Origin of the sequence: uncultured Ruegeria sp. (genome assembly GCF_947497005.1) — a bacterium.
Classification (GTDB): domain Bacteria; phylum Pseudomonadota; class Alphaproteobacteria; order Rhodobacterales; family Rhodobacteraceae; genus Ruegeria.
This window is the reverse complement of the sequence record NZ_CANMFF010000024.1, coordinates 1-50,783: the sequence shown is the minus strand read 5'-3', so window position 1 is coordinate 50,783 and position 50,783 is coordinate 1. Positions and strand designations below refer to the sequence as shown.

Here is a 50,783-nt window from a genome sequence, read left to right as displayed (position 1 = left end):
ACATCGGGTGGCGTTTGGCTTGTCCAAATCCCGCCTGACCAACAAAAGAAGCCAAAGGATCTTTGATCCTGCGGGAGAGCAAAAGGGATCATCACCCGAATGGGCAGATCACCGCGGCATGGCCATGACCCAAAGCCCCTGCCCCGGCTCGAATGAGACGGGTCAGGGGCTACTGCGTCAGGGAGATCATGCTGGGGTGTTCTGGGTGGAAGCCGATATGTCGGCTGGAACCTCGAGCCCGGTCACGAGACGACAGGCTCGGGATTTGTCAGGGAAACAGTGTACAACCCGAAGTCATTCACCGACCGGGACGTAACCTCGACGGCGTTTCTGCTTTTCGAGGTTATGGAGCGCCGCAGCAGCCTGGGCTTCATCTTCGTACGTCACCATCATGGCTTGCCCGTTTGTGCCAATACATCCCCAGGTGCGAAACACGGACACTTCCCCAAACAGTGTCGGCTGCAATTCAATTCCATAAAACCGCGCCATGTTAACGTCCGGGTCCACGTGGATAAGGTGGACAGGTGTGGTGTCTGTCAGCTCCATGACACGATTGTCGGTTAATTCAGCCATCCTGTCCAATGACTTTACGAGAACAATTCGTAGGTAAGGATTCTTTACCTTTTTGACACCTGGGAAAAGCCCCACCGATCGACAAGAGATTTTACCCTTCTCGACCGCTGATGTGATAACGAGGTTGTTTCGAAATAGATGGGCCGAATATCGAGATACTTCATCAACGGTAATACTCTGAATACAAACGAAACAATTCTCTTTTGACTTTGCGTAAAGATTTTTTTCTTTACACCTCTTGAAACGGTGCTGTTTCTTTCCAAAATCCCGCTTGTTAGCACTCTTCAACAGGGAGCGCTAATAGGATGAATCGCCAAATGAGGAGAATTCAGAATGGCCTTCAAACCTTTACATGACCGTGTGCTGGTTCGTCGCGTTGAGAGCGAAGAAAAAACCGCTGGCGGCCTGCTCATTCCGGACAGCGCAAAAGAAAAGCCCAGCGAAGGCGAAGTTGTTGCAATCGGCGAAGGCGCACGCAAGGACAACGGCGAACTGATCGCAATGGCTGTAAAAGCTGGCGACAAGATCCTGTTCGGCAAATGGTCGGGCACCGAAGTCACCATCGACGGCGAAGAGCTGCTGATCATGAAAGAAAGCGACATCATGGGGATCATCGAGGATTCTGCCGCGGCAAAAGCCGCCTGACGCCTCAGGTTCACCAGGTAACAATAAACAACATACTAAGGAGCAAGTCACATGGCTGCTAAGGACGTCAAGTTTACGACCGATGCCCGCAATCGCATGTTGCGCGGTGTCAATATTTTGGCTGATGCCGTTAAAGTGACGCTGGGCCCCAAAGGCCGCAACGTGGTTCTGGACAAATCCTTCGGCGCACCGCGCATCACCAAGGATGGTGTGACAGTGGCCAAGGACATCGAACTGGAAGACAAGTTCGAAAACATGGGCGCGCAGATGGTGAAAGAAGTCGCCAGCCGCACCAATGACGAAGCCGGTGACGGCACCACCACTGCAACTGTTCTGGCGCAGGCAATTGTCAAAGAAGGTCTGAAGCAGGTTGCTGCAGGCCTGAACCCGATGGACCTGAAGCGCGGCATCGACCTGGCAACTGCCAAGGTTGTTGAAGGCATCAAAGATGCTTCGCGTGAAGTCAAAGACTCTGCAGAAGTTGCGCAGGTTGGCACCATCTCGGCCAACGGCGAAGCCGAAATCGGTCAGCAGATCGCAGACGCGATGCAGAAGGTTGGTAATGAAGGCGTTATCACCGTCGAAGAAAACAAAGGTCTGGAAACCGAGACCGATGTTGTCGAAGGCATGCAGTTCGACCGTGGCTACCTGTCGCCTTACTTCGTCACCAACGCAGACAAGATGATCGCAGAGCTCGACGACTGCATGATCCTGCTGCACGAAAAGAAACTGTCCTCGCTGCAACCGATGGTTCCGCTGCTCGAGCAGGTCATCCAGTCGCAAAAGCCTCTGCTGATCATTGCTGAAGATGTTGAAGGCGAAGCGCTGGCAACTCTGGTTGTCAACAAACTGCGTGGTGGTCTGAAAATTGCTGCTGTCAAAGCACCGGGCTTCGGCGATCGCCGCAAAGCCATGCTGCAGGACATCGCAATCCTGACCGGTGGTCAGGTCATCAGCGAAGATCTGGGCATGAAGCTCGAGTCCGTGACCATGGACATGCTGGGCACTGCCAAGAAAATCGAAATCACCAAAGACGAAACCACCATCGTCGACGGTGCTGGCGAGAAGGCCGAGATCGAAGCACGTGCTGCTCAGATCCGCACCCAGATCGAAGAAACTTCGTCGGACTACGACCGTGAGAAGCTGCAAGAGCGCGTTGCCAAGCTGGCAGGCGGTGTTGCCGTTATCCGCGTCGGCGGCATGACCGAAGTGGAAGTGAAAGAGCGTAAGGACCGTGTGGACGATGCTCTGAACGCAACCCGCGCTGCTGTTCAGGAAGGCGTGGTCGTTGGCGGCGGTGTTGCTCTGGTTCAGGCCGGTAAAGCACTGGAGTCGCTGAAAGGCGCGAACGCCGATCAGGACGCAGGCATCAACATCGTTCGCAAAGCAATCGAAGCGCCCCTGCGTCAGATTGCTGAAAACGCAGGCGTAGACGGTGCAGTTGTTGCTGGCAAAGTTCGCGAAAGCGACGACGCAGCATTCGGCTTCAATGCGCAGACCGAAGAATATGGCGACATGTTCTCGTTCGGCGTCATCGACCCGGCCAAAGTTGTCCGTACTGCTCTGGAAGACGCGGCATCGGTTGCAGGTCTGCTGGTCACCACCGAAGCAATGGTTGCAGACAAGCCTGCCAAAGAAGGCGCACCTGCCGGTGGCGGCATGCCCGACATGGGCGGTATGGGTGGCATGGGCGGCATGATGTAAGCTGCTTAAGCCATAGTGCTAAGGATCGGGGTCGCCTTCGGGCGGCCTCGTTTCGTTTATGGCGCTGCAACCACCGACCAACCCGCTGAAACACTGACCGCCCTGCCAGCTTTCTTTTCTAAATTGATGGTCGCAATGCTCCATTCGAAAAGGGAGCACAATTTCTTATGCCCCTTTCCAAGTTGCTATTTGGGAACCTTAACCAGTCACGCCGATCTGCGGACAGTTCTTTGCTTGCATGGCCTGCGTAATGGCGTCGTAGTTACCCTTAGCCGCTGCCAATTGGTCGGCATGATCTTGGGTCGCAGCCATTGCTAATGCGGCAGGCCAGAACAGAACCAGCGTCACGCCGGTAATAACGGCGTCATTCGTAGCGGATTTCTTCTGATCGGCCGTCAACTTATTTACGTTACTTGCAATCTGGTTGCGCTCGGCGTGCAACTGCTGGCACGAACGCCCATCGAAGACTGATGGGCTGACATACGTTGCGCCAACCTTATCCGGCGACTGCGCGCAGGCAGAGACAACGGACAGAAGGGCAACGGCAGTAATAAACCTGCGCATGAAATACTCCTTTTCAAACATGCGTTTACGGTACGGGATCACCATGGAAATGAGGCCTGACAATGGCAACCTCAGCCCTTTTCGATGTCTGAGTTGATTTGGTCAGCGGGCTTTGTTGTGTGTGGGTGACCTGGTGTACTTCCTACCCAGCGAATGCTCTTCGCTGCGCAATGCGGCCAACCGGACCTTGATGAGTCTCTGGAACGCCGCGGCGTATATTGTGAAAGCAGTTCGCCGTAATTGGTTGGACTGATGGTATTTCCCTGATGCTATGCGATTGAGTTTAGCAGCAATGCGCGTGAGTATCTGAAACCGATACTTGTCCGGTCCCGCGTTCACAGCAGTGGATCTTTATCTTTTTTAACGCGTTCAGGCAGGCTGAGCCGTAAGGGGTCTGGTTGAGCGCCAATGGACAGCACTCTGGCCTAACCTAAACGGGGTTGACGGACCCTGCCCTGATGGCGTCCGCTATGGTCATGACGATAGATGAAGACAAGGTGGACAACGCGGTTCTGGCGTTGCTTTGGTTGACGCTGCATGATGAGCGGCGCGCCTGGAAGGGTTTTGACTGGGACGCGCTCGACCGGTTGCACCACAAAGGGCTGATCCTGGACCCTATAGGTAAGGCAAAGTCAGTGGTGCTGACAGACGAGGGTCTGCGCCGATCAGAAGCACTCTTTGCAGAGCTTTTTGCGCGGACACCCAGGCAATAGTTAATCCAACACGTAACCACCGAGATAATCTTCGCCGAGAAATGCCTGGCATCTGGCTGACAGCTGCAATTTGCGATAGGCCAACCCCGTCCGACAAACGATGAAGAAGGGTGCAGGTCAATGGCGCATGATCTTGAGGGGCTCATTAAGTTTGTTACCAGCGACGAGACCTGGCACCAGCGTCTTGCGGACGTTCTGGAAGAGCACTTTCTGCCGACCCTCGAAACATTTGATCTCGACTTCGAAGACCTGACTGATCTGCTGGGCGAAGACTGGCCAATGGTCCTGTGGGGCGGCGGGCTGGAGGATCTTCTGGGCCGAACATTTGGACCAAACAATGAAAACGCCGCCGATGCTTATCTAGAACGGCATGGATCAAAGGAGAGTGCCCAGACCCGAGCTTATATCGCGGGGATGCGGGACGCTCCCGTCAGCCTCTACGAAGTCAGCACCATCAAACCAGGCAAATCCATGGTGCTGACGGACCTGCTGTCAGACACCGGCCCCGTCACCGTTCGGGAAAAAAGCGCCACACAAATGGTGCAACAATGGGATCGCATCGTTGTTCGGGTGGTCAGGCAGGGTGATCACAACATAATCTCGGGCGCCCTGCTGCCGTTCGACGCAAACGCTGTTGCGTTGCTCGATGATGAGCTTCGGACCATCCTGAAACTGAATGAGACAGATCAGTTGCGACTGACGCCGGATCAATTACGGCGCTCCGCACCCTTCTTCGCAAATGCCTGGCTTTTTGCACATTTGCCGAATCTGCTGGATCCGGAACCACCACAGATCAGCAACAGTGATGGTGACGATCTGGTCTTTCATGATCTGCGTTTTCCCCTCGCCAGCGGAGTGACACAAAACCGAGTTTCAGAGCGACTGTTGCAGGCCGCTGAACTCGTGGCCTCGGGTCAGAAAGAATGGACATGGCTGGCTTTGGACAACGCGGGCGGCATGCGACGCACGACCGGCCTGGTCCTGGACAAATCAATCTCTGGCGCTGCGGTCCTCGGATCTCTTTCCCTGAAAGGCAGGGCGCTGACGCTGTCTGTGGATTCAGTCGCGTGCGCGAGACGTGGCGAAGCATATATCCTTGAGCTGCTGGGTGATCTGGTGAAGCCGCCGCTGACAGCAATCCAGACCGTTGAGCAGATGATGGCAGAGGACAATCAAGAGACCGGACCCTCTGCTGAAGAGGACATCCCCCCTGCCCTGGCCCGGCAGCTCGCCCACGAACATCTCGACCAACACTACCGTGATACGCTCGACCAGCCGATACCGGCCTTGGGTGACAAAACTCCCCGCCAGGCCAGTCGCAGCGCCGCAGGCAAGAAACAAGTGATTGAATGGCTAAAGACAATCGAAAACCGCAGCGCTCGTCAGACCGGCTCTCCTGTTGCAGATTATGATTTCAGCTGGATGTGGGACGAGCTGGACCTGTCAGACCACCGAAAATGACAGATAGCCTGGACAATCGAGCCATTCTACGGAAGCAGTTTGCTGGGCAGCTTCCCTGACGATACGCATCGAGCCTTTCAAGTTCCACTCAAAACCAGGCAATCGCATTTGCCTGAAGAGTAACTATGATACTGGTCGTTGACGTGCCCTACTGCCCGCCCGCAATGTTGACTTTGCCTACAATCTTCGCACCGCTTTCGGTTGCCAAAGTCCTGGCCTCTACATCAGCTTGAACATGTGAAGTCGATGCAATCTTCAGATCGTCACATTTCAGACGACCTTGATGCTTGCCTTCCATAACGATCTTTTTTGCCGACAGTGCACCGTCAACCGACCCGCCAACCTGAACAGTGATTGTATCAGCGCTGATGTCCCCGACCACACGGCCTTTGACTTCAACGCCGCCCGCACTTGAAACGACATTGCCTTCGATTGTCAGGTCTTCTTCTACTATTGAGCTGGCCACATTGAGATCCTCTGACTGAGATAGCGGCGACCCTAAAACGGAAGCTGGGATTTGGCCACCTGCGTCTAAGGTGACCTAGTCCCGGGGCGAAGATTCGCCTTTGGCTAAAGGCAATACTGCAGGACTGCTGTATTTGCATTTCCGGATGCTCTCTCTACTTGGCAAAGGCGCGCGCCAGAACCGAGCCCATACGCTGTGCGAATGCGGATGAGTCGATGGGGGCTTCACCTTCAACGATGCGGGCTTGATCCAGCAATAGATGGGCGGCGTCTTTCAGCAGGTCGTCATCGTTCACATTCTCTTGCGTGGCACGGTCTGCCAGTTTTGTAACGATCGCATGGCTGGGGTTCAGCTCAAGAACGCGCGGGGCGCCGTGCTGCAACTGCCCGTGGCGTTTTAACAGGCGCTCCAGATTGACATCCATGTCCCCGTCATCGGCTATGAGGCAAACAGGGCTGTCGGTCAGACGATTCGAAGGGCGCACGTCTTTGACCGCTTCGCCCAGTTCGGCTTTAAACGCAGCGATCAGGGCAGAGAGATCAGCTTCTTCGGGCTTGTCTTCTTCCGGTTGGGCTTCATCTGTCTTGATCTCGTCGAGATCTGCTGTCCCGCGGGTGATGGACCTGAATGGCTTGCCGTCGAATTCCGTGATGTGCTGCAACCAGAACTCATCCACATGGTCGGACAGGAGCAGCACCTCGACCCCTTTGGCTTTGAAGCCCTCCAGATTTGGAGACTGGGCCAGTTTGGCCGGATCTTCGCCAGCGATGTAGAAGATCGCCTCTTGTCCCTCTTTCATGCGGGCCACGTAATCGGCAAGGCTTGTCAAGTCGCCGACAGCGGTGGATGCGAAGCGGCAAATCTCGAGGATCCGATCGCGGAGCGCGGCATCTTCGACCAGGCCTTCCTTCAGCACTGCACCGAAATTGCCCCAGAATGTTGCGTAGTCATCAGGTGCTTTGGTGGCTTTTTTCTTCAGCTCACTCAATACCTTCTTCGTGATCGATGTCTTGATCTTGGCGAGCTGCGGATCGGTCTGCAACATCTCTCGCGAAACGTTCAGAGACAGGTCCTGGCTGTCTACAACCCCGCGCAGAAAGCGCAGATACGCTGGTATCAGATCCTTCGTAGTCTCCGAAATGAAGACCCGGTTGACGTAGAGCTTCACATGGCTCTTGCGCTCGGGCTCAAAGAGATCGAACGGCTGGGCGCTGGGCACAAAAAGCAGGCTGGTGTGGTTGAGTGTGCCTTCGACCTTATTATGCATCACGTTCCACGGCGCATCAAAGGCGTGCGAGCAGTGACGGTAGAACTCGGTGTATTGCTCCTCCGAGATGTCCTTCGCAGGGCGGGTCCAAAGCGCTTCGGCTGAATTGAGCGTGTCTTCTCCAAGTTTGACCGGGAAGTTGATATGCTCGGAGTAGGTCTTGATGATGTGCCGAATACGGGCCTCTTCGGCAAACTCCTTGGCGTCTTTCTTGAGGTGCAACGTCACTGTAGTTCCGTTGGTCACGCGCTCGTTCGGCTCGATGGAGAACTCGCCCTTGCCGTCAGAAGACCAAAGCCAGGCCTCGCTCTCGCCTGCCTTGCGGGTCACGACATCGACCCGAGACGCCACCATGAATGCTGAATAAAAACCCACACCAAACTGGCCAATCAGGCCTGGCTTGGCTTTGTCGTCAGCCCTGAGCGCTTCAATGAAAGCACTGGTGCCGGATTTGGCAATAGTGCCAAGGGTTTCAAGCAGATCAGCGTGGTTCATGCCGATACCATTGTCCGAAATCGACAACGTCTTGGTCTTGGAATCGATCTCGAGCGTGATCGCAAAATCCTCGGATGGTGCGAGCGACGCGTCGGTCAGCGCTGCGTAGCGCAGCTTGTCACAGGCGTCGGAAGCATTGGAGACAAGCTCTCGCAAAAACACCTCGCGGTTGGAATAGAGCGAACCTGCGACGATTTCCAAAAGCTGGCCCACTTCGGTCTGGAAGGAAAACGTTTCTTTCTCAAGGGTCTCTGTCATGGCTCGTAACTCCTATTAGCAATCGCGGCGCAAACTAATGATCTATCATGCCGGTTTCAACTAGCCCCACGGGCCGCTTCTCGATGGTTGGGCGCTGCTTTTCAACCCTTTGGCACCACCAAGTGCCCGCAACTTGGCGATGCGCTTGTCTATCGGCGGGTGCGTGGCAAAAAGGCTATCCACCGCCTGCATATGAAGCGGGTTGACGATGAACATATGCGCCGTGGCCGGTTACGCTCGGCAGCAATATTGTCGATCCGGCCAGAGAGCTTGCCCAATCGGGCAAGCGCCGAGGCCAACCAATCAGGATTGCCACAAATCGCAGCCCCCTCGGCATCTGCTTCATACTCACGCACCCGGCTGTAAGCGAGACGATTTCACTGAGTGCTGGAAGTGCTGAATTGAGTCAGGGAGATCATGCTGGGGTGTTCTGGGTGGAAGCCGATATGTCGGCTGAAACCTAGAGTCCGGTCACGAGTCGGCAGGCTCGAGATTTGCCAATGAGAAGGTATCCAGCTCGAAGTTCTCAAGTTCCGTGTAAAGTAAGCTGCTAGACACAGTGCCGGATAAAAGCCCAGTGCGAAACTGGACTAGCCGCCATGGGGTACTCACCTACCGGGACATACCCTCGACGTCGTTTCTGCTTGTTGAGTTTCTGGAGCGCGTCGACAGCCTCAGCTTCGTCATCATACGTCACCTTCATGACTTGCCCATTTGTGCCAATACGTCCCCAGGTTCGAAACACAGAAACTTCCCCAAACAGTGTCGGCTGCATTTCTATTCCATAGAACCGCGCCATGTTGACGTCCGGGTCCACGTGGATCAGGTGGACAGGTGTGGTGTCTGTCTGCTCCATAGCCCGATTATCCATTGGCGCCGCTCTTCTGTCCAATGACATTACAAGATCAATTCTTCGGAAAGGATTCTGATCCTGAATGGAATCTGGCGTTGAATAAATCCGCTATTATTATCGCACCCTCCTGACCAATGTGTAAGAATAAGGATTGGCCATGTTTCGTCTTCTACTATTTACGTTTGTGACGGGTCTTGCCGCCAACGCCGGTGCGGCGCAGACGCCGCCTTCAGTTGGTGAGGTCTCGCATTACGACGGTCTCTTCGCAGCCGCTCACACCGGCAACGAAGAAATGATCCGGCAGCTCGTTGCGGCGGGGGCAAACGTCAACGCGCGGGACTCGCGAGGCCGCACGCCAGCCCATGTGGCAGCCTTTGCTTCAGAGGACGAGGCGTTGCGCGCGCTAGCCGAGGCCGGTGCTAACATGAACGCGCTAGAAGGTCAGGACTACGACGTGGTCACGATTGCGGCCGTTGCAAATGATCTGGAATTGATGACCCTTGCAATCGCGTTGGGCAATGATCCGGGCCTGACGACCAGCCCTTATGAAGGAACCGCACTGATCGCGGCCGCGCATCTCGGGCATGTCGAGATTGTCCGACGGCTGATCGCCGCTGGCGCGCCGCTGGACCATGTGAACAATCTGCACTGGACTGCAGTTATCGAAGCCGTTGTACTTGGCGACGGCGGCCCGGATCATCTTAAAGTTCTGGATGCATTGTTAGCGGCGGGTGCTGACAGATCGCTTGCCGATCGCAACGGAACCACGCCACTCGAACACGCCGAACTACGCGGATTTGCTGAGATGGCAGAGCGGTTAAGAAAAGACGACTGAGATCAGTTTGGCAAACTGAAGCTTTGAGTTTCACCTCTAAGGCGCCGATGGCAGCTTGGATAAGACCGACCTCAGATCAAGGTCTTCTCGTGGTAGGGTGGTGATAAAGATGAATACATCTCACGGATGTCGGCAAAATGAACAAGATCAAAAAACATGAGCAGGTCTGCCAGAGCGCACTTGTTTTCGCGAGGCGCGGCTTTCTCGCTGCATCAGGCTTTAGCGCACTGACGGTCGGAATGAGCAGCTCCGTCGCAGGTCAAACTTCTTCGAGTTCGGACAACGCGATACCTCAACCAAATGATCCCAACGATGCCACGTTCATGGAGCGCGCTTTCGAGATGCGTCAGTATGCAATTGACCATGGAGATCAGGAGTATGGTGCAGTTGTGGTGCGCGACAATGATATCATTGGCCAATCATGGAGCAGGGTAATCTTGGATCAAGACCCCACGGGCCACGCTGAAATGGCCGCAATCAGAGACGCGGCGCGCCGTCCCAATGACCGAGAATTGCATGGAGCGGTCATGTATTCATCTTCCAGGCCATGTCCCATGTGTGAAGCAGCGGCCTTTTGGGCTGGGATTCGTCACATGTTCTATGGTCAGGAAATCAGGAGCGCGGGATCACCGAAGCTCTGCGGTTAGATAGGTCGTCAGCCACCAGCGAAGTTCCTTTCGCGTTCGCATCCCACGGCGGGAAACCTTCGGCCCAAAGCAGACATAAGAATTGGCCCTACAATGTTTAACTGGGAGGGGATTTTATAGTCGAAATGCTCAATTGCGGCTTCAGATGATAGGAGTGCGCCAGTTGCGCACTCCTTGCAATTGCCGGTCTCATTTATTGCCGCTTCAGCATACGCTTCGCAGCGGCTTCCAGGCTTTCATAACTATCGCCAGACACAGACACGGCCACTTTCTGAATCTTGCCACCGGTAAACTCCCCCGGGGTGCTGTAAAGCTGGCTAACGGCGTCGCCGCTGTCATATCCGATGCACAACCCATCCCCAGACAGCGTGAACTTGCCAGATTGTGTGCGCATATCGCCTGAGGCCACCTCCTGATCGTCGATGTAAAGCTTCATCGAGCCCAGAACCTCGCCATTATCACCTGTGCCAGTGGCATCGAATTCCATTCCCAACGTATACACGCCCGGTTCCAACTCAACGTTTGATTCAAATGTCTGCTCCGGTTGGATGCCCAGGAAGTTGTAGACGTAGTAAAGCTTCTTGTCCTTGACCAATAGCGAATGGCCACCGAACCGCGAGCCATGGGCGAATATGACGCCATTGGTGTCTTCATCCTCAATCTCAACATTGGCAAGGATCTTATAATCCCGTCCACGTACATTGACGGCTACACCTTCCGGCACACAGGTCGTGTTCGGATAGTAGACATAGGTATCACGCGGAGGCTCGGCAGTCGGACGCTCGATTCCAAGGATTTCAACTGCGCTTCGGTCATCAAGGGGCAGTACATTGTTCTTTGCGGCCTCATCAAACCAAACCTGGATCAGCTCTTGCAGCTTTTCAGACTCCTGTTCGGCGAGGTTGTTTGCTTCAGAACGGTCCACATCGACGTGGTAAAGTTCCCAAGCATCCTTGTCGAAATTGCTTGCCCCGGTCAGTGGCGCATGAACGGCGACGGCTTTCCAGCCATCTTTCCAGATGCCGCGCGTACCAAGCATCGTGTAGTATTGGACCTCTTTCTGGGTGGGATCGTCCGGTTCCGCGTCAAAGGTGTATGCCATCGACACGCCGGATAGAGGGTATTGTTCGGCGCCATTGTTTGTCGTGGGCATCTCCAGTCCGGTGATCTCCAGAATGGTCGGAACGATATCAACCGAATGGTGATACTGGTGCCGTATTTCACCTCCCTCGCTGATGCCGTTTGGCCATGACATGACAAGCGGATCATTGGTTCCACCTGCATAGTTTGAATAGCGCTTGAACATCTTGAACGGAGCCGAGAAGGCAGCGGCCCAACCTGTTGGATAGTGGTTGTAGGTTTCAGGGCCACCCAGCGTGTCGAGATATTTCATATTCTCCGCGAGCTCATCCGGGAAGCCGTTGAAAAACTTATTCTCGTTCACAGACCCGTTCGGTGACCCTTCGCCAGAGGCTCCGTTGTCAGCAGCATAGATGATCAGAGTGTTCTCATACTGCCCAGTTTCTTTCAGGTAATCGACAATTCGTCCAACCTGGCTGTCAGTATATTCCGAGAAACCCGCATAAACCTCGGCCATGCGAGCAAACAGTTTCTTTTCGTCGTCATTAAGACTGTCCCAAGGGCGAATGGTATCATCGGGGTTGGCGATCCCTTCAGGCAGAAAGTTCAATTCCGTATTGACCGTGCCCTCAGGTACAATTCCCCGTTCGATCATGGCTTTGGTGATTTCCTCACGATAGACGTCATAACCCTCATCAAAGACGCCTTTGTATTTGTCCGACCATTCCGTCGAGGCGTGGTGAGGGGCGTGATTGGCCCCGGGATTGAACCACATGTACCAGGGTTTTGACGGGTTGGTTGCTTTCTGGTCGCGCAGCATCGAGATGGCTTTGTCTGCCAAATCCTTGGACAGGTGATAGCCATCTTCCGGACCATAGGGTTGCTCGATGAATTGGTTGTCTTCGACTAGGTCAGGATACCATTGATTGGTTTCACCACCCAGGAAACCATAGAACCTGTCGAAGCCCTGGTTCAAAGGCCAGTCGGTGCGGCTTGCGCCCGAAGCGACGTCCTGCTCCGGGACGTTGTGGTTCTTTCCAATCCAGAATGTACTATAGCCGTTGGCCTGCAAAACATCTGCGATCGTTGTTACTTGCGGAGGTAACCGTCCGCTGGCCCCTGGAAAGCCGTCGGCGGTTTCCGTGATCGCAGCCATCCCGTTGAGATGATGATTGCGGCCTGTCAACAGGGTCGAACGTGTTGGTGAACAAAGCGCCGTGGTATGCCACTGAGTGAACGTCAGCCCCTGCTCCGCAAGGTCATCCATCGTCGGCATATTGATTTTGCCGCCATAGGGCGACCACGCACCCAATCCGGTGTCGTCATAAAGGACGAACAGGATATTTGGTGAACCTTCTGGTGCCGCCTTTGGCGTGAACGGCGTCCAGTCTGACTGTGAGTCTCTGACATCTAACTCGATCTTCCCGTTGAAACCCGGATAGCCAAGAGGCTCTTTCATAACAGGGGCATCCTGAGCCAGCACCGCGATCGGGCTGAGGGCTATAATCATCCCCAATGTGGTTGTGCGTCTCACCATCGATCAAACCTCCAAAAAATTGCAAAGCAGAATAGTAAATGCATTTCGTTCTTTGCATTCATCTTATCGATGCAAAGTTCTCAATCAACGGTTAGGTTTCGCATCTCATCCATGGGCCCCGCCCGGCTTCGCAAAATCAGTAATACTGCATATTTCGATCCTAGGAGCGAAACCCATCAGCCAGTTGAATGGGCGTCTTGCGGGTTTCAGAGGCGACTGACCTTAAGCGAGGCGGGCCGTCTTCAAGCGGCCCCAAGCCGACGTTGAGCACCGAATTCGAATGCTGCGGTCGTAGCCCGCATTGCAGACATTCATGGCGAGAGACCCATGGCGACGAACTGTGAGAGCGGGAGCGCCCTTCCAACTATCTCTGGTTGCATGATCAAAGCGAGAATGTTTCCATGAGATCATGGAACAAACACAAAGTTTTACTCCCGTCGCATTTGTCATACTCCTGTTAGTCTTGGCGCTCTTGTCGCCAATCCTCTATTTTCGATTGCGCGGTGCTAAAAAGGCAGAGCTAGCGATTGCCCAGAAGGCAGAGCAAGACATTGCCAAGCTTCAGAAGGACTGTGACGCTCGGTTAAACGAAGCACGGACCGAGGCCGAAAGAAAGGCAGAGACGGTTCAGGCCGAGCATAACAAAGCATTGGAACGCTATGCCGCAATAGTTGATTTGGAAGCCGAAGTAGAACGGCTAAAGGTTCTTGGTCAAAGCCAAGTCGATGAAACCCAGTCTAAGGTCTCCAAACTTAACGGCGAAGCCCGTGCAATGCAGGACAACATTCGTGAACTACGCGAAGACTATAAGCAGAAGCGGTCCACCTACGACCGCTTGCAGAGCGAACTCGCGATATTCGATGAAAGGTTGGCATTGGCTGAGCTGGGTGTCTACGAACCCCATTTTGACTTTGGTGACAGTGAAGCATTCAAAACGGCGATTAAGGATACCCGCGATGACCAAAAGGATATGGTTAAGCGCAAGACGGCGGTCTTTGGCACCAAAGAGTGGACCGTTGATGGTAGCGTGAAGAAAGGCGAAACGATGATAAATCGCGCTGTTCGCATTACCTTGCGGGCCTTTAATAATGAATGCGAGGCCGCAATAGCAAATACACGCTGGAACAACGTGCAAGCGATGGAGAAGCGGATTGTCCGTGCACGCGACGCTATCGACAAGCTGAATGCTTCTAACAATGTAATAATTTCTGAGGATTACTTAAGAGCTAAGTTGCGGGAACTTCGGCTTACGCACGAATATCGAGAACAATTAAAAATAGAACGCGATGAACGCGCAGAGGCGTCCCGCCTCGAACGAGAAGAAAAACGCCTTCTTCAAGAAGCCAAGGCAGCACAAAAAGAAGAAGAGCGCTATCAACAGCTTTTGGAAAAAGCACGGGCTGAGCTTGGCGTCGTTACCTCGGACGCCCACCGCGCAAAAGTCCAAGAGTTGGAGCAACTTTTGGCTGAAGCCCATGCAAAAAGCGAACGAGCGCAGGCCATGGCTGAAAAGACTAAGAGCGGTTTCGTTTACGTCATTTCAAACATCGGTTCGTTTGGGGAAGATGTTGTAAAGATTGGCCTAACAAGAAGGCTGGACCCCTCAGACCGCGTACGTGAGCTGGGCGATGCGTCAGTGCCGTTTTTGTTCGATACACATGCGATGATTTACTCCGAAGAGGCACCTGCACTTGAAGCGGCCTTGCACACTGAGTTTGCCGAACAACGGATTAACGCAGCAAATATGCGTAAGGAGTTCTTTCGAGTGACCCTAGCCGAGGTCGAAGAAGCTGTGCAGCGTTTGGCCCCTGACGCGGATTTTCATACCGATATTGAGGCTCAGGAATTTTATGAGACTTTGGCGAAGAGAAAGGAACTTGCTGAACGTCTCGCTGAGAATGATGCAAGAGAACTGCCTATGGAGATTTAGTTTGCAGACTCAGCCAAATCTGCCATCGGCCCATACCAGCCATTCGTCACCAATATTGCTGCGGTAGTGCAGCATCAAAAGCTGACATTCGTCTATCAGGGTTTCAGTAAGCTATTCTTGGAACATACAGTTATAGTCTTGGCTCCTCGCGTCATTGCAACGTAGAGGTTTCGACCATCAAGCTTATCGGCATTCAGGACAACTACATGGTCCGCCTCCAAACCCTTTAACAGTAAGGTCGAACCAATAGCAGCCAAAGGTAATTGGCGACCGACGGCACGGCTTTCTTCACGAACTTGCACCGCAGCGTCGATAAAACTCAAATCCGGATTTGATTGAACCAATGACAACGCACGGAGGGAAGCACGTAGGACGCCGGGCCTATAGCAACGGGATCCGCTTTGAGCTGAGCAGCAAGACAGGATGCGAGCCAATCCTGAAAAAGTAGGCGCGTTTTCGACTTCTAGAGCGAGTAGTTCTAAGTCACTCGGCTCAGTCCTTGATTTACCATTTTTTATAGATTTCATGCGTTTCTGGATGCCGTCAGAACCTATGTTGGTAATGAGGCTTTCAGCAAAATCTAGCGTCTCACCGACGGAATACCCGTCAAACAAATCCAGGTTACCTGCAAAGGCTGTGAGATCCTTGAGATCAACTGGCTCAACAGCGACTATACCGGGAACGCTTTTTGCGACCTTATAACGGCTCGAAGCGGACATACTATCGCCAATCACCAGAGAGGTTTCACCCTTATTTTTGTGAGCGCATCGTGCTGCAGCTACAAGTTTTGAATGATCATCGTCGCCATCTAACTCGACCCATTTAACTGACTTGGGGGCTGTGTCCAAATCAACTTCCCCACCCACAAGGAGAGTTTTCCGCACAGAGAGGAGCCACTGCCCAAGTTCTTCGTTTCCTGCATTTTTCCACCTCCAGGGCTCATCTAGCTCTGAGATTTTCGGGAAGTGTTTTGAAACATGCTTATCCCAATCGGCCAACGGGTCATTCCCAAATCCGAAAATTGCTTGCATCTGATCCGCCAATACACAGCAGGGCAAATGTTTCGCAGCATAAAACAAAATGGCATGCTGGTTGTGGGAGCAATCCTGATACTCATCAACTAAGATGTGAGAATAGCTGGCTTTAAGCACATCAGTTATGTGGTTTGCTTTAAGCAACCCCCAAGCGGCCTTCCTGATCTTCAAATAGTTAGGTTTCTTGGGATTTGCGCCGCCATCATATCCAGACCGCTCGGGAAATGTAGAAACCAACCGCAGTGCCCACCCATCAATCGTCGCCAACTTGTAGCCACCAGCGGGCAACTTTTCCTTAGCCAGCCTTTGCCTTAGGGCTGCCACTCCGGCGTTAGTGTGTGTTAATACCAAAACAGGCTTGTCGGAGTTGTTGCGACGAAGCGCTTCTACAATGAGCTGTGTTTTCCCGCACCCCGCTGGGGCAATTACCATGCCGCGTTCGACAGTTAACAGATCAATATCAGTCATCCGCAGCCCCGGACCACCTGAGAATTTTGTCAAGTCGATCTTGCAGTTCAGGCTGTACGCAGTCATCTAAATGGGGGCAGATTATCGAATACGCGGCTTCCTCCATGTGAGAAATTCGTTTGAACCATGAGCCGTTACCCGCAGCGATGGCCAATTTTTCCCGCTTCTCGTCGTCCAAATCATCGAACCAAATTTCAGGATCGACGGGCCCCGCACACGCGGTCCTTAGGTGATCCAGAACTCGCTGCTTGCCATGCAGCTTTTTGACGTAGGCCCATAGCTCCAGAATTACATCATCACTGACACAATCAAATAACTCTGCTTCGATTGCCCAGCCTTCTGTCCATTTGAAGACCGTTCCACCTGCCTTGATGAACTTTTTTTCGTCTTCCTCTTTGGGCTGGACATCATCATCTCTGAGGGTCGCAACGCCGTATCCCAACGCTTGAAAGGATGCGGCGGTTCTATAAATCTTATCCACCCCGCCAGCGTCGACCAATACACCACCCGCCGCAGCGAAAGTCGAACATTCCTTCTCCGCCAAATAGCGATCATGGCCGCGAACCAGCCCTACCTCAGTAGCACCTTCACAAACCAATACATGGGTACCCAAGAAGGCTTCTGCCGCAGCGCGAAGCGTACCTTGAATAGCATTTTTTGTACCCGCTCGAACGACGGAATGCTCGTCGCCGCTTCTAATAATATATAGTTGTGATCCGCTCAATTCGCGTAGGACGATCGGTGAGTGGGTGGTCATAAATATCTGACACGACGTTTCCTCGTTTTTCGATCCAAGCTCTAAAAGAAACTTTGATATTCGATGTGGCTCTAGTCCGATTTCAACTTCATCAACGAGTGCAACTGAGGAGTTTTCGGCAACCCGGTTTTGAAGCCCAGCAACGAGAAGACGACTTGATCCAAGGCCCAACTTTCTAAGTGGAACACCTTCTGAGCCGTGCAGCGAAATCGCACTCCCTGAAAAGTTCACCGAATGGGCGTCCAGCAGCGCTCGGACCGTGTCACCGACATTCACACCAAGTGCATGAGCGGCATCAGAAACGATATCTAGCGTTTCCTCCAACTGATCTCCGGCAGTGTCGCCGAAACTATCTCGCGCTTGCCGGCGGCTTCAGCCAACGCAGCCGATGCATCTGCTTTTTCCTCAGTGAGAGCATTCAATATTGAGCCTCGTTGCCACCCAAGATGTTGATTTGCAAAAACTCCGATACGATTAGGTGCGATCGAAACCCTGTCTCTCCAAGTGAGGCCTCTGACAAGACCCTGAGCCTCTGCTCTGCTGGACGTTAGATTCCACTGTGGTTCCAGGTCATCAGCGATTGTAAGCTGAATTGTAAGTACCGTTTCCGAACCATCTAACGGTTCGTCTTCAAGTTTTCCCTCTTTGGTGAGCCCCAACAAAAAAGGACCATAGGTATCAAGCGATTTAAGCCCGTCTTCTAGTTCGCCAATAGTTGCTCGTACAACTATATCTTCATCCACGGACATATTGTAAAAGTCAGCATCTGTGACAGGGAGATTGCGACGCGCTCCTAAACACCAATCGATCGCATCCAATACCGTGGATTTCCCGCTGTCACCTGGACCGACAAGGCAGTTCATGTTTGCAGAGGGGAGCCAAACAAGTTTTTGGATGCTTCTAAAGTTGTAGATTTCAAGCTTGCGGATACGGGCCATAGTAGTTCCCTAAATTACTCAAAGAGCCGCCAACTATCTTTAGTTTCTAAGAAATTCTAAGTATGCAGCCAGCCAGCAGCTTAACCTTGAGTTGTGCGAGTCGTAAGGGGGAATCGCACAGTCTCGAATGTCTGAATTAGCTCAGAACGATGGAAGTCTCAGTATGTGCAGCGAAAGTCCGCTGCCCGCCCTACTTACAAAGCCACCTCGGTTTTCCCATAACTTGAAAGTCAGAAAAAAGTACTATATTTTCTGACAAGGAGAAAGCTATGATTACTTCATCGATCAGACAACGCATCATCGGAAAAGGCCGGGGGGCAATCTTTGCGCCTCTGGACTTTCTGGATATCGGCTCCCGCGCAAGCGTGGATCAGGCATTGTCGCGTTTGGCGGATCAAGGGGTGATCCGGCGGTTGACGCGTGGGCTTTACGACTATCCAAGAAAGAGCGCCCGTTTAGGGCTGTTGTCTCCGTCTGCCGATGACATTGCCAAAGCGATTGCGCGTAAGGATAATCAGGTTCTACAGCCCTCCCCTGCCATGGCAGCCAACCAGTTGGGGCTGTCAACCCAGGTGCCGTCCAAGCCTATTTATATGACCGACGGCCCGACCCGCACCAAGACGGTTGGTCGCCAAGTCATCCAGTTCCGGAATGCATCATCCAAAACGCTAGTTGGTGCGGGCCAGAAAACCGGCACCGTATTTCAGGCGTTGCGCTATGTCGGCAAGAACCAGGTGGATAGCCGGGTTGTCGACACGCTGGCGCGCAATCTGGATAGCAAGGACCGGGCATTGCTCGCAAAACAAAGCAGGTATGTGCCGGCCTGGATGCACCCTGTAGTGCAGCAAATTGTGGCGCGGAACTGATCGTGGACCAGTTTTCCAACGATACTCCAGAGAACCGTGAGGAAGCGTTTCAGGAAACGGCTGCCCAGCTTGGCCTGTCCAAAGCAATCGTCGAGAAGGATTTCTGGGTCTGCTGGTCACTAAAACATCTATTCGCCCTGCCCTCTTTTGGCGCTCACTTGATCTTCAAAGGTGGGACATCGCTGTCCAAAGCCTACGACATCATCCATCGGTTCTCGGAAGACGTGGATCTGTCCCTCGACCGGGCGCAACTTGGGTTCGAGGGCGAACGTGACCCCGAGCACCCTGCCCTTTCCGGCAAAAAACAAAAGCAACTGTTGCAGGAGCTTCAGGATACGGCCACCAAAGTAGTCGCTGGTCCGCTTCTGAAAGAAACCAAAATCAAGTTTGGCGCCGCGCTGGACCAGGACTTTTCCCTGTCGGTCGATCCTGATGATCAACAAACCCTGCTCTTCGCTTACCCATCCAAGACAAATGCGACCAGTGGTTACATCCAACCGGTGGTGCGGTTCGAATTTGGCGCCCGTGGAGTTCACCTTCCAGCAGAGTCTCGCAGGATTTCGCCATATGTGAATCAGGCCTTTCCAGACCTGCTGAGCTCGGGCGACGTTGATGTGAAGGTCTTGGGCGTTGAGCGCACATTTTGGGAAAAAGCAACGATCCTGCATATGCTCTATCATCAGGACGCCACCAAACCTCTGGCTGACCGCATGTCGCGCCATTATTATGATATGGCCCAGTTGATCACACACGAGACCCATCCTCGCGCTATCGAACAGATCGACTTGCTAGATCAGGTTGCACACCATAAATCCGTCTTCTTCAAAGCGGCCTGGGCCAACTACGAGCATGCCAAGCCCGGATCTTTAAGATTGCTACCAAATCCTGAGCTGAAAGCTGCGCTGCGCCGGGACTATGCCGGAATGCAGGAGATGATAATCGGGGACCCCCCCTTGTTCGATGACATTCTGAATACCATTGGAGTGTTCGAGACGGACCTCAACGGCTGAAATCAGCGTATTGATTGTTGTCAAGGCGCAGAATTCGAACTTTGTATTCAAGATGGCTAGTCAAGTAAGCAAACCTTTTGAATTCGCCCAAACTCAAGCTGGATCGCTCCGAGCAACGGTTTCAAATGGTGTGACTGAATGTACTGCGCAATGAACTTGCTAGGCGCACGCAATGTGATCGTCTGATCACGCGTTTCAACAAGTTGGAGATCGCGATACCAGCTCTTGAACAACAACGTTTCAGACTCTGATAAGCGTTGGAGCGCCCTGCTCCACGGATCCTGGTGGTCATGCTTCTCATGTTCAACCGCCACGGGTTTATCTTGACCAAACTGAACATGTACGATCTTTTCGGTTGGTTTTGGCGCTTGCGTTTCCATACGAGATGAAAAATCAGAACCAACATTTTTCCAAACCGGTTCGCTAAGACGGTAAATTTCCGCGTAGTTAAGTCGGTACGCTGCAACGCGCCCTCTAACCCCAGGCCTAAGCTGGAGAAGTATTTTGTAATCCGTCAACCGCTTGATTTCTCGCTTGACGGTTCGTTCATCTACGGACCAGAGACGGGCCATTTCCTTTTGCCCGACCGTCAGCTCATCAGCACGCCAGTTATATCGGGCGGTTATCAACGCAATGAGCCGCATCATCGAACATTGAAATCCGGTCGTTCCGCTCAACCCCGCAACAGAGATTGCGGTTAACAGATCGTACTTCTGAGATCCGGCTTGAGTTCCTGTAAATCGTTTTATTTCCATTTTGATACTGCCACTGTGCCTCGAGTGGATCGGCTTCGCTGACCGATTCCATCAATTGGGTTTAGTGTGATGAAATCCCGTAGTTTGTCAACGGACTTTGAAAAGCAGGATGACCAATCCCTTAATCAAAATCAAAAGAAAATTTGGTTAATAGGTTATAGGTGACATCCTAGTGTCACCATAATGGGGGTCAAGTGTCACCCTATATCTGGTAACCCCACTCAATCTGTCACCAAAACATAGCGCGACTCTGGGATGGCCTCCCGTTTTTAGTCGAATCAGCGGCAAAAAGCGGAAATTCTATTCTTTACATTTTGTAGTTTTCTAAAATCGCGTTATTAAGAGACATCGATAGTATAACAAGAGCAGCACAATGCGAGACCACACCGACCTTCAAACGATGAACGAACGAAGCCTGGCCCAACAGGCTGCCGTCCGCCGCGCTACTTTCTCACCCGCGGACGAGAAAGTGCTTCGACCATTTTCGATCTGGGAAATTAGCCAGTTCATGTTTGATGTCCCGGCGGACACTTTGAGAAAAAAGTTGGCTGACGATCCGTCTCTTCCGCAAGGCGCGACAGAAGATGATGGGCGGCAAAGATGGTTTTCTCTGGCTGAGATAAACGAGTTGAGGCGCCGCCTGAGATTTAGAGGTAAAAGCCTTCTGCCCCAAAGGCCAGTGGGTCGGGCAATGAGAGTTGCGGTATCGAACTTTAAGGGTGGCGTCGGTAAAACTGTGGTCGCTCAGCACTTGGCGAATGCGGCTGCGCTTGATGGTTACCGTGTACTGGTGGTGGACTTCGACCCCCAAGCGACACTCACGCATTCAATGGGTCTGTCTGAAGTTAGAGAGTGGAATACTGTCTGGGGCATTATGTGCCGCGATCTTTGCCGTGAGGCAAACCGGATCGCCGAAGAATATGATGATCCGGCCGACTGCCCCTACCCCACCGCTGACGAGTTGCCAGAAGACGTCCAGTCGATTGCCGCACAGCGTGTGCAAGATTTCATTCAAAGGACGTCATGGTCGACAATCGATATCATACCGAGTTGTGCAAACGCAGCCTTCGTTGAGTTTGCTTCGGCTCAGTATAGATCCATTCATAAGGCATGGAGCTTTTTTGGGTGCGTCGCCAGATACCTCGATGAGTTACCAGACGACCAGTACGATTTGATTATTTTCGATTGCCCGCCGGCAATTGGATACCAGTCTTTGAATGCGGCCTTTGCCGCTGACATTCTCTATATTCCCTCTGGCCCAGGATACTGGGAGTATGACAGCACCACGAGTTATCTCGGTCAGCTGGGTGATGCCTTGGAAGATATAACCAATGGGTTCGATCGTATTGCTCAGGACGCCGGCATCACACTTCCAAAGAGGTTCGATGACATAAGAGTTCTCATGACCCGCTTTGAGGCCAGCAATTCTCTGCATGTCGCGATGATGGATGCCTTCAAAAATGTTTTCGGAGCAGACGTCTGTCAGAACCCGATCGAGATGACGCGTGCGGTCGAGCAGTCAGGTAGGTTCCAAATGTCTGTCTACGAGCAGGACTACAGGCAGATGACTCGGGATACTTGGAAAAGGGCGCGTCAGTCTTTTGATAACGCGTATGGCGAGTTTAAGGATGTCGTACTGCGGGCCTGGGAAGCGCGTACTAAAGTTGAGGAGCGTGTAGAATGAGTGGTAATAAATTCGGCTTCACTCCGATTGATGACAAAGACCTCAAGAAAACCCGCCGCCGTGAAGTAGGCCCGATGGGAGCCGCGGTACGCGAGACAGCAAACAGTTTGAATGAAAGTACTGAAAATCGCGTGGAGCAGCGACGGCAAAATGCCTCGGATGCCAAGGAATATCGTAAAGCTCGGGATGAAGGGCGAGTGCTTGTTGCCGTTGGAATAGATGAAATTCACACTTCTGATCTGCCACGAGATCGTTTGGAATTATCAGCCGTTGCGAGTTCTGACGAGATGGATGAACTCAAGGCTTCAATTCAGGAACGAGGTCAGAAGGAGCCCATAGAGATCTATAAGGATTCAGATGGTCGCTTCCAGCTCAAGAAGGGTTGGAGACGATTAACTGCTCTTAAGCAACTTTTTGAAGAGACGGGTGATGAGCGCTTCTCCAGCGTTACGGCCCGAGTTGCCGAGTCCCAGAGTGACCGAATTGATCTCTATATCGACATGGTTGAAGAGAACGTTGTTCGGGAGGATCTGACTTTTGCTGAGATGGCACAAGTGGCGATCCTTGCTTCCAAAGACGCAGATTTGGGGGCAGGGGATGCAGAAGCTTTGGTTGGTAGACTGTATTCGGCCCTACATAAGATGAAGCGTTCTTATATTCGAAGTTTTGTCTATCTGCTCAATGAGCTTGAAGGCGCATTGCCGTTTCCAAAGGCCGTCTCCAGAAACCTTGGCGTTGAGGTAGCGCGGAAACTACGAGCGTCTTCAGATTCTGCTGATGGATTAAGAGACATATTGGCGGGCGCATCGACAGCCAGTCAGCAAAACGAGATGCTTGACGCTTTCTTGGCGGGTCATGAGGTTGAGACAACTAGGGGCATGCCTCGTGAAAAACCCGAGAGCGTGAAATACGAGTTCCACGTAGGGGCTTCAAAAATCACTGCTCGAAAAGGAGAGTGTAGGATTTTGTCTGGCCAAGACTTTACTTCGATTGATCGGTCCAAACTTCAGAGAGCGATTGAAGCATTCGAAGCTGTTTTGAACGAGTAGTAACCCACGGGTTACTCTTGCTCAGGTTTGATATCTAGAAGGCGGTAACCCACGGGTTACCGCCTTCTTCATTTAGGAACGGTCTATCCCAGCAAGTCCGTTGCCGGGTTTTCTGCGATATCGACGTCATCATAGTACTTCTGTGCCTGAGCCATGGAGCGGTGCAGCGAGAGGCGCATGGCGGCTTGGATTGGGGCACCGTCGAGCGCGGCCTGGGTCAGGAAGCCCGAGCGCAGCCCGTGGGGCGAGGCGAAGCCCTCTGGCAGGCCCGCCAGTTTCAATCGGTGTCTGACGATCTGGTAGATCGCATCCGGGGACAGGCGGCGCTTCAAAACCCGATCGGCTTTTGAGACCGGTCGAAACAGCGCTCCATCCGTGATCTGCCCGACCTCGATCCAATGGATCATCGCCTGTGCGGCGCGGCCCTTGAGCACCAGCCGTGGCGTCTCGCCCTTGGCGGTGGTCTTGGTCTCAAGCAGAGAAATCCAAACCACCCCCTTGGCATCAAACTCATTCAGCGAGACATCCTCGCGCATCAGCCCGGTGATCTCAGACCGGCGGCGGCCACCGCTGGCCCAGCCCAGCATCAGGATGGCGCGGTCGCGGCAATCCCGTCGAGACCCCCGACAGGTGGCCAACAAACGCTCGAGCACATCGCGGGTGATGGGGTGCTGCGACTTTGGGGCAGGGGCCCGGGCTGCGGCCCGACGCGCCTTGGCGCGGGCCTGTTTGACCTGCGGCGCATCAAAGGTTGAAGGGAGGTTCTTCATCCGGTGAAAGGCGAGCCAGGAGGCGATGCGCCGATCCAGAGTCGACGGGGCAGGGCAGGCTAGCGATTTGCGCAGCCCTTGCGCGATCAGGGCTTCGGCAGTCTCGCGCGCCATATCCGTTTCCAGTGCGTCGCTCAGGTCACGCGCGTGATCAAGTATGAAGGCGAGGGCGGTGGCTTCGGATTCCGGCCAGTCCAGCGCCGTGCCAAAGCGCGCGGATTTCCAGGCGGTGATATATAACAGATCACGCTCATAAGCCCGCAATGTGTTGGCCCAACTGACCCGAGCGTGCATATTTGGGCGTCATGAAAAAAATAGTGAACATGTAAACCAGTTGCCATTCGTTGTGCCCTATGCGAACCGATAAGACGCGGACAAACTGGACTTTTGCGTTTGCGGCGGATGCACGTGCCGAAAACCCAAATCTTTGAACCTATTAAACGCGGATGGTGTGGATGGCGTCTGCTCCCAAACACCGCGTTTGCGGCAACGGGTGTCGGTCGCAATCTGGCGTTCGGCGCTTCGCGTTTCGTCTAAACCCACCGGTTCTTCCGTCATCTCTTTGTCCTCCGATTCATCAGCGTTCGGCCGCAGCCGTCAGGCCGGGAGGGGGAGGAGATGTACTTCCAGACGGCTCTCCGGCGTCCATTCCTCTCAGGAACCTGAAAAGTTCGCTATCGGTTGTCAGGACCAGCGTCGTTCCGCCTGAAATCATGTCCTTGTAGGCCTGCATTGTCCGGGTAAACGCATAGAATTCGGCTGCTTGGGCGTCGATGTTGTAGGCTTTTGCGTAGATCGCAGCCGCCGAGGCGTCAGCCACGCCGCGGATTTCCTCGACGGCGCGATACGCTTCAGATTGTATCTTGTTCAGATCGCGAACCCGGTTGCCGCGAATTCGCGCGGCTTCGCCATTGCCTTCGGAAAGAAAACGTTCAGCGATCTGGCGACGCTCGGAGATCATGCGGTCATAGATCTTCGGACGCACACTCTCATTGTAATTGATCCGCTTGAAACGGATATCGAGAAGCTCGATCCCAAATACACGAACCTTCTCTGAGGCGGCTGCGAAAATCTCCTGTTCCACGAGTGCGCGGCCTTTCTGGATAGGAACCAGAGAACCTATGTCCTGCGCACGCTCCTCATCGGTTAGAAGCGTGTCCCGCAGCGGGATCCGGCCTTTCGTAGTCCGGATAATCTCTATCAACTCGTGTTTTGCGACGGCATTGCGGGTTTCGCTGCCGAGAATATCGTCTAGTCGGGATTGCGCGCTGCGCTCATCGCGCAGCCGCAGGAAATATTGCAACGGGTCGGTGATTTTCCAGCGGGCGAAAAGATCGACGGAAATGTAGAGCTTGTCCTTGGTGGGCATGTCGGACGGATTGCCATCCCACTCAAGAACCCGGCGGTCGATCCGGTTGACTTCCTGAACGATGGGCAGCTTTAGCTTTAAACCGGCCGTTATAACTGGTTCTCCCACGGGTTTGCCGAATTGGGTGATAATGGCCTGTTCGACTTCGCCAACTGTGTAGAGGGAACCGGAGGCAATCACGCCAACTGCAGCCGCAATCCCTGCAATGAGACCCAGTCTGATGCTCATGACGGATCCTCCTGAAGCCTGTCGAGGTTCAAAAGCGGCAGGATGCTCGCAGTCGATCCTTCGACAATGATTTTTGACAGGATTGTGGGCAGAACATCCTGGAGGGTTTCTATGTATATCCGCCGCCTCGTGACCTCTGGTGCCTTGACGTATTCGGCCAAAAGCGCGGTGAACCGCGCAGCGTCGCCTTCCGCCTCGTTGATGCGTTTCAGGCGATAACCGTCAGCCTCTCGAATCCGCTGATCTTTCTCGCCCTCGGCCAGCGGAATGACTTTGTTGTACTCGCGGCGCGCCTCATTGATCAGGCGTTCCTTTTCCTGCTGTGCCTGGTTGACCTCATTGAATGACGCCTGAACAGGCCCCGGCGGGTTGATGTTCTTCAGCTGCACCTGGTCGATACTGATGCCCATGGCGTATTTCGTGGACAGAGCCTGCATCTTAAAAAGTGCCTCGCTCTCGATCTCTTGCCGGCCGATGGTAATGACCTCGTCAACCGTGCGGTCTCCAACGACCTCGCGCATCACCGACTCAGAGACGTAGCGCAAAGTCGCGCTTGGCTCGCGTACCTCGAACAGGAACTTCAGGGGGTCCGAGATCCGGTACTGCACCACCCATTCCACAAGCGCGGCGTTCAGATCTCCCGTAACCATTTCGGTTTCACGTCGGCCGTCTGACGGGCTTTGGAAGGGATCACTCCTGCCCGGCGTGGTGAATCCGAATTCCTGCTTCAGTTGCCGTTTCACGGGCACCAGTGTGGCAACGTCGATGCCAAACGGGAATTTGAAATGCAGGCCAGGCGGAACCTCAGCAATGTATTTGCCGAAACGCTGGACAACGGCGACCGAGTCGCTCGGGACTGTGTAATAAGAAGACCAAGCTGCAACCGCCGCCAAGACTATCGCTCCTGCAACCAGTACCCCTCTCAGAGGCGGCCGCCCTTCAGGGAGTAATCCGCTCAGGCGGTCGCGGCCTTGACGAAGAATATCGTCAATCTCGGGAGGATTGCTATTCTGTTTGCTTTGCCATGGCCCACGGTCTTCCGGGCCGCCGTTCTGGTCGGGCATATCGTTTTCTCCCTTGCTCGTGCAAACCGGCACTCGGCGCAGACCCTGGCGGTCGGCGGGGTGGATCCACGTGTCTTATTCCCTCTGTGTCGGCATTCCTTCGTTCTCAGCAGCCTGTATTTGTGAGTTTTCTTGTGGCGATGTACCTGTTGTATCCGCATCCCGTGTCTCTTTGTCCGCCTGAGATGCGCGCCCGCCCGCGTAGAGATGCCGAAGCTGCATCTCGGAAACACCGTCGGCCTCCATCACCAGCCGAACCATCGGGTCTGCCAGCATTTCTTCGAGGAAAATTTCGGCCAGATCTTTTCCGGTCAGCTTGTCCTTTGCCAGGGCGTCATCGAGGTCGGCCAGTGAAACGGTCAAGGTTCTCGCCAGGCCGGGGTGGGATGCCGGAGAATGCAGCCTCACCGCTACAGATGCTTTCCAGACTTCCGGGTGCAGCTGGTCGGGCGGTGAACACAGTTCCGTTTCAATGTCATACTCTCCTGCAGGAAGCCTCTCGTCGAAGTCAGGCACACTGAAAGGCCGGGCGAAAACCGCAATTGACTTTCTGACTAGCTCGTTCATAGGAGAAGTCCTCTCATCAAAGCGACAAGCGCGCCAAAGCTGCGGCTGCCAGAGCATTGCCCTTGTCGTGGTAGTCCCCGTGGAATACGCCATCCACCTTGACCTCCCAGATCCCATTCCTCTCTCTGACACGGACACGATCAGCTTGCGCAGTGGGATAATAGGGGTGTGCCGAAGTTTGTCTCTTTTCCGGTTGGTGCAATGGCTTAACGAGTACGCTGGAGCTCACCGCCTTTGGCAATTGCGTTTCTCCAAGGGCCATCACGGCGCGAATAAACTCCTCCGCGTAGTCATCCGCGTTCCGGTGGTCATGCTCGTGCCGCACCATGGCCATCGGCTCAACAAAACGCTTCTTCAGGTGCTCAACAAAACGCGGTTCCGTGTGCGACATGTAAGCAATGAGCGACTGGAGAACCCGTTCATGGGCTAGAACGCGCCGTTCAAGATCGGTTGTTTCAGGCAGAGGTGGTGACATGGCGCTGCTCATCCTTCATTGATCGTGTTTTCCGGACGCTCCGGTGACTTGTTTACGTCAAGGGCTGCAAGGCAGGCTTGCGCGATGTCCCGGTTCGGGGTCTCTGTGCCTGGTATCGTCACCCAGCCAGCCGCCATCAGGGCCTCTCGCTGCCGGAAGGTAGAGGCTGCCCGGATCGCCGCCATCTTGGCAGCCCGTTCCGGATCGGATCGGGCCATGTCCAGACAGACAGGCACCAATGCGGTGGCAACATGTTCACGGGCCATAGCCACGGACCTGTCGTTCGAGGTTCGGCTGGTTACCCAGCCGCCCCAAGAAAATCCAGCTACACTAATAAGTACCGCGCCGATGACGGCACCGTAGAGGCCGGGTTTAAGCCATTCGGGAGTGGTCATTGTAGTTCCTCCAGCGGCAAAGCGCCGCCTCGCTATCTTCAGGTGTCACATTGAATGCCGTGGCCAAGTGCCGTTTCCAGGTCGGTCCAGGTAATTGGCCGCATTTCTGTTCGGCCCAGCGAACGCCCCTTGCCGTTTATAGTCAGGAAAATCGCTGTTCTGCGGTAAGCCGGGAAACTCAGCGTCTCGATAAGTTCTTCCTCAACCAATACTTCGTATTCACCGGCAGGCAGCTCGTCCGAATATCCGGATAGGGTAAACGGGCGCGGGAAGGTCACGGTGGATCTGATTGAACGCAGCGCCATCTCCGGTCTCCGCGATGTATACGTGCCTTCCGCGCTGCAAGGGCTGCCGTATCCTGATTGCAGAGAGGTAGCCTGCATTTGCGGTCATCATACATTATCCCAGAACCGGGCGATGCGCGCTGACCCATGTTAGCGCCGCTGGGACCCGGGCCGTGCTGGCGAACCTTGGAGCTGCCCTGATGCTTGACTTCAGAAGTTTGGACACCGGCTGATCTGCGTCAGCGCGTGCTCCAGGCGATGCGGGTATGATCGAAACAATCCGAAACATTTTGATCTTGCCAGAGGAGGCCCCGGTCAGTCGGCACGTTCGCTCCCAAGATCCGAGAACATTGAAAAGGAGGAAATGGTGATGCCCGCAGGTGGCATTCTTTACCCGCATAGCCCTGAGTTCGATCACTTTACCCCGGATCGCGACCGGACACCAATGATCTCCATGCCTCGCCGGTTCAGGTCAAAAATTCCGCCCATGCGCTGACCCACGCCCAGATAATCCTCTCACGGACGAAGCTCTGTGAAGAAGGCTGTTTCATTGTCTGCGCCCAGTCGGGCAATATCCCCGCGATCGGGCAAAAGAAAAGGCCCGAGCATGAGCAATGCCAAACCGCCCGTGGCTGCCGCAACCACCCCGACCGGAATAATTTCGAAAATTGAAAGGGGCTCGATTCCCGATGCCTGCGGCACACCATCAACCAGCAAATTGGTTGTAGTCCCGATAAGTGTGCAAGTTCCTCCAAGAACCGCCATGTATGATAGCGGGATCAGCAGGCGTGTTGCGGCAAAAAATGAGGCTTCGCGCCAATCGAATGGCCACCGGGATTAAGACAATGACGACCGGCGTGTTGTTCATCATCAAATCTGAGGCGATTAGGTACAAAGCCAATATTTGGGCAGCTATCAGAAAGACCGAAAGGAAATCGAGTATCAACATATTGGCTTTTCCTTTCACAATGCGCAGTAGCTGGTGCTTTGGACCCGATGCAAACACACTCCTTCAGGAAAGGAGGAGGACATGCCCGAAATCTGCGAGATCGACGCCCACAGATTGCACTGCGCCGGTGCTCGAACATGACAAGGCATTTAAAACCTGCACAGGTCGTACCAGCAGTTATTTTCTTCAACTCTATCAACTGTCGCCGATCTGCAAACCTTGTTTCAGCCCGCGGATTGGACGGATCAGGACCAAACGAATTTGGTGAGCAACTCAGTCGGGATCACGGGTGTTTGCTGGTGCGAAATCCGAAGCCAATTGTCCTCATCTTGCAAATATGTGGACGCGCAGAGTGCCTCATAGATCGGCACGCCGGCCTTCTCGGCCGAAACGCGATACGCGAGCATTGCAATGCTGCCGCGAAGCGTCGTATTGCGGTCGGTCATCACAACAGATCGCCAGCCTGTATTCCGTTGCAAGTGGTCCCAGACCTGTTCGCCTTGAAGGATGCCGGGCGGAAAGGGAAAGATCATGACGGCGTTCTGTGCAGTCGTCGCGCGCGCGCTATCTAGACCACTAGTCCAGAACCTCTCCTCAAGGCTCCAAAGGAACGCGTCTTCGATCGCCGACGTGACCTCAGGTTTCACAATCGATCGCCGGTGGTCCACGGGCGCTTGATGGGCAGAGGTCATTCGTCTGATCCTGGCGAATTGATGAATAGCATTTGTATCAGGACGAAGACGATCGCGAGTATCGTCCAGATTGCACCGCTGGACACCAAGCGACCATTGGCAACTGTCGAGCTCACCCGCGTCAGAGGAGTTACTCGTGGGCTTTCCGGAAGCAACAGGCTCAATTCCTGCGCGACGGCATTGTGGTCCTGCTTTAGCTCGGGAACGTCCCTGAATTTCGAAAGGAGGATCTCAAGCCGCGCGCAGGCTTCTTCCCGCCGCAACTTCACGAGTTCGGCGGTTTCGTTCCAGGGATCGAGGCCAAGACGTGCAAGCGCCGAGAGAACCGTCACGACATATCCGTTCCGGTCTTCGCCGACAGGTGCATAGAGAAAGCGTTCGAATTCAGGTGGGCGAGTACCCAGTGCTTTGTTTTCAGCCATCTTTTTTCTCCTCTTTTATTGACGGTCAGCTCTTGACCAGTACGCACCGGGCAAAACGAAGTTCTGGACGCACACAGGTGGAGCATTTTCAGATTTAACCAATTTTACGCGATCGCTCGTCGCGGTGCCCTTACACAGGTCAGTTCAGTTGGCGGTCCAGGGGCCTTCGGTAGATTGCATTCCGGTAGCCGAGACTAACATGCGTCAGCGCCCGTCGAATGATCATGAGATACAAGGAGGGAGTTCGTTCGACCATGTAGCCCCTGGAATCTGGTGGTGAGTGACAATGGCGCGGGAAAGACCCGCAGACAGTCTGGAGGTCGGGGATGAGCACGCGATCGTCGAGATCGATGGTGACTTTTGCCAATGCGTTTGTATTGCCGGGCTACTCGGACGAGCTGGCCGCAGGCGAATATGAAATCGTCGTCGAAGAAGAGCTTTTGCAAAGCCTCAGCTTTGAGGCCTTTCGCCGGACTGCGACCTACTTGGTCGTCCATGGGAAAGGGAGCCAGATTGGTCGCACCGAACAGCGTCCAATCACCGAGAAAGACCTAGAAACGGCGCTGCGCCGGGACCGGCGCATTGACCCAGACTGAAAAATGATAGCGAGGCGGCGCTTTCTCCGCTGGAGGATTCGAAATGAACACTCCTGAATGGCTGAAACCTAGCATCTATGGGGCCGTGATCGGTGCGGTCTTTGTCGGTGTGGTTGGATTTTCATGGGGCGGTTGGGTGACTGGCGGAACCGCAGATACCAGAGCGACGGCGATGGCTCGAAACCAAGTCATAGCGGCGATGGTGCCGGTCTGCCTCGATATGGCACGCGTGGATCCGGATCGGGTTGCACATATTGACACTATTCGAAAAGCCACAACCTACAAACGCCGCGATGCCGTCATGGAGACAGGCTGGGCAACCATTCCGGGCACGGATGTTCCGGACCGTGACATCGCTCAAGCTTGTCTTGCCGGCCTTGACGTCGACAAGCCGCCGGAACGCGCGGAAAACACGGTGGAAAAGGGATGAAACATGCCACACCAAAACCGTTGGCTGAAATGGCGCTGCAGAAGCTGTCTTTTGTGATGACGATGGCCGTTCAATCAGCGGAACTGACGGGACACCCTATCCAAACTATCGAGAACGAAGACGTGCCACCACTACGAGACGAACGGCCTGAGTCGTGGCGCACCCAACAGGACCTTAACAGGGCAACTGAAACCCAAGAATAAAAGCCGATGCCATTAGGTCAGAAGGGAGCCAGTTATGACACCTAGAAAATTGCCCAAAAAGAAACCGTCAGAACGGCTTTCGGTAAGAATGTACATTCTGGCTGGTATCTTCGCGTCATTCGCATTCCCTGTGTTCGCACAATCTGCAGACGCCCTCATGCCTGAGAATGCACACTCCAGGAGTTACGGGGACGGATGGGAATGCGACCGATCCTACCGGATCGAAGACGACCTTTGCGTCGCCATTATAGTCCCTCAGAATGCTTACGCAACAAACAGGACCTATGGCAGGGGCTGGGATTGTTTGCATGGATTTCTAGAAGAAAATGGCCTGGCTTGTGTCGAAGTACCCGTACCCGAAGGCGGATATCTCGCCTCTTCAGGAAAAAGTTGGCGGTGCCTGCGCGGCTTCGTGAAAATTGACGAGACTTGCCTGGAAGTTGCAGTACCTGACAACGGGTACCTGTCGGGCGAGTCTTATGGTGATGTTTGGGTTTGCAATCGGGGCTATCGGGCCGAAGGTGAGATTTGTGCCCCAATCATGGTACCAGCCAATGCCTTTCTGAATGGATCGTCTTATGGGCAACCCTGGACATGCGAGCGCGGGTACTTCCAGCGAGTTGGCGCTTGTGAACCGGTTATTGTTCCCGAGAACGCTTACTTTGACGATGCCTCCCATGGACAAGGTTGGAAATGTGACCGCGGGTATGCGGAAACTGCCAGTGGATGCGTTTTCATAGACTTACCGGCCAACGCCCACTTGGACAGGGCCGGAAACCGCTGGGAGTGCCACCGAAATTTCCAGCGATCAAAGAGCGTTTGCGTTCTGAACAACTAACGCGAAGCCTGCTGATCCCAAATCAGGCGTCACTTCGTTGACCCTGGTGGCTTCATTGTCCCGGGTTTGGCTCGACATAGAAAGGAACAGACATGAAAACGGAAGATCATTTAGCGCAAATGAAGAGACCGGTCGCAAGAGCAGCACAGGCGCCGCCGATGGAACTCTCAATTTGTCCAGATAACCCTCCTAAGATAATCTCTTATGACGCTCCAACCGCCACCGTCTATTGTGAAGGGAATTTCGGCAAGACTGACGGCAAGACTGCAAACGGTCTAGTCCGGTTTTCGCAGGTCTTTCGTGTTCTGTCAGTAATTGACAGCACTCTAGAAGGGCGTGACAGCGGCGAGGTTCTCGATGGTATCGACAACGGCATTCCAGTGCATGTCGATCTTAGCGCGGCCATCGCTCACGAAGCGGTAGCCCCAGACACTCTGATCTATGGAATGGCACCGTCCAGTGGTACATTGTCCACGGCAGACAGAGGCGTTGTTCTGGACGCGATTTCGTCAGGCATGAATATCGTCAGTGGGCTACACGAATATCTCGGCGACGATCTCGAAATTGGCTCAGCCGCCCAGTTTGGATGTGTTACCATTCGGGACATTCGGAAGCCGCAACCTAGCAAGAACATGCGTCTGTTTGACGGCTGCGTTGCAGATGTTGAAGCGATCCGTATCGCTGTGTTGGGCACTGATTGCGCAATCGGAAAGCGGACCACGGCAACTTTGCTGGCGAATGCCCTGAATGAACGGGGGATCAAGACGGTTTTGGTCGGAACCGGTCAGACCGGCGTGATGCAGGGAGCCAAGTATGGTATTGCCTTGGATGCAGTGCCGCCTCAGTTCTGCTGTGGCGAGCTTGAGCGTGTCATTGTTGCGGCATCCGAAAAGGAACAACCAGATGTCATCCTAATTGAAGGCCAAGGCGCGCTCAGCCATCCGGCTTTCTGCACATCAGCATTCATTCTTCGCGGTAGCCAGCCACACGCCGTCATTCTGCAACACGCCCCCAAACGGACCCACCGTTGCGATTTTCCCAACATGCCGATGCCCGATCCGCGCCTCGAGATAAAACTTATCGAAGCTTTCGCCAAAACGAAAGTGATTGGTGTCACGCTCAATCATGAAGGAATGACGAACACCGAGGTGGAAACAGCCATCAGGGGCTTTTCACGCAACTTCTGTCTCCCAGTGACTGACGCTCTGCTCCGACCAGCGGCGCACTTGGCAGAGTTGGTTCTTTCTGCCTATCCCCAGTTGCGGCCATTGCCGCGTGTGGTTGCCGAATGACGACGCCGCGGATCGAAATCGACTTGTGCAAGATCCGCCAGAATACGCGCTTTCTGGTGGACCGTCTTGCTTCGCACGGGATCAGTGTGACAGGCGTGACAAAGGCTGTTTGCGGTGACCCAGCCGTCGCCCATGCCATGCTAGAAAGCGGCGTTTCCCAGTTGGCCGATGCCCGGGTCGCGAACGTAAAGCGCATGCGTTGCGCCGGCATCATCTGCCCAATATCCATGATCCGCTCTCCTTTGCTGAGCGAAATCGATCAAATCATCGAGACCTGTGAAACCAGTTACAATACAGAGATTGACGTTATCGCGGAACTTTCCGCAGTCGCGCTACGCAATGGCGAGGTGCATGGCGTTATCTTGATGATTGAGATGGGAGATATGCGCGATGGGATAATGCCAGAAGATCTTGAGCGTATCGCGACATTGGTGATGAAGATGCCTGGCGTAGCTCTCAAAGGTATTGGTGCCAACTTCGCCTGCCTGGGCAACATTGCTCCGAACGCTGATGCAATGGATGTCGTAACGACGCTCGCATACGAAATCGAGGGCGCTTGCGGCCCATTTCTTGAGACCGTATCAGGAGGCAGTTCCGCCAATTTACCTTGGGCTTTGGATCTACCGACAAAGGGGCGTATCAACGAACTGCGCCTGGGCGAGGCGATCCTGTTGGGCACCGATCCCGTTTCCGGCGAGCAGATAGATGGGCTTCATACAGATGCGTTCACTCTTGTGGTCGAGGTGATCGAAACAAAGTTCAAGACAAGGCCCTTTCCCTTGCGTCTGATTGATCCGGCTCTTTTGGCGTTGCGTCTTGTGCAGGATAGTTCCAGCAAGTCCCGTTCGGTTCTTGCTGTCGGGCTGCAGGACACGAATGTTGGCGGGCTGAGCTTTCCTACGGACATCACATTTGTCGGCGCGACGAGTGATCACACTGTCACTGAAACCTCCAAATGCGCTTTGCAGGTTGGGGCCGAAATCAGGTGTCAGTTGAACTACGGTGCGCTCATGAGGGCGATGAACGCGACCGATGTCGAAAAGGTCTTTGTCAGTGAAACAACTTGGAACGGAGCTGTGATAGAACCGGATCGTGTGCATCCAACGGTGATATAGGCCGATGAGCTCAAATTGAGGCAGCATCAAATCACGATAGAGGAACCGATCTCTTGGTCGCCCATAGTAAATCGGGTCTCCAACACCTATATGTGCACTAGCCACAAGTGAATTTTATGTTCCATCGCGAGTTCGAAATACTTGTTGGCAATCAAAGGAAAAAGCATGTCTTTCAAGGATCTGACGATCAGAGCGGCAGCGTTGCTGAATTCGAAGGCTGCTGAAGACTCAGAAGTCGAACCCAAACTCAAACCTGCCTTCATCGGCCCGGAACAGGTCAAGTCTGACCCCAAGAAATTATGAAAATCCGGTAGGTCTGAACGGTGTCGTCACGTTAACCGTCGTTCGGTTGCCGATGATATGATTTGGACGTAGGTGACATCGATGAATTCAACATCCATCAGCTACAAGCGTCACCGATTTCCCCCTCAGATCATTACCCACGCGGTGTGGCTTTATCCCAAGCTAACCTGCGTCAGTATTGCGGGGCGGAGAAGATGAGTACATGGCTTCGTGCCTGCCGAATCTCCGGCGGCACTCATTTCCGAGCAAAATAGAAGCGCGTGAAGCGTGCGGTTCTTGAAACGAGCCGCATTGCCCAGCGTTTCCTATTCTCGGAATGTCCAGGAAAGGACATTCTAATGACGCCTGAACAAACCAATGTCACCGAGAAGATGACCTCGGTCAAAGCAGCTTGTGACAAAGCACCTGCCGGTCCCAGAAAGGATCGGGCGCTGGAACACTACCAGGCTGCCGAGAAAGCGCACGAGGCGAATAACTACGACGAGACGGACAGGGAGCTCAACGCGGCTGCAGAAGAGATTATCTGACTTATCTCGTCTTATTACTGACTTATCTCGTCTTAGAAGAAAATCAGGCCGCCCAAGTTTAGCGAAGGGCGGCCTCCTTCATTTCAAAAGTGGGCCGGTCTGATCCAGATACGCCGTATCGAAACCTGAAATGGCCACCAATCCGTCATAGTCGTCGAACGTCACGCGGCCGTCCTGAAAGGTCAGCAGCCGTTTTTCGCGAAGCTGCCTCAAAACACGGTTCACATGGATGGCGCTTAAGCCGAGTGCATCAGCAAGATGGTACTGCGTCAAAGGGCAAGCAAATCCTTTCTTGCTCCCCATTCCGACCAACCTCAGCCGTTCCGCCAGTTCCAAGAAGAAATGCGCCATGCGCGAATCTGCGGCGCGTCGGCCAACCCCAACGAGGTGTTCGACGACCATGGCTTCGTCCCGTGATGCTGCCCAGAGAACGGCTGCCGCCAGGCGAGGCGTTTTCTCGAATGCTTCCAGAAGGTCGCCCCCCAGAACCTCCACCGCCTGAATGTCCGTGACCGGTTCGAAACTGTGGTCGGAGGTGCGCAGAAGGACGCTGCGCAATCCAAGAAAATCCCCTGGTATCTGGAAGTCTACGATCTGTCGGGTTCCATCCGGCTGAAGCTTGTAGGAACACACCCAACCAGCGGCCAGAATGTAAGCGGCCTGATCCGACTGCCCCTGATGCACAAGATCACGCCCCGCGGTGAAGGAACGGCGGCGCAGATGCAAACGCTTCAAAACGTCCAATTCATCGTCAGACAAGGCGACGAAAACTTGCAGCTTCCGTGTCAGCGGGCTTTCAAAGATATCCGTCATCGGGGCCTCACAAGCCGGAAAAGCTCCAGGCGCAATCGTGCAGAGACTGCTTTCGGTTAGCCCAACATAGCCTTTTTTCTGCGAAGATGCTTGTGATAAGCGAGGCCGCCCGGTCGCGCGTTACTTTAACCGTTACCTGGAAGGAAGTCACAAAATGCGTAGCGAACAGGACTTCTCGGGAATGGCGGCCCTCGCAATCTGCGAGTCGATGCTGCTGGCGATGAACGATCACAAGCTTCTCGCAGAACGTGAGATCATGGGTATCCTTCGCGATGCTGCAAAGACGCATGAAACCGCGGCTGTAACTGATGGAGAGATAGAGGCGCATCGGTCCGTGGCGGTTCTCATCAACCGGATCATTGCTAGCGGGAACTCCGTTCGGAGGCCGCCGGGATGACACATAATTTCAGCGAGATAGATATCGCCCATGCCGTTTTCGTCCAACTCGAATAACGCACGGGGCCAACAGCCCGACCAGCAGGACATGCCGGGTAGCATGGGCCACCAAGACGGCAGCATCCAAACCGACATGTTGAAAGCCGGATCTGCCTCGACCGCGCGGCAAGCGCGGGTCCAGCCAGGTCCCTTGCCCGTCACGGGTGGGGCACCCGGCGCGGGATACCCCTCCGGTGTAACCGGTCCGAGACAGGAAGAGGCGCGGCTGACCGCATCAGACTGGACACGAACCCTGATGAAGTACCGGCAGCCAATCCCCTCTCGCAGTATTTTCGAACTGACGGTCACGCTCGCGCCTTTCGTGGCAATATGGGCGGTTGCCTGGTGGGTGCTCTCGATCAGCACCGCGTTGGCACTGGCTCTCGCGTTGGCGAATGCAGCCTTCCTGCTCCGGCTGTTCATAATCCAGCACGACTGCGGGCATGGTTCCCTGTTCCGCGACCGGCGTCTGTGCGATTGGATCGGTCGCGTGATCGGCGTTATCACGCTGACACCCTACGACGTCTGGCGCAAGACCCACGCGATCCACCACGCCACGAGCGGAAACCTGGACCGGCGGGGCATCGGAGACCTGCCGGTGCTGACAGTCAGGGAGTACCGCGGGAAGGGATGGCCGGGCCGTACGCTTTACCGCCTGTTACGCCATCCGGTTTTCCTGTTCGGGGTGGTGCCGTTCTACACGTTCTTCCTGCACAACCGGCTGCCAGTACACCTGATGCGGTCCGGCTGGCGCTACTGGTTGAGTGCGATGGCGACAAACGCTGCCATAGGCCTCACTCTGACAGTGATTGTCTTGCTGGGCGGTTGGGAGGTAATGCTGTTCGTCTTCCTGCCGACGATGCTTCTGGCCGCAATAGCCGGCATGTGGTTTTTCTACGTGCAGCATCAGTTTGAGGAAACCAGCTGGCGGCACGAGGAAGACTGGAACATCCGGGACGCGTCCCTTCACGGCAGTTCGCACTACGCTCTGCCCGGCATCCTGCGCTGGATCACCGGGAACATCGGAGTCCACCATGTGCATCACCTGGCCAGCCGCATCCCGTTTTACCGTTTACACGACGTAGTCAAGGATCACGACGTCCTGGCACAGACCAGACGCATTATGCTTTGGGAAAGCTTCCGCTGCGCGCGACTGCACCTTTGGGATGAGAAAAGCCGCAGATTGCTGTCGTTTGCAGAGGCCCGGGCACTTCCCACCTGAGCCTTGCGTAATATTGCCACTGGTCAGTGAATTGGCGCGTTGGATAGGAAACTGGGAGCACCTCAATAGGACATTTGTTGCTCCACGGACGGCCACATCTGTGCCAGTAGGGTTTCTTTCTGAGCCAGTATTGTCGGGACAATTGGGCTGATTATTCAGTTGTCGCTCTAGTCAGGAAGGTGGATGCTGTGACCGCCATATCGTCAGCAGCAAAGGTATGAATGAAGGAGGGCGGACTGATTGATCTCATCGCCGACTATGAACCCTATCTTGCGCTCGCAGTTGTCGTCCTTCTGTTCGCAGCATTTCTTTCCGAGCGCTTCGAACCGGACGTAACCGCTGCGGGGGCCGCCGCGCTGTTTGTCGTATTGGGGTTTGTCCCCACGAATGAAGTTCTGGCAGTGTTTTCGAACCCTGCACCCATAACGATCGCGGCGATGTTCGTAATCAGCGGCGCGCTGGTCCGAACCGGGTTTCTCGACGCACTTGCGAACAAGGTTGTCGCCGCAGGGAGCAAGCGCCCGGTCGCCGGTATAGCGGCGTTTCTCATCGCGACGCTAGTCGCCTCGGGTCTGATTAACAACACGCCGGTCGTCATCGTCCTCATACCGGTGGCCATTCGTTTGGCGCAGAGCCTGGGCTTTGCCGCGACACGCCTGTTGATTCCGCTTTCCTACATGTCCGTCCTGGGCGGGACGTGTACTCTAATCGGCACGTCGACCAACCTTCTGGTGGACGGCGTTTCCCAGGCGTCTGGCTTGGAACCGTTTTCGATTTTCGAGATTACACCGGTCGGTCTGGTGGCCGCGGCCACAGGCGGTGTGGCGCTCCTCCTGCTTGGACCTGTCCTACTGCCGGACCGAAAGGATATTGCGGAACAGGGCGGCGACGATAAAGCGACTTTTTTGACCGAGGTACGCCCGCAAGAGGACTACCCGAATATTGGTCGAACGATTCATGAAATCGCCGCCCTCAGCCGAAGAGGTGTTGAAATCGTCGGCATCCGTGCGCGGTCTGGAGTCAAGAGAGAGGGATTGAGTGAACACATACTCGAACCGGGCGACAGGATCATTGCCAAGGTTGCGACATCAGAACTGCTCACCCTCAGGAAACTTGAAGGGATCGAAGTCGGGTTGCGCCAGGGGCCAGAGGCCGAAAACACCTCGGAGCTGATCGTCGCCGAAGCTATCGTGACGCTTTCACGCCGAAGCCGCGGAGTGCGCATTGCCCAGCTTGCCATGGGGCACCGATACGGCATGCGTGTTCTTGGCGCCCACCGACATGGGGAAGTGCTTGGACCCGACCTGTCGACGGCGCTTTTGCGCCCCGCCGATACACTGCTTTTGGAAGGAACGCCTGAAGGCTTTGCCCGAATGACCGAGGCGGGCGATCTTGCCGCGATCACAGATGCCGGGGGGCGCGCCTTCCGCCGCGGGAAAGCGCCGCTAGCTCTGTTCGCGCTTTTCGCGGTTGTGGCGCTCGCCGCAGCCGGGTTCGCCGAGATCAGCGTGCTTGCCCTTGTCGCGGTCGCTGCCATCCTCGTGCTCCGGTGCATCGACAGCGGCGAAGCCTGGGCGTCCATCGACGCCAGCGTCCTTGTGCTGATCTTTTCCATGCTAATCGTCGGAAGCGGTATGCAGAATGCAGGAGCAGTCAACCTGATCGTGGAGACATTGGTGCCGACTCTCGTAGAGTTGCCCCTAATTGTCACGCTCGCTGTGATCTACATACTGTCTTCGGCGCTCACCGAGGCGGTTACCAACAACGCCGTAGCCGTCGTCGTTACACCTCTCGCGATCGGTGTTGCGGAACAACTCGGTGTCGACGCCAAGCCGTTCGTCGTCGCTGTGATGTTTGGCGCAAGTGCAAGTTTCGCCACTCCGGTCGGCTATCAGACCAACACATTGGTATATGGCGCAGGGAACTACAGGTTTTCCGACTTCCTCAGGATCGGCGTTCCGATGAATCTTATCGTCGGCGCAGCCGTGGTCGGGGTGATCCCGGTATTCTTCCCATTCTAGGGTATCCGGTCTTGATCTGCGGTACTTGTAGCGCATTTTGCGCGCGCTGCATGAATTGTCAGCAGGAGCAGCATGAGGATCCCGACCGTTGCGGCAATAGCTGATCCTGAGAGAATTCCAAGCTTTGCGGCATTCAGCGTCGCCGGATCGAAGGCCAAACCCGCTATGAACAGCGACATCGTGAAACCGATACCAGTTAGAAACGAGCCGGCCAGAATTAACGGCCCCGACAGGCCCGGCGCTAACACTGCCAGGCCCAATCGGACAGCTAGCCAGCTGAACCCGAAGACGCCGATCGGTTTTCCTAACACCAGGCCGACAATTATCGCCAAGGAGACCGGTTGTTCGAAATCGGCACCCTGAACCGTGATGCCGGCATTTGCCAGCGCGAAGATCGGCATGATTGCAAAGCCGACCCAAGGGTGCAGCATTGTCTCGAGCCGTTCGACTGGCGAGAGTGCCTCCGTGACCGCTCTGCTTGCTTGACGCAGGTTATGGCGGGTTGCGGTATCTCCCTGCTGCCGATCGCCGGCCGGAACGGCGCGTAGGCGCCCAAGGATTGCATGCAGCCGGGCATCGCTTACCCATATGCGCGTCGGCGTCATAAGGCCCAGAATGACCCCTGCGATGGTCGCGTGAACGCCGGAGGCGTCGATGCATAGCCAGACTGCCGCACCGAGAAGAAAGTAAACCGGGACACTTCTGATCCCGACGCGCGAGGCGCCTGCGACGATACCAATTCCCAGCAGACCCAAACCGAGCGCCGACCAGTTCAACGCTTCCCCGTAACCGAAGGCGACTACGAGAATTGCGCCGATATCGTCAAAAATGGCCAGAGAAAGAAGGAACAGACGCAAGGTGGACGGGATTCGCCTTCCGAAAAGCGCCAGGCACCCAATCACGAACGCCGTATCGGTTGCCATCACGGTTCCCCAACCGTGCGCCCCGGGCTGCCCGGACATCAACAAATGATAGAGCGCGACCGGCACCACCATGCCGCCCAAAGCGCCCGCGAACGGCAGGGCGGCCTGTCGCGGGTTTTGCAATTCGCCCAGTACGATCTCGCGCTTGAGCTCCAGAGAAAGCACGAAAAAGAAGAGGGTCATCAGCCCGTCGTTGATCCAGTGTCGCAGCGAGCGGGTGAAATCGAACGAACCGAATGTCAGGCCAATTGGGGTCTTCCAGAAGCCCAGGAAGCCTTCTTGCCAAGGCGAGTTTGCCAGCGCCAAAGCCAGCAGAACAGCCAGGAACAGGAGCCCACTCGCGGCCGCTTGGATCTCTAGGAAGCGTGCGAAGGGTTTTGTTATTCTATCGGCGGACTCTTGGGGCAGGCTTTGATGATTGTCTATCATGGGACAACTACGCCAATTCGGGTGAAAAGAGACTACGCCATTGAAGCGTGGACGCAATGACCACGTGGATCAATGTCTTGCTATGCAGGAGCCATCCACGCAGGATATTCACCAGCAGGTTTTTCAGTTTCTGAGAAACGGACAATGCGGAAACGGTTGATTAGGCTTCACAAATTAAGGAACAGGTTAGCATCCGGCATTCATGAAGCCCCGGAGTTGGTTCTTTGTCATTTCCCCGCGAATGGCTCCGAACAATAGCTGGATCGTCACCAGAAGTCGTTTGTCAGACTTCGGTGCTTCGGCTCTTTCCTTGAGCCAGCTGTGACTTTCCAAAGTTCAGTCCGCTTCACTCAGAATTTTGAAACCAGCGGCCAATAGATGCGTGGACATTTCCTCGGGTGTCGCGAGATGACTGATCGAAGGTTCTGAAGCCTAAGGTGCCGGATACAAAACTCACCGCCTTCTCCCTGCAAAATGTCATAAATTCTAAACCTTGCGCCGGATTTGAGAAAACGTCGCGCCTCGGCATAGACCGTAGCCTTTTCCGGGACGTTCATAGCGACGTGAACTGGAACCGCACCATCGAAATGGCTGTCGGGAAAAGAAAGGTCTGTTGAATCACCCTGAAGGAACACGGTTTTGTCGCTCAAGTTGACCCCTTCCGAAATCTCGTTTGCCGCATCGTATAACTCTTGCGTCAAATCCAACTTCCTTGGCCGGTATCTTCGATCCGAAGACTTCCACCGCGCGAAACGCGAAGGGCTGGTTCAGACGTCTGTATCAGCAAGCGCCCGGTATACGGTCATTCTTGAAATCCCTAGTTCACGCGCGATCTGGGCTTTTGCGGTGCCCTCGCTCGCCAATCGCCGGATTTCCTCATCATCTACGGATTTCCGCCGCCCCTTGTAGACACCTTTACCTTTGGCGGTGTCGATCCCAGCACGCTGACGGTCGCGGATAAACTTCAGCTCCATATCGGCGACCATACCGAGAACGGTGATGACCATGCGACCCATATCTCCGGCGGTGGTTACGTCCGGTTCAAGAACACGAAGTGATGCGCCCTTGGCGTCCAGCTCATATACCAAGTTCAGCACGTCACGCGTGGAACGACCGAGGCGATCTAGGCGATGCACAACCAGCTCATCCCCTTCGCGCAGAAATTCTATCACTGTAGCCAATTCAGAACGGTCATCACGGGAAGCACTAGAGACTGTTTCGGATCGAACGATCTCACAGCCTGCTGCTCTCAGCGTGGCTTTCTGGATATCAAGATCCTGGCTTGATGAGCTGACGCGAGCATATCCAATCTTGGGCATAGCAAATTGTCACATTAGGGTGGTTCCCACTCTGATAATGTAACAATATGCTGTTGACTACTCATTTGTGACATCTTGGCGTGCCACATCACCCTGTCTCCTGCGGGTGTACCCTTTTGTGACGCACAGATCAGGCGGCCATTGCTCCGAAGTCGATCCGTTTTTCCAGGTCAACATCGAAACGGCCATACGGATTGATGTGGGAATAGATCAATGGAGTGAGGCCGCAGTAATCCCGCTCGGACAGGCGGGTTGCCCATCCCGGTTCTGACAACACGGATTGCACCATGCGTGTGTTCACATAGACAAGGGATGCCTGAAGCAGATGCAAGGCATGGGCGGAGATTTCCTGATCGGCAATCCGGTTGCTGGAAATCTCGCCGCCTTTACCAAAAAACACGAATCCGTTCGCGCTGTTCCAGTTCTCAACCACATTCAGCCCTTCATGAATCTCGCGACGGAAGTCCTCGGATCGGAGATAACGGCACAGAAAGATGGTCTTGATCGCGCGGCCCAGTTCAGCGAGCGCCTTGTAGGTTGGATGCATCACATCGGCGCGTGCAAAGCGGCGCAGGATGGCTTCCGGATCGGCCGTACCATGCTGCATGGCCGAAGCGTATTTGACCATTTCATCGTACTGTCTTTCGATCTCGGCCCAGTCAACAGTGCCGGACAGGATCGGTAGCAGGTTGGGCAAATGCCCCCGGATTCCCGAATTCGGTAAGGCCAGCTTTTGGCGGGCTATGGCCTTCAGGCGTGGGGCCAATTCGAAGCCAAGCAGATGACAAAAGGCGAAGCCAATGGCACTTTGGCCGTGGCTATCAACATACTGGCGCTGGATCTCCATGTCGGTGCAATGACGCAGAACCCCTTCGATCATCGCGGCCACTTCGGATGATGAGCAGCGTTTCAGCTGGGAATAAATACAGGTCGCCTGCCGTTCGACATGCCAATAGATCATGACACCGCGCCCGCCATAGCGTGCGTGCCACTCGGTCATCAGATTGCGATCCCAGGCCCCAAACTTGGTGGAATCCGCCGCGCAGGCGGTTCCCGCATTGCCCCAAACCGACGGATTGCGGACCGCCAACGTGGCATCTGCAACCTTGGCCGCCGCTGCACGAAGAGAAGCAGGATCGACATAGCGGCGACGGATATGCAGCAACTCATCATAGCTGATTTCCGGCGTGCCAGCAGCTACACGTTTCAAACCGGCATTGGTGCCCAGGCCGTAGAGGCAAAGCAGCAGGCGTTGATTCCGGATATCACGCGGCAGTGCTTCCCGGCTGGCCGACGTTTCGAATGCTCCCAGAAAGCCTGTTTCCAGCGCTGTCTCTTTCAGCGTATCCAGCAGTCCGGTCATGGGCCACCGCCGACCAATCTCTGATTTGAGGCCGATCAATCCTTTTGGCTCTGGTGCCGGGGTGAAAGGTGTAATGCAGATCCGGTTATCGCCAGACCAGCGCAGTCGCACCTCGTCATTATTGGGCAGCGAGCTGTTCAGTTGACGTAACTCATACTCCAACTGATCCCGAACAGATCGGGAAAATTCCCGCGCATCCTGAGTGAGCTTCAGGCTAGCATAGTATACGTCGCGCTTCTCTGGAAAATCCTTCGGCAGATCATCGTCCGGGTTGCGATAACGATCAGCCCCTTCGACCCAGATCTCTTTTGACCTGATACGATCCCGCAACTGAGTCAGGACACAGAGTTCATAAGAAATGACATTCAGCCGACCGCGCGTGTCGATCACGGTTTCCTGCCATTTACGCGGGATTGAACCGTCCGGTGCCAGTGAGACTGGCGCATAGCGCCGCCCTTCTTCGTTCAGTCGGATGATCAGATCCAAGGCATCCAGGATCGGTCGCCAGATGTCGTTATTTGAACGGAACCGCAAAACGGATAACAAGGACGGCAGCATCCGGCGATAGTGGCTGGCATAGGAACCCCGCATCACAGTCTGAATCCGAACATCCAGTGTTCCTTTGGCCCTGTGTTCGTCGATGATAGCTTTCAGCTTGGCCGCGCCCGCGATTGGAAAGATCACATCAGAGACTTTGCCGTTCGGGGCCATCATCGCCGCTGTCGCAATGTCCACCAGCAACCGTTCCTTGCCGTGAACCTTATCGATGTCAGCGGCAATTTTGCTGATCACCTTCCGTTTGGAGCGTGTGCCGATGCGATGAACAACGTCGATGAGCAGGTCTACAAGACCATCAATCAGCTGCGATCTGCGCGACATCAGGTAGATCGCCAACAATCCCAGGCGCTTTTCCTGGCTATGCCGCCGCATCTCTGAAGCAGTTTCCCCCTCAACCCGGCGGGTCAGTATCTTTGCCCAAGCTGGATCAACTCCATCGACCACATCGAAAGGCAGATTGAGACCTTGAATAAAGGCGAGGCGGTCAGCTGCATCGAGCACATTGTCCAGCGAGGCTGCGCCAACATCGTCTTTCAGGCTTTGATAGCCATGATCGCCGCGTGGGTCGGCCAAGCTGGCTTCCAGTGCTGCAATGGTTTGCGATGACAACCGGCTGGATACATGCGCCAGCAGTTCTTCCTGAAAATTATACTGCGCGGATCGCACCAGGCGTTCCATGATCTTTCGGGATGGGATGAACACCGATTGGCCCAAGGCCCATTCATAGCCAAATTGAACCAGATCTTCTATGGAGGGACCCGAAGTCGAAACCTGTGATGCAAGTGCTTCGCGCAGTTTGGCGCGATCCCGGTCATTGGCGCGGCGGATATCGAGAAAGCGTAGAATCTCCAACCGGTGGCGGCGCGCCGTGTCACTACCGATGTCATAGTTCGACACATGCGCGACATCCTCACCAAGCTGTTCAGCGAGATAATCCAATGATTCCGATGGAAGGTCCTTCAGTCGCTTTGGGAAATACCCGAAGCGCCGAAAGTGCGCTAACTGGGCAGCCAACCCAATCCGCATTGCGTGCCGATAGCCGTTTACGAACTCAAGATCAGCGTAAGACAGACTCCAGACAGCCAGAAATTCTCGTTCCAATACAATACCCTCCAACCGAAAGGGCAAATTGAGTAGAGATCAGGTTGCCGTCAAGCTGAACTGCGTTCCGCTATTGTTCCTCATAACGCCCAAATATGCACGCTCGGGCCAGTTGGGCCATATTCTAGCTGAAGATCTTTGCTGTCCCTCCATGCGCCGGATCGGGGTTGACGAGCCAGGCCCTTGTCGCGTCCGCTGTGGGTATGGACATAGATGAGAACAAGGTGGATGAGACTGTCCTGGCGCTGCTCTGGTTGACGCTGCATGACGAGCGTCGTGCGTGGAAGGGTTTTGACTGGGACGCGCTTGATCGCCTGCACCGCAACGGGTTGATCCTGGACCCGGTTGGGAAGGCAAAATCGGTGGTGCTGACCGATGAAGGCCTTCGCCGCTCCGAAGAACTTTTTGCAGAGCTTTTTGGGCGGGAACCGAAGAAATAGCATTCGCCGCGACGAGACCATCAATGTAACGCAGTTCTGCACACGCTTGTGGTCTGGCTCGCGGTTGCAATCTGCGCTAGATCGCCCCTGTCCGGCGAACAGGGAGAAGGTGAAAATGGCGACGGGGAACGATCTTGGTGGGCTCATCGGGTTTGTCACCGGTGACGAGATTTGGCACGAGCGGCTCGCGGACGTGTTGGACGAGCATTTTCTGCCAGCGCTCGAGGCATTCGATCTCGATTTCGAGGATTTGGGCGACTTACTGGGCGATGACTGGCCAATGGTCCTGTGGGGCGGTGGCCTAGAAGACTTGCTGGGCAGGACATTCGGATCGGGCGCCGAAAACGCTGCAGATGCGTATCTGAAAGGGAGTGGAACCAAGGAGAGTGCGCAGACCCGCGCCTATATCAAAGGATTGCGGGACGCGCCGGTCAGCCTTTATGAGGTGAGCGAGATAGACCCTGGCAGATCCATGGTATTGCGCGACGCGCTTTCGGACGCCGAGCCGGTCACCGTCCAGGAACACAGCGCAACGCAGATGTTGCAGAAGTGGGACCGCATAGCGGCTCGGGTTGTCGCGCAGGGAGGTCATAACGTGATCTCAGGCGCTCTGCTTCCCTTCGAGCCAGAAACCGTCGCGTTTTTTGAAGAGGGGCTCCGCTCCGTGTTGAAATTGAACCCCGACGATGAGCTGAGACTGACACAGGATCAGCTACACCGCTCTGCACCCCTCTTCACCAATGCCTGGCTCTTCGCACATTTGCCGAACCTGCTGGACCCGGAACCACCGCAAATCAGCAACAGCGATGGCGACGACCTTCTCTTTCACGAGATGCGCTTCCCCCTCGCCAGTAATGTGACGCAAAGCCAGGTCTCGCAAAGACTGTCCCAGTCCGCAGAACGCGTGGTCTCAGGTCGGAATGACTGGACCTGGCTTGCCGTCGACACCCCGTCCGGCAACAAGCACAGCACCGGCCTCGTATTGGACAAATCAATGTCAGGGGCCTCCGTGCTTGGGTCCCTGAATCTGAAAGGCAAAACACTCACGCTTTCTGTAAACTCTGCAGCGCGCGCCGAACGCGGCGAAGCCCTGGTCCGGGACCTCCTGAAGGATCTGGTGAGGTCACCGCTGACATCAAACCAGACCGTCGAACAGATGATGGCAGATGACAGCCCGGATGATGGAGTGGCAGAAGAAGAGGACATCCCCCCTGCCCTTGCCCGTCAGATTGCCCACGAACATCTCGAACACCACTACCGTGAAACGCTTGACCAGCCGATCCCGGCCCTGGATGGCAAGACACCGCGCCAGGCCGTTCGCAGCGCCAAGGGCAAGAAAGAAGTGGTTGACTGGCTAAAGACAATCGAAAACCGCAGCGCGCGCCAAACCGGCTCTCATGTTGCAGACTATAATTTCAGCTGGTTGTGGGACGAACTCGGATTGTCGGACTACCGAAACTGAAACAGCCAACCAATCAGATCAGGTTGCCCACCGGTCATGCAGTCTTGCTGGCCGGTATGCCCTACTGCCCGCCCGCGATGTTCACCTTGCCCACAACCCTGGCGCCGCTTTCGGTTGCCATCGTCTTGGCCGATACATCAGCTTGAATTTGCGCGCTCGACGCAATCTTCAGATCTTCGCATTTCAGGCTGCCTTTTTGCTTACCTTCAATAACGATCTTCTTGGCTGACAATGCACCGTCTACCGACCCGCCAACCTGAACAGTGATTGTCTCAGCGCTAACGTCGCCAACCACTTGCCCTTTGACCTGGATGCCTCCCGAACTTGAGTTGAGATTGCCTTCAATTGTCAGATCTTCTTCAATGATTGAGCTTGCCACGTTGAAACCCTCTGGATGAGACGTTGGCGACCTTAGAAGGAAAGTCGCTCCTTGAACACCTTCCAATCCTAACCATCGTCGTGCTGCTCAAGCGTTCATTTTTTTGGCGAGTTCCACCTAAAAATCGAAGGTTTCGGAACGGTCGTCGCGACATGTACCGTATTTACCGATCGGCCAATTCTGCCGCTCATCACTTGATCTTGCGCTGCGGTACGGCTTCCTCAGAACGGACTTTCGCGCTCAGCGTATCAATTGGTTAGGTTTTCAGGATGAAACCTGCAATTTGGATACTTTCAGTGTAGCTGAGCGTGAACCAGAAATCCTTCGACTTCAACTTCACCAATAGCGCGCAAAGCCTCAAGCCGGTGATATCCTTCGACAAGAATGTAACCGCCGCCTTTATCGGCGCGCAGGCGTATGGGCGTGATTTGGCCATTTTCCATTATATCGTACGCGATGCGTTCGACTTTGGCGGGATCCAGAGTTTTTCTCCGTTTGACCGGAATGCGAACGTCACTAATGGCAAATTTTTCTTTTATAGGCATGATCTCAATTTGCGCGAGAGGGCAGCGTATAAGCAAGCACTTCGGCCGCGATATCCACCAATTTCCAATTTTGTCTCATGGCGCCGCTAGATAACAGCCTATGTACAAGCGACCATGAGTTCGGAAATTACCGAGCATTTAGCCAAATCGAGGGCATCTTGGTGAACGGCCCATACCGTAAGTTCGCCACGTTTGAATTTGCTGCAACGCGGCATCCCCAAAGCAGACGTCCTTGAACGCGGTCAAAGCCAATATTCGGAAGGTACGGTCAACCGATCTTCGAGATTCCCTACCTCTGTTTTCCCGGTTGTGTAGGAGGTCAAAAGCAGGGGAAGCTAGGATAGCCAGTGCGCCAACCTCTCGCTTCGAATATCTTGAGCACAACTGCGGCAGTTATTTGATTCATCCTAGATAAACCTCTTAGAATTCGAGAAAATACAATGATCCTATACAAGACGATCGCACTTAAGTTTGGTCACCATCTCGAAAACGAGAAACCTGTGGACATGTGCGGCCCTGATACGAAATGGGTCTCGTCCGAGGAAATCCGTCAACACTGGCAAAGAGTTCTTAGCGATCTCTCCTCGGCAAGGATCTATTTGCTGGACCACAATGCGGCGAATTATCTCGATTCGTTGAGAATGGATGTCCAAGGAATGCCATGGGAGGATCGTCCGGAGTCTGACATTCAAGGCTATGTGCGCGATGTCGAGCTCCCGCGTGACCTCATTTGGATCGAATACGACGACCGCAACCTGTGGGAAGATCGTTGTGCGCGAGGAATAACGACTCTGGATGAAGAAGATCTGAGCAATCGGCACCAGCGGGGGTTCCTATTTGACAATCGTTCTTACGACAAACTGAGCGTGCGCCTATTCTCAGCAGTGACGGACACCATTTTCTTTGATGCGCCGTTTGTATTGGAGATATCCAAATCACCCGATGGTCGACCTGATTTTAGCGGTGTCAGTTGGCAACCTCAGCGGGTCGTACTTGCTGGGCTTATGAGAGCAGGACTATTGCCCAATGAAGCTTCATTGAGGGAACACTTCGAGGAACACAAAGGTCACCTAACTTACGAGATGGTGATCTGTTTCATGCTCTTCGCTGCTCTCGCAGCGCGTGAGGATGATTTAATGTCGCAAGAGGTTGCAAGCCTATCGACATCTCAGGCCAAAACAGCGCGAAAATTTGGCAAGGCTTGGATGACCGAAGTGCTGAAGTCTCACGTTACCATTCGAATTGGGTCGGCAGGTGAACGACATTTGACTGAGCAAAGGGCAAGGCTTCGCTTTGAACAAGCACAGACCGCAATCCGAGCCACGCCAACTGAGCATTGGGTGGCCGAACATGAAAGGCGGTACTCCAACGGGAAAGTCGTACGGGTTCGGGCGCACAAGCGCGGACAACCAGCAAGCAGAGATGTGCCTACGCGCGTCGTGGGCCCAAGAATGAATGGGTGAGTTTCTCTGAGGGGTAGCGGCCCTTAGGAGACATTCAACACCCACAAGTCTTGCTAAGTATGCAGCCCGCATTGTTGGCTTTCGCTGCACTCGCGAACTTTCGTCGAAGCAAATTCGCAGCTCTTGTGACCTGCCCCCCGAGGCTCCCTCATTCATAACGAGAGTCTGCGGGTCTGGTCTTCATATTCGTCGTCGTTGGTTT

52 protein-coding genes and 1 pseudogene are annotated in these 50,783 nt (G+C 54.5%); 25 read left to right on the top strand and 28 right to left on the bottom strand.

Going from position 1 to position 50,783, the window contains the following annotated elements; translation table 11 throughout:
- On the top strand, positions 1-316 hold a 316-nt coding region (locus tag Q0816_RS22915), incomplete at its 5' end, for a hypothetical protein (RefSeq protein ID WP_298854996.1).
- Here the strand turns inward: Q0816_RS22915 and Q0816_RS22910 are convergent.
- Positions 295-573 carry a WGR domain-containing protein gene (locus Q0816_RS22910; RefSeq protein WP_298854994.1) on the bottom strand — a complete coding sequence of 93 codons (279 nt, stop codon included), beginning with the start codon at positions 571-573 and terminating at the stop codon, positions 295-297. The two genes, Q0816_RS22915 and Q0816_RS22910, sit on opposite strands and share 22 nt — an antisense overlap.
- Positions 574-906: 333 nt before the next feature.
- Between Q0816_RS22910 and groES the strand changes: the two genes are divergently transcribed.
- Both groES and groL read left to right on the top strand, forming a co-directional pair.
- On the top strand, positions 907-1,218 hold the full coding sequence (groES, locus tag Q0816_RS22905; protein ID WP_298854992.1) for a co-chaperone GroES: 312 nt from the start codon (positions 907-909) through the stop codon (positions 1,216-1,218).
- Positions 1,219-1,269: 51 nt separating this feature from the next.
- On the top strand, positions 1,270-2,922 hold the full coding sequence (groL, locus tag Q0816_RS22900) for a chaperonin GroEL (RefSeq protein ID WP_298854990.1): 1,653 nt from the start codon (positions 1,270-1,272) through the stop codon (positions 2,920-2,922).
- Between the two features lie 198 nt (positions 2,923-3,120).
- Here the strand turns inward: groL and Q0816_RS22895 are convergent, their stop codons facing one another.
- Positions 3,121-3,549 carry a hypothetical protein gene (locus tag Q0816_RS22895; protein WP_298854988.1) on the bottom strand — a complete coding sequence of 143 codons (429 nt, stop codon included), beginning with the start codon at positions 3,547-3,549 and terminating at the stop codon, positions 3,121-3,123.
- A 395-nt stretch (positions 3,550-3,944) separates the two neighbouring features.
- Between Q0816_RS22895 and Q0816_RS22890 the strand changes: the two genes are divergently transcribed.
- Complete coding sequence (locus tag Q0816_RS22890; protein WP_298854986.1) at positions 3,945-4,199, top strand: DUF6429 family protein; 255 nt, start codon at positions 3,945-3,947, stop codon at positions 4,197-4,199.
- 120 nt (positions 4,200-4,319) lie between these two features.
- Positions 4,320-5,660 (top strand): hypothetical protein, encoded by a 1,341-nt coding sequence (locus Q0816_RS22885; RefSeq protein ID WP_298854984.1) that lies wholly within the window; start codon positions 4,320-4,322, stop codon positions 5,658-5,660.
- Positions 5,661-5,808: 148 nt separating this feature from the next.
- Here Q0816_RS22885 and Q0816_RS22880 read toward each other — a convergent pair whose 3' ends face one another.
- From Q0816_RS22880 to Q0816_RS22865, 4 genes and pseudogenes are all read right to left on the bottom strand, one after another.
- Positions 5,809-6,126, bottom strand: coding sequence for a polymer-forming cytoskeletal protein (locus Q0816_RS22880; protein ID WP_298854982.1), 318 nt, complete (start codon positions 6,124-6,126; stop codon positions 5,809-5,811).
- Positions 6,127-6,280: 154 nt separating this feature from the next.
- Positions 6,281-8,146, bottom strand: coding sequence for a molecular chaperone HtpG (gene htpG, locus Q0816_RS22875; protein ID WP_298854980.1), 1,866 nt, complete (start codon positions 8,144-8,146; stop codon positions 6,281-6,283).
- A 60-nt stretch (positions 8,147-8,206) separates the two neighbouring features.
- Positions 8,207-8,517: pseudogene (locus tag Q0816_RS22870) on the bottom strand (M48 family metalloprotease); the annotation flags it as partial.
- Between the two features lie 179 nt (positions 8,518-8,696).
- Positions 8,697-9,017 (bottom strand): WGR domain-containing protein, encoded by a 321-nt coding sequence (locus Q0816_RS22865; protein ID WP_298854978.1) that lies wholly within the window; start codon positions 9,015-9,017, stop codon positions 8,697-8,699.
- Between the two features lie 139 nt (positions 9,018-9,156).
- Between Q0816_RS22865 and Q0816_RS22860 the strand changes: the two genes are divergently transcribed.
- Entirely contained in the window at positions 9,157-9,834 is a 678-nt protein-coding gene (locus tag Q0816_RS22860; RefSeq protein WP_298854975.1) for an ankyrin repeat domain-containing protein, read from the top strand.
- Positions 9,835-9,971: 137 nt separating this feature from the next.
- Entirely contained in the window at positions 9,972-10,481 is a 510-nt protein-coding gene (locus Q0816_RS22855) for a nucleoside deaminase (RefSeq protein ID WP_298854973.1), read from the top strand.
- A gap of 193 nt (positions 10,482-10,674) precedes the next feature.
- On the opposite strand, the gene Q0816_RS22850 is transcribed toward Q0816_RS22855, so the two are convergent.
- Positions 10,675-13,098: an arylsulfatase gene (locus tag Q0816_RS22850; RefSeq protein ID WP_298854972.1), complete on the bottom strand. Its 2,424-nt coding sequence runs from the start codon at positions 13,096-13,098 to the stop codon at positions 10,675-10,677.
- Positions 13,099-13,507: 409 nt separating this feature from the next.
- Here Q0816_RS22850 and Q0816_RS22845 point away from each other — a divergent pair, with 409 nt between their 5' ends.
- Entirely contained in the window at positions 13,508-15,028 is a 1,521-nt protein-coding gene (locus tag Q0816_RS22845; protein ID WP_298854971.1) for a DUF4041 domain-containing protein, read from the top strand.
- Between the two features lie 95 nt (positions 15,029-15,123).
- Here Q0816_RS22845 and Q0816_RS22840 read toward each other — a convergent pair whose 3' ends face one another.
- From Q0816_RS22840 to Q0816_RS22830, 3 genes are read right to left on the bottom strand one after another with little or no spacing between them, the layout of a single operon-like run.
- Positions 15,124-16,530, bottom strand: a complete 1,407-nt coding sequence (locus tag Q0816_RS22840) for a UvrD-helicase domain-containing protein (RefSeq protein WP_298854970.1) — start codon at positions 16,528-16,530, stop codon at positions 15,124-15,126.
- Positions 16,523-17,611 carry an AAA family ATPase gene (locus tag Q0816_RS22835; protein ID WP_298854968.1) on the bottom strand — a complete coding sequence of 363 codons (1,089 nt, stop codon included), beginning with the start codon at positions 17,609-17,611 and terminating at the stop codon, positions 16,523-16,525. Before Q0816_RS22835 ends, Q0816_RS22840 begins: the two co-directional genes overlap by 8 nt.
- Positions 17,596-18,225 (bottom strand): AAA family ATPase, encoded by a 630-nt coding sequence (locus Q0816_RS22830; RefSeq protein ID WP_298854966.1) that lies wholly within the window; start codon positions 18,223-18,225, stop codon positions 17,596-17,598. Before Q0816_RS22830 ends, Q0816_RS22835 begins: the two co-directional genes overlap by 16 nt.
- A 269-nt stretch (positions 18,226-18,494) precedes the next feature.
- On the opposite strand from Q0816_RS22830, the gene Q0816_RS22825 reads away from it, so the two are divergent.
- Together Q0816_RS22825 and Q0816_RS22820 are read left to right on the top strand one after the other, a co-directional pair.
- Complete coding sequence (locus tag Q0816_RS22825; protein ID WP_298854964.1) at positions 18,495-19,091, top strand: DUF6088 family protein; 597 nt, start codon at positions 18,495-18,497, stop codon at positions 19,089-19,091.
- A 2-nt stretch (positions 19,092-19,093) separates the two neighbouring features.
- A complete protein-coding gene (locus tag Q0816_RS22820; RefSeq protein WP_298854963.1) occupies positions 19,094-20,101 on the top strand; it encodes a nucleotidyl transferase AbiEii/AbiGii toxin family protein in 1,008 nt (335 codons plus the stop codon).
- Between the two features lie 56 nt (positions 20,102-20,157).
- Here the strand turns inward: Q0816_RS22820 and Q0816_RS22815 are convergent, their stop codons facing one another.
- Positions 20,158-20,856 carry a DnaA N-terminal domain-containing protein gene (locus Q0816_RS22815; RefSeq protein WP_170716566.1) on the bottom strand — a complete coding sequence of 233 codons (699 nt, stop codon included), beginning with the start codon at positions 20,854-20,856 and terminating at the stop codon, positions 20,158-20,160.
- A gap of 373 nt (positions 20,857-21,229) precedes the next feature.
- Here Q0816_RS22815 and Q0816_RS22810 point away from each other — a divergent pair, with 373 nt between their 5' ends.
- A complete protein-coding gene (locus Q0816_RS22810) occupies positions 21,230-22,540 on the top strand; it encodes an AAA family ATPase (RefSeq protein WP_298854960.1) in 1,311 nt (436 codons plus the stop codon).
- Positions 22,537-23,589 (top strand): ParB N-terminal domain-containing protein, encoded by a 1,053-nt coding sequence (locus Q0816_RS22805; protein WP_170716562.1) that lies wholly within the window; start codon positions 22,537-22,539, stop codon positions 23,587-23,589. The genes Q0816_RS22810 and Q0816_RS22805 overlap by 4 nt, the downstream gene beginning before the upstream one ends.
- 83 nt (positions 23,590-23,672) lie before the next feature.
- Here Q0816_RS22805 and Q0816_RS22800 read toward each other — a convergent pair whose 3' ends face one another.
- The 10 genes from Q0816_RS22800 to Q0816_RS22755 all read right to left on the bottom strand — a co-directional run bounded on the left by Q0816_RS22800 (position 23,673) and on the right by Q0816_RS22755 (position 30,804).
- Positions 23,673-24,653 (bottom strand): tyrosine-type recombinase/integrase, encoded by a 981-nt coding sequence (locus Q0816_RS22800; protein WP_298854955.1) that lies wholly within the window; start codon positions 24,651-24,653, stop codon positions 23,673-23,675.
- A 283-nt stretch (positions 24,654-24,936) separates the two neighbouring features.
- Positions 24,937-25,956: a protease modulator HflC gene (gene hflC, locus Q0816_RS22795; protein ID WP_298854954.1), complete on the bottom strand. Its 1,020-nt coding sequence runs from the start codon at positions 25,954-25,956 to the stop codon at positions 24,937-24,939.
- Positions 25,953-27,020: an FtsH protease activity modulator HflK gene (hflK, locus tag Q0816_RS22790; protein WP_298854952.1), complete on the bottom strand. Its 1,068-nt coding sequence runs from the start codon at positions 27,018-27,020 to the stop codon at positions 25,953-25,955. The genes hflC and hflK overlap by 4 nt, the downstream gene beginning before the upstream one ends.
- Before the next feature lie 75 nt (positions 27,021-27,095).
- Positions 27,096-27,587 carry a hypothetical protein gene (locus tag Q0816_RS22785; protein WP_298854950.1) on the bottom strand — a complete coding sequence of 164 codons (492 nt, stop codon included), beginning with the start codon at positions 27,585-27,587 and terminating at the stop codon, positions 27,096-27,098.
- Between the two features lie 16 nt (positions 27,588-27,603).
- Entirely contained in the window at positions 27,604-28,062 is a 459-nt protein-coding gene (locus Q0816_RS22780) for a hypothetical protein (protein WP_298854948.1), read from the bottom strand.
- An 8-nt stretch (positions 28,063-28,070) separates the two neighbouring features.
- Positions 28,071-28,457: a hypothetical protein gene (locus Q0816_RS22775; RefSeq protein ID WP_298854946.1), complete on the bottom strand. Its 387-nt coding sequence runs from the start codon at positions 28,455-28,457 to the stop codon at positions 28,071-28,073.
- Positions 28,458-28,495: 38 nt separating this feature from the next.
- On the bottom strand, positions 28,496-28,762 hold the full coding sequence (locus Q0816_RS22770) for a hypothetical protein (protein ID WP_298854944.1): 267 nt from the start codon (positions 28,760-28,762) through the stop codon (positions 28,496-28,498).
- Between the two features lie 495 nt (positions 28,763-29,257).
- Complete coding sequence (locus Q0816_RS22765; protein ID WP_367180568.1) at positions 29,258-29,506, bottom strand: SLC13 family permease; 249 nt, start codon at positions 29,504-29,506, stop codon at positions 29,258-29,260.
- 429 nt (positions 29,507-29,935) lie between these two features.
- Positions 29,936-30,382 (bottom strand): hypothetical protein, encoded by a 447-nt coding sequence (locus tag Q0816_RS22760; RefSeq protein WP_298854940.1) that lies wholly within the window; start codon positions 30,380-30,382, stop codon positions 29,936-29,938.
- Positions 30,379-30,804: a hypothetical protein gene (locus tag Q0816_RS22755; protein WP_282121130.1), complete on the bottom strand. Its 426-nt coding sequence runs from the start codon at positions 30,802-30,804 to the stop codon at positions 30,379-30,381. The genes Q0816_RS22760 and Q0816_RS22755 overlap by 4 nt, the downstream gene beginning before the upstream one ends.
- 326 nt (positions 30,805-31,130) lie before the next feature.
- On the opposite strand from Q0816_RS22755, the gene Q0816_RS22750 reads away from it, so the two are divergent.
- The 7 genes from Q0816_RS22750 (at position 31,131) to Q0816_RS22720 (ending at position 36,108) form a co-directional block, all read left to right on the top strand.
- Positions 31,131-31,400: a hypothetical protein gene (locus tag Q0816_RS22750; protein ID WP_282170945.1), complete on the top strand. Its 270-nt coding sequence runs from the start codon at positions 31,131-31,133 to the stop codon at positions 31,398-31,400.
- Between the two features lie 43 nt (positions 31,401-31,443).
- Entirely contained in the window at positions 31,444-31,830 is a 387-nt protein-coding gene (locus tag Q0816_RS22745; protein WP_282121132.1) for a hypothetical protein, read from the top strand.
- Positions 31,827-32,033, top strand: coding sequence for a hypothetical protein (locus tag Q0816_RS22740; protein ID WP_298854938.1), 207 nt, complete (start codon positions 31,827-31,829; stop codon positions 32,031-32,033). Before Q0816_RS22745 ends, Q0816_RS22740 begins: the two co-directional genes overlap by 4 nt.
- 996 nt (positions 32,034-33,029) lie before the next feature.
- Positions 33,030-34,163, top strand: coding sequence for a DUF1611 domain-containing protein (locus Q0816_RS22735; RefSeq protein WP_298854936.1), 1,134 nt, complete (start codon positions 33,030-33,032; stop codon positions 34,161-34,163).
- Positions 34,160-35,278, top strand: a complete 1,119-nt coding sequence (locus Q0816_RS22730) for an alanine/ornithine racemase family PLP-dependent enzyme (protein WP_282170941.1) — start codon at positions 34,160-34,162, stop codon at positions 35,276-35,278. Before Q0816_RS22735 ends, Q0816_RS22730 begins: the two co-directional genes overlap by 4 nt.
- 165 nt (positions 35,279-35,443) lie before the next feature.
- Positions 35,444-35,581: a hypothetical protein gene (locus tag Q0816_RS22725; protein WP_282121136.1), complete on the top strand. Its 138-nt coding sequence runs from the start codon at positions 35,444-35,446 to the stop codon at positions 35,579-35,581.
- A 338-nt stretch (positions 35,582-35,919) separates the two neighbouring features.
- The gene (locus Q0816_RS22720; RefSeq protein ID WP_113788272.1) at positions 35,920-36,108 is read left to right on the top strand and encodes a hypothetical protein; all 189 of its coding nucleotides are present in this window, start codon (positions 35,920-35,922) and stop codon (positions 36,106-36,108) included.
- A 78-nt stretch (positions 36,109-36,186) separates the two neighbouring features.
- Here the strand turns inward: Q0816_RS22720 and Q0816_RS22715 are convergent, their stop codons facing one another.
- Positions 36,187-36,921, bottom strand: coding sequence for a Crp/Fnr family transcriptional regulator (locus tag Q0816_RS22715; RefSeq protein ID WP_298854924.1), 735 nt, complete (start codon positions 36,919-36,921; stop codon positions 36,187-36,189).
- A gap of 154 nt (positions 36,922-37,075) precedes the next feature.
- Between Q0816_RS22715 and Q0816_RS22710 the strand changes: the two genes are divergently transcribed.
- The 3 genes from Q0816_RS22710 (at position 37,076) to Q0816_RS22700 (ending at position 40,599) form a co-directional block, all read left to right on the top strand.
- Positions 37,076-37,318, top strand: coding sequence for a hypothetical protein (locus Q0816_RS22710; RefSeq protein WP_282121138.1), 243 nt, complete (start codon positions 37,076-37,078; stop codon positions 37,316-37,318).
- 294 nt (positions 37,319-37,612) lie between these two features.
- Positions 37,613-38,578: a fatty acid desaturase gene (locus Q0816_RS22705; RefSeq protein WP_298854998.1), complete on the top strand. Its 966-nt coding sequence runs from the start codon at positions 37,613-37,615 to the stop codon at positions 38,576-38,578.
- A 221-nt stretch (positions 38,579-38,799) separates the two neighbouring features.
- Positions 38,800-40,599, top strand: a complete 1,800-nt coding sequence (locus Q0816_RS22700) for an SLC13 family permease (RefSeq protein ID WP_298854920.1) — start codon at positions 38,800-38,802, stop codon at positions 40,597-40,599.
- On the opposite strand, the gene nhaA is transcribed toward Q0816_RS22700, so the two are convergent.
- The 4 genes from nhaA to Q0816_RS22685 all read right to left on the bottom strand — a co-directional run bounded on the left by nhaA (position 40,596) and on the right by Q0816_RS22685 (position 46,292).
- The gene (gene nhaA / locus Q0816_RS22695; protein ID WP_298854918.1) at positions 40,596-41,951 is read right to left on the bottom strand and encodes a Na+/H+ antiporter NhaA; all 1,356 of its coding nucleotides are present in this window, start codon (positions 41,949-41,951) and stop codon (positions 40,596-40,598) included. The genes Q0816_RS22700 and nhaA overlap by 4 nt on opposite strands.
- Before the next feature lie 350 nt (positions 41,952-42,301).
- A complete protein-coding gene (locus Q0816_RS26150) occupies positions 42,302-42,652 on the bottom strand; it encodes a class I SAM-dependent methyltransferase (protein ID WP_367180567.1) in 351 nt (116 codons plus the stop codon).
- Positions 42,653-42,718: 66 nt separating this feature from the next.
- A complete protein-coding gene (locus tag Q0816_RS22690) occupies positions 42,719-43,270 on the bottom strand; it encodes a recombinase family protein (protein WP_298854916.1) in 552 nt (183 codons plus the stop codon).
- A gap of 130 nt (positions 43,271-43,400) precedes the next feature.
- Positions 43,401-46,292 (bottom strand): Tn3 family transposase, encoded by a 2,892-nt coding sequence (locus Q0816_RS22685; protein ID WP_298854914.1) that lies wholly within the window; start codon positions 46,290-46,292, stop codon positions 43,401-43,403.
- A 224-nt stretch (positions 46,293-46,516) separates the two neighbouring features.
- On the opposite strand from Q0816_RS22685, the gene Q0816_RS22680 reads away from it, so the two are divergent.
- The gene (locus tag Q0816_RS22680; protein ID WP_298854912.1) at positions 46,517-46,732 is read left to right on the top strand and encodes a DUF6429 family protein; all 216 of its coding nucleotides are present in this window, start codon (positions 46,517-46,519) and stop codon (positions 46,730-46,732) included.
- A 115-nt stretch (positions 46,733-46,847) separates the two neighbouring features.
- Complete coding sequence (locus Q0816_RS22675; protein WP_298854911.1) at positions 46,848-48,194, top strand: hypothetical protein; 1,347 nt, start codon at positions 46,848-46,850, stop codon at positions 48,192-48,194.
- Between the two features lie 61 nt (positions 48,195-48,255).
- On the opposite strand, the gene Q0816_RS22670 is transcribed toward Q0816_RS22675, so the two are convergent.
- On the bottom strand, positions 48,256-48,573 hold the full coding sequence (locus Q0816_RS22670; RefSeq protein WP_298854910.1) for a polymer-forming cytoskeletal protein: 318 nt from the start codon (positions 48,571-48,573) through the stop codon (positions 48,256-48,258).
- Positions 48,574-48,866: 293 nt separating this feature from the next.
- Positions 48,867-49,118: a ParB N-terminal domain-containing protein gene (locus Q0816_RS22665; RefSeq protein ID WP_298854908.1), complete on the bottom strand. Its 252-nt coding sequence runs from the start codon at positions 49,116-49,118 to the stop codon at positions 48,867-48,869.
- A 440-nt stretch (positions 49,119-49,558) separates the two neighbouring features.
- Between Q0816_RS22665 and Q0816_RS22660 the strand changes: the two genes are divergently transcribed.
- A complete protein-coding gene (locus Q0816_RS22660; RefSeq protein WP_298854906.1) occupies positions 49,559-50,581 on the top strand; it encodes a hypothetical protein in 1,023 nt (340 codons plus the stop codon).
- Positions 50,582-50,783: the final 202 nt, after the last annotated feature.

Bases quoted from the DNA above. Each gene is read 5' to 3' on its own strand.
- Q0816_RS22910 (WP_298854994.1), bottom strand. From the start codon at position 573: ATGGCTGAATTAACCGACAATCGTGTCATGGAGCTGACAGACACCACA.
- groES (WP_298854992.1), top strand. From the start codon at position 907: ATGGCCTTCAAACCTTTACATGACCGTGTGCTGGTTCGTCGCGTTGAG.
- groL (WP_298854990.1), top strand. From the start codon at position 1,270: ATGGCTGCTAAGGACGTCAAGTTTACGACCGATGCCCGCAATCGCATG.
- Q0816_RS22890 (WP_298854986.1), top strand. From the start codon at position 3,945: ATGGCGTCCGCTATGGTCATGACGATAGATGAAGACAAGGTGGACAAC.
- Q0816_RS22885 (WP_298854984.1), top strand. From the start codon at position 4,320: ATGGCGCATGATCTTGAGGGGCTCATTAAGTTTGTTACCAGCGACGAG.
- htpG (WP_298854980.1), bottom strand. From the start codon at position 8,146: ATGACAGAGACCCTTGAGAAAGAAACGTTTTCCTTCCAGACCGAAGTG.
- Q0816_RS22865 (WP_298854978.1), bottom strand. From the start codon at position 9,017: ATGGATAATCGGGCTATGGAGCAGACAGACACCACACCTGTCCACCTG.
- Q0816_RS22860 (WP_298854975.1), top strand. From the start codon at position 9,157: ATGTTTCGTCTTCTACTATTTACGTTTGTGACGGGTCTTGCCGCCAAC.
- Q0816_RS22855 (WP_298854973.1), top strand. From the start codon at position 9,972: ATGAACAAGATCAAAAAACATGAGCAGGTCTGCCAGAGCGCACTTGTT.
- Q0816_RS22850 (WP_298854972.1), bottom strand. From the start codon at position 13,098: ATGGTGAGACGCACAACCACATTGGGGATGATTATAGCCCTCAGCCCG.
- Q0816_RS22845 (WP_298854971.1), top strand. From the start codon at position 13,508: ATGGAACAAACACAAAGTTTTACTCCCGTCGCATTTGTCATACTCCTG.
- Q0816_RS22840 (WP_298854970.1), bottom strand. From the start codon at position 16,530: ATGACTGATATTGATCTGTTAACTGTCGAACGCGGCATGGTAATTGCC.
- Q0816_RS22830 (WP_298854966.1), bottom strand. From the start codon at position 18,225: ATGGCCCGTATCCGCAAGCTTGAAATCTACAACTTTAGAAGCATCCAA.
- Q0816_RS22825 (WP_298854964.1), top strand. From the start codon at position 18,495: ATGATTACTTCATCGATCAGACAACGCATCATCGGAAAAGGCCGGGGG.
- Q0816_RS22815 (WP_170716566.1), bottom strand. From the start codon at position 20,856: ATGGAAATAAAACGATTTACAGGAACTCAAGCCGGATCTCAGAAGTAC.
- Q0816_RS22810 (WP_298854960.1), top strand. From the start codon at position 21,230: ATGCGAGACCACACCGACCTTCAAACGATGAACGAACGAAGCCTGGCC.
- Q0816_RS22805 (WP_170716562.1), top strand. From the start codon at position 22,537: ATGAGTGGTAATAAATTCGGCTTCACTCCGATTGATGACAAAGACCTC.
- Q0816_RS22800 (WP_298854955.1), bottom strand. From the start codon at position 24,653: ATGCACGCTCGGGTCAGTTGGGCCAACACATTGCGGGCTTATGAGCGT.
- hflC (WP_298854954.1), bottom strand. From the start codon at position 25,956: ATGAGCATCAGACTGGGTCTCATTGCAGGGATTGCGGCTGCAGTTGGC.
- hflK (WP_298854952.1), bottom strand. From the start codon at position 27,020: ATGCCCGACCAGAACGGCGGCCCGGAAGACCGTGGGCCATGGCAAAGC.
- Q0816_RS22785 (WP_298854950.1), bottom strand. From the start codon at position 27,587: ATGAACGAGCTAGTCAGAAAGTCAATTGCGGTTTTCGCCCGGCCTTTC.
- Q0816_RS22780 (WP_298854948.1), bottom strand. From the start codon at position 28,062: ATGTCACCACCTCTGCCTGAAACAACCGATCTTGAACGGCGCGTTCTA.
- Q0816_RS22775 (WP_298854946.1), bottom strand. From the start codon at position 28,457: ATGACCACTCCCGAATGGCTTAAACCCGGCCTCTACGGTGCCGTCATC.
- Q0816_RS22770 (WP_298854944.1), bottom strand. From the start codon at position 28,762: ATGGCGCTGCGTTCAATCAGATCCACCGTGACCTTCCCGCGCCCGTTT.
- Q0816_RS22765 (WP_367180568.1), bottom strand. From the start codon at position 29,506: ATGGCGGTTCTTGGAGGAACTTGCACACTTATCGGGACTACAACCAAT.
- Q0816_RS22760 (WP_298854940.1), bottom strand. From the start codon at position 30,382: ATGACCTCTGCCCATCAAGCGCCCGTGGACCACCGGCGATCGATTGTG.
- Q0816_RS22755 (WP_282121130.1), bottom strand. From the start codon at position 30,804: ATGGCTGAAAACAAAGCACTGGGTACTCGCCCACCTGAATTCGAACGC.
- Q0816_RS22750 (WP_282170945.1), top strand. From the start codon at position 31,131: ATGAGCACGCGATCGTCGAGATCGATGGTGACTTTTGCCAATGCGTTT.
- Q0816_RS22745 (WP_282121132.1), top strand. From the start codon at position 31,444: ATGAACACTCCTGAATGGCTGAAACCTAGCATCTATGGGGCCGTGATC.
- Q0816_RS22740 (WP_298854938.1), top strand. From the start codon at position 31,827: ATGAAACATGCCACACCAAAACCGTTGGCTGAAATGGCGCTGCAGAAG.
- Q0816_RS22735 (WP_298854936.1), top strand. From the start codon at position 33,030: ATGGAACTCTCAATTTGTCCAGATAACCCTCCTAAGATAATCTCTTAT.
- Q0816_RS22730 (WP_282170941.1), top strand. From the start codon at position 34,160: ATGACGACGCCGCGGATCGAAATCGACTTGTGCAAGATCCGCCAGAAT.
- Q0816_RS22725 (WP_282121136.1), top strand. From the start codon at position 35,444: ATGTCTTTCAAGGATCTGACGATCAGAGCGGCAGCGTTGCTGAATTCG.
- Q0816_RS22720 (WP_113788272.1), top strand. From the start codon at position 35,920: ATGACGCCTGAACAAACCAATGTCACCGAGAAGATGACCTCGGTCAAA.
- Q0816_RS22715 (WP_298854924.1), bottom strand. From the start codon at position 36,921: ATGACGGATATCTTTGAAAGCCCGCTGACACGGAAGCTGCAAGTTTTC.
- Q0816_RS22710 (WP_282121138.1), top strand. From the start codon at position 37,076: ATGCGTAGCGAACAGGACTTCTCGGGAATGGCGGCCCTCGCAATCTGC.
- Q0816_RS22705 (WP_298854998.1), top strand. From the start codon at position 37,613: ATGAAGTACCGGCAGCCAATCCCCTCTCGCAGTATTTTCGAACTGACG.
- Q0816_RS22700 (WP_298854920.1), top strand. From the start codon at position 38,800: ATGAAGGAGGGCGGACTGATTGATCTCATCGCCGACTATGAACCCTAT.
- nhaA (WP_298854918.1), bottom strand. From the start codon at position 41,951: ATGATAGACAATCATCAAAGCCTGCCCCAAGAGTCCGCCGATAGAATA.
- Q0816_RS22690 (WP_298854916.1), bottom strand. From the start codon at position 43,270: ATGCCCAAGATTGGATATGCTCGCGTCAGCTCATCAAGCCAGGATCTT.
- Q0816_RS22675 (WP_298854911.1), top strand. From the start codon at position 46,848: ATGGCGACGGGGAACGATCTTGGTGGGCTCATCGGGTTTGTCACCGGT.
- Q0816_RS22665 (WP_298854908.1), bottom strand. From the start codon at position 49,118: ATGCCTATAAAAGAAAAATTTGCCATTAGTGACGTTCGCATTCCGGTC.
- Q0816_RS22660 (WP_298854906.1), top strand. From the start codon at position 49,559: ATGATCCTATACAAGACGATCGCACTTAAGTTTGGTCACCATCTCGAA.